Source organism: Mycobacterium sp., assembly GCF_035314665.1.
Taxonomy (GTDB): Bacteria; Actinomycetota; Actinomycetes; order Mycobacteriales; family Mycobacteriaceae; genus Mycobacterium.
This window is the reverse complement of the sequence record NZ_DATFZD010000413.1, coordinates 1-40486: the sequence shown is the minus strand read 5'-3', so window position 1 is coordinate 40486 and position 40486 is coordinate 1. Positions and strand designations below refer to the sequence as shown.

The window sequence follows — 40486 nt, the reverse complement described above, 5'->3', positions numbered from 1 at the left end:
ACATCACCGGGCCGTGCCGGTCGGCCAGCTCACCGAGCAGCTTGGCGGCAGCGGCGGTGACCACCACCCGCGGCGTCATCAGAAGAATCCTTGCGCCTTCTGGGAGTACGACACCATCAGGTTCTTGGTCTGCTGGTAGTGCTCGAGCGCCATCTTGTGGCCCTCCCGGCCGAAGCCGGACTGCTTGTAGCCGCCGAACGCCGCATGCGCCGGATAGACGTGGTAGCAGTTGACCCAAACCCGGCCCGCCTGGATGTCACGGCCGGCCCGGTAGGCGGTGTTGCCGTCGCGGCTCCACACGCCGGCGCCCAGGCCGTAGAGGGTGTCGTTGGCGATCGAGATCGCGTCGTCGTAGTCCTTGAACGACGCCACCGACACCACCGGCCCGAAAATCTCCTCCTGGAAGATCCGCATCTTGTTGTTGCCGGCGAAGATGGTGGGCTGCACGTAGTAGCCGCCGGATAGGTCACCGCCCAGCTCCGCGCGCTCCCCGCCGGTGATGATCTTGGCGCCCTCGTCCTTGCCGATTTCGATGTAGGACAACACCTTTTCCAGCTGGTCGTTGGACGCCTGCGAACCGATCATCGTCTCGGTGTCCAACGGGTCGCCCTGCCGGACCGCCTTGGTGCGGATCGCCGCCAGTTCCAGGAACTCGTCGTAGATGTCGGCCTGGACCAGGCTGCGCGACGGGCAGGTGCACACCTCGCCCTGGTTGAGCGCGAACATGGTGAACCCTTCCAGCGCCTTGTCCTGGAAGTCGTCGTTGGCGGCCATCACGTCGGAGAAGAAAATGTTCGGGCTCTTGCCACCCAGTTCCAGGGTGACCGGGATCAGGTTCTGCGACGCGTACTGCATGATCAGTCGCCCGGTGGTGGTCTCGCCGGTGAAGGCGACCTTGGCGATCCGGTTGCTCGACGCGAGCGGCTTGCCTGCCTCGGCGCCGAACCCGTTGACGACGTTGACCACGCCTGGCGGCAACAGATCGTCGATCAGCGACATGAAATACAGCACCGACGCCGGGGTCTGCTCGGCGGGCTTGAGCACCGCCGCATTGCCGGCGGCCAACGCCGGCGCCAGCTTCCAGGTGGCCATCAGGATCGGGAAGTTCCACGGGATGATCTGCCCGACCACACCCAGCGGCTCGTGAAAGTGGTAGGCGACGGTGTCCTCGTCGATCTGCGACAGCGAACCCTCTTGGGCGCGAATCGCCGCGGCGAAGTAGCGGAAATGGTCTGCCGCCAACGGAATGTCGGCCGCCAGCGCCTCACGAATCGGCTTGCCGTTGTCCCAGACTTCGGCGAGTGCCAGCGACTCGCGGTTCTCGGCGATGCGGTCGGCGATCTTGTTGAGGATCGCTGCCCGCTCGGCGGGCGCGGTCTTACCCCAACCCGGTGCCGCGGCGTGGGCGGCGTCGAGCGCCTTGTCGACGTCGGCCTCGTCGGAGCGCGGTATCTCGCAGAACGACTGCCCGGTGATCGGCGTCGGATTCTCGAAATAGCGGCCGCCGACCGGCGCGACCCACTCGCCCCCAATGAAGTTGCCGTACCGCGATTCGTACGACATCAACGCCCCCGCGGAACCCGGACGTGCGTAGACGGTCATCGGATCAGCTCCTCGTTTGACGGTGTTATACAAGTCACACTACCGCCGCAGCCACAATCTCTTCTATGACGAGCCCCGCGCCCTGTGACGAGACAAACGACCCCTATCTGTGGCTGGAAGACATCCTCGGCGAGGAGCCGCTGGACTGGGTGCGCGCCCGCAACGAGCCGACGGTGGCCGAGTTCTCCGGCGAGGAGTTCGAGCGCATGCGCACCCAGGCGCTCGAAGTGCTCGACACCGACGCCCGGATTCCCTACGTGCGCCGTCGCGGCGACTATCTGTACAACTTCTGGCGCGACGCCGCGAACCCGCGCGGGTTGTGGCGGCGTACCACTTTGGACAGCTACCGCAGCGATAGCCCGGACTGGGATGTGCTGATCGACGTCGATGAGCTGGCTCGCGTCGACGACGAGAAGTGGGTGTGGGCCGGCGCCAACGTCATCTACCCCGAGCTCACCCGAGCCCTGATCAGCCTGTCCCGCGGCGGGTCCGACGCCGCTATCGTGCGGGAATTCGACATGTCTACCCGCGAATTCGTCGACGGCGGGTTCGCCCTGGCCGAGGCCAAGTCCGGAACCAGCTGGGCCGATCCCGACACGCTTCTGATCGGCACCGACTTCGGCGCCGACTCGCTGACCGAGTCCGGCTACCCGCGGATCGTCAAACGGTGGCGCCGCGGGCAACCCGTCGCCGATGCGCAGACGGTATTCGAAGGCTCGCCCAGCGACGTCATCGCGACCGCCGGGGTCGACCGCACGCCCGGCTTCGAGCGGACCATGCTGCGACGGGCCATCGACTTCTTCAACGACCAAGTCTACGAGCTACGCGGCGAAGAATTGATCCGCATCGACGCACCCACCGATGCGTCGCTGTCGGTGCACCGCGAGTGGTTGCTGGTCGAGCTGCGCACCGACTGGCTCACCGGCAGCGCCAGCTATACCGCGGGCTCGCTGCTGGCCGCCGACTATGACGAATTCCTCACCGGCACAGCACAGTTGCGGGTGGTGTTCGAGCCCGACGAGCACACCAGCCTGCTGCACTACGCTTGGACCCGCGACCGGCTGGTGATGGTCACGCTGGCCGACGTGGCCAGCCGCTTGGAGGTCGTCACACCGGGCAGCTGGCAGCGTCGGCCGGTGACCGACGTGCCACCCAATACCAACACCGTCATCGCCGGCGCCGACGACACCGGTGACGAAATCTTCTTGGATTCAAGCGGATTCACGACGCCGTCGCGGCTGCTACACGGCGCGGTCGACGGGCCACTGGAACAGATCAAATCCGCACCGGCTTTCTTCGACGCCGAAGGAATGACCGTCGCACAACATTTCGCTACATCCGAGGACGGCACCTCGATCCCGTATTTCGTGGTGCGCCCGCCTGGTGCGACGGGACCCGGTCCGACACTGCTCGGCGGCTACGGTGGATTCGAGGTGGCCCGAACTCCGGGGTACGACGGCGTATTGGGCCGGCTGTGGCTGGCGCGCGGCGGCACCTTCGTGCTGGCCAACATCCGCGGTGGCGGCGAGTACGGCCCCGGCTGGCACACGCAGGCGATGCGCGCGGGCCGTCACGTGGTCGCCGAGGACTTCGCCTCGGTGGCAACCGATTTGGTGGACCGCGGCATCACGACTGTGCAGCAACTCGGGGCACAGGGCGGCAGTAATGGCGGGCTGCTGATGGGCATCATGCTGACCAAGTACCCAAAGCTGTTTGGCGCGTTGGTATGTCAAGTTCCGTTGCTGGACATGCGCCGCTTTCACCTGCTGCTGGCGGGCGCCTCCTGGGTGGCCGAGTACGGCGACCCGGACAACCCTGACGATTGGGAGTTCATCGCCGAATACTCCCCGTACCAAAACATTTCGGCTGACATCGATTACCCGCCGGTGCTGATCACCACGTCCACCCGGGACGACCGGGTGCATCCCGGCCACGCCCGCAAGATGACGGCGGCATTGGAAGCCGCGGGTCATCGGGTCTGGTACTACGAGAACATCGAGGGCGGCCACGCCGGTGCCGCCGACAACGCGCAGACCGCGTTCAAGTCCGCGCTGAGTTTCTCGTTTCTGTGGCGGATGTTGGACACTTGACCGACCAGGCGACGAAGGTGGGGTGTGGTGCGATGCGGCTGCCGTGCATGCTGTCCGCGACGGTCGCGGCTGTGGCCCTGTTCGCGGTGCCGGGCTGCACCAGGGTGGTGACCGGAACACCCCATGCCGGCACTCGGACCGCGGCCACCGCAGCGCCGAAAAGCACGGTATGCAATCAGGTTTCGGTGCCGATGACAACGGTTCCGGCGCACGCGGCCAATGAGCCGCAGCTGCGGATTCCGCAGCCGCCCGGGTGGCAGCGCACCAAGATGCTCGATTCAGAGATCATCCGCTTTGCTATGGGAAACCCGGATCTGGCCGGCAACCACTTCGTGCCCACCGCCGTCGTCACCCTGGAATCCGCCCCCAGCACGAACCAGGATCAGGACAAGATCTTCGATCAGGAACGCGCGGCGTTGGCCGATCGCCTCGGCGTCAACAACATGCAAACGACCCACACCACCCTGTGCGGCCACAAAGCGGATCTCGTCAGCTACGACGCCCCGGCCATGGGTCAGATTCCGCCACGGAAGGCCAAGACGCTCATCGTGGTCGCTGAGTTTTCCGGCAACGACTACGCCGTGACGGTCACGGTCCAGGCAGCCGACCCCGACAACCCCGGATACGTCCGCGATACCCAGACCGTCCTGACCGGGTTTCAACTGTTGCCACCAGAAAAGGGCTAGTGGACGGTGGGCACGAATAACTTTTCTAGAACATCTTGGAGAAAATCCGGCGGTTTGGCTTTCCTGATCGCGGACTAGAGCGTACCTTAAATTTACCTAAGAAAGATGTATGGGGGCGGTTAGGGTAAGGGGAGGAGGGTGCGACGACTCCACTCATGGTGGCATGCCTATTCATCGCCGCTCCGGTCGCCGGGCTGGGCTTTCTGGAGTTTCAGGCTCGGCTTGAGCGATGGGATCAGCGACGTCACGCTGACGATTAGCGCAGACACCCGATAACCCGGCAGCTGAGCTCAGCTGTCAGCATTCAGCTATGCCAGCTGCTCACTTCGAAACTCTGCTGTACAGCACGGCCGGGCCGGTCGCCACGATCACGTTGAACCGCCCCGACCACCTCAACACCATCGTTCCGCCCATGCCCGACGAAATCGAGGCCGCCGTCGGCCTGGCCGAGCGGGATCCGGGCATCAAGGTCATCGTGCTGCGCGGCGCCGGCCGGGCGTTCTCCGGCGGCTACGACTTCGGCGACGGTTTCCAGCACTGGGGCGAGGCGATGAACACCGGGGGACGCTGGGATCCAGGCAAGGATTTCGCACTGGTCACCGCGCGTGAGACCGGGCCGACCCAGAAGTTCATGGCCATCTGGCGGGCGTCCAAGCCGGTGATCGCCCAGGTGCACGGCTGGTGTGTCGGCGGGGCCAGCGACTACGCGCTGTGCGCCGACCTCGTCATCGCCAGCAACGACGCCGTCATCGGCACCCCGTATAGCCGCATGTGGGGCGCGTATCTGACCGGGATGTGGCTATATCGGCTCAGCCTCGCCAAGGTCAAGTGGCACGCGCTGACCGGTCGGCCGCTGACCGGTGTGCAGGCCGCCGAGGTCGAACTGATCAATGAGGCGGTCCCCTTCGAGCGACTGGAGGCCCGCGTCGCCGAAATCGCCGCCGAACTGGCACGAATCCCGTTGTCGCAGTTGCAAGCTCAGAAGCTCATCGTCAACCAGGCCTACGAGAACATGGGGTTGGCATCTACCCAGATGCTGGGCGGCATCCTCGATGGCCTGATGCGCAACACCCCCGAGGCGCTCGACTTCATCCAGACCGCCGCCACCAAGGGTGTGCGGGCCGCGGTCGAGCGGCGCGATGGACCATTTGGTGACTACAGCCAGGCACCGCCGGCGCTGCGGCCCGACCCATCACACGTCATCACGCCGTAGCGCTGCCCGAAACTGCGGGCCGAGCTAGCAGGATCTGGTCGACGCCCATGCGGCCTTGCGCGAACGCGAGCCTCCCCCCAGCCAGATACAGCCGCCAGACCCGGGCGGCTTCCTCGCCGATCAGCGCTACGGCTGTGTCCCAACGGGTTTCGAGATTGTCGATCCAACTGTCGACCGTGCGTACATAATGTTCACGCATCGCCTCGACCTCGATTGTCGACAAGCCTGCCTCTTCGAGCAGCGCAATGGTCTGGCCGAGCGGACGCATGTGCATGTCGGGTGCAATGAACGATTCAATGAACGGCCCGCCGCCCGGGAGGCTGCCCCGCCGTGACATCTGCTGGATCAACACCCGGGCGCCGGGGCGAACAGACCTGTTCAGGATCCGAGCGTACGTCGGATAGTTTTGCCGCCCAACGTGTTCGCCCATCTCGATCGACGCCACCGCATCAAACGGCCCGTCCGTGACGGTGCGGTAGTCCTGGACCCGGATCTCAACTCGATCGCCCAATCCCCGTTCGGTCAGCGTGGATTCGATGTAGGCCTTCTGCTCGGCTGACAGGGTTATACCCAAAACCCGTGCACCATAACGCTCGGCGGCGTGCAGACTCAGCGAACCCCAACCGCATCCGACGTCGAGCAGCCGCATGCCGGGTCGCCCATCAAGGCCGAGCTTGCGGCAGATCCGGTCCAGCTTGTGGCGTTGCGCACGCTCGAGAGTGACGCCCGGGCAGGCTGGTTCCCAATAGGCGCACGAGTAAGCCATCGACGGGTCGAGGATCAGTTGGTAGAACGCGTTCGACAGGTTGTAGTGGTGACTGATCGCCGCCCTATCGCGGGACAAACTGTGCAGCCGGCCTTCAACCCGCGCTTGAGTGGCGGGTGGCGGCAGCGGCCCGCCGAGCGCACCGAGCCGCACCGCGACGGAACACAGGCGCGCCAGCGCCCCGGGGGATGGCCTTGTCGCCCTCAGCCGACCTTGCGCGATCTGAGACCACACGTAGGCCAGCGCCGAACCCAGGTCGCCGTCGACGTCGAGATCGCCGCACACATAGGCCTGCGCAACACCGAGTTCGCCTGGGCGCCAAAGCATCCGGCGCAGTGCCGCTACGTTGCGCAGCCATACAACCGGCGCGGCCGCAGGCCCGGCGACGCTGCCGTCCCAGGCGATCAGCCGGATCGGCAGCTCGCCACCGATCAGTGGCTCGATAGCCGCCGCCAGCATCGGCGCAACGGCCGCGACAGATGAGGTGTCGTTGGCGAACCTCACTGGCCGGGTGGCATCAGCACCGTGTCGATCATGTACACCTGTGCGTTGGCGGTCGGCACGCCGCCACAAACCAAGCCGGCGTTGTTGACCTTGAGGCCGTCACCCCCACCGGTCACATTCACCGGCGCACCCTGGACGCTGTTGTGTGAGCCATCGACCTGGCCCGGGCTCAGCTGTCCCGGAACGACGTGGTAAGTCAGGATGCTCTTCAACATGTCTGCGTTGGTTTTCAGCTGGTCGATGGTGCCGGCGGGCAGCTTGTTGAAGGCGGCATCGGTGGGCGCGAACACCGTGTACTGACCGCTGTTGAGGGTGTCGACGAGGTTAACCTGCGGGTTGAGCTTGCCGGACACTGCCGAGGTCAACGTCGTGAGCTCAGGATTGTTCGACGCCGCCACCGCGACCGGGTCTCCCGACATCCCCGATACCGAGGCCGGACCGTTCGGATGCATCGCCGCGTAGTCTGCACAGCCCGCGCCGATCAGATTGGGTGCGGCCGCTGCGGGTGCACAGGTGGCCACGGCGAGACCCACCGCGGCCGCACCCGCGAGGCCAATTGTTGTGATCGTCTTGTCGTGAATCTTCATTGCTTTTCGGCTCCTTAGTGTCGATGGCTATGCGATTAGTTCGGAGCCGGACACGTTCTGGATTGCCGATCAGCCGTAGGTGAAGGAAAACACCTGCAGCCCTTTGCTTAAACGCACATCGACTAATCCGCGAGCCAAGTCCTTGCGGTCGACGATCTGGTGCGAGGTTGGCGGCCCACTGATCGGGACCACGGTCGTTTTCCCGTCGCGTGTCACCGTGAGGTTCCCGGTTCCGCCGACGACGATGTAAACGTTGTTGGCGTAATAGTTCAGCTCGATGCTCGAGGTGTCGGTGTCGGCCGTCGCACCCTCGTAGTCGAGTGTCCACGGGCCCTGCAGGGCGAAGGTGTCGTTCGGCAATGCGGGCGGGTAGGTGAAGTCCGTCTGCCCCTTGTCGTAGACACCGTTTCCGGCATAATTCACCATCTTGCCAACGCCGAAGTATGTCTCGGGAGTCAGGCTGCGCTGCGGGGTGGTATCGGGCGCGTCCACCGGCGGCGGCAGCGCAACGTTGGGTCGTGCGTTTGTGATCAGCTCACGGATCAGTTTCTCGGTGCCGTCATAGTCGCCCTCGCCGTATTTGATGTGCCGCACGACCCCATTGGCGTCGATCAGATACTCAGCGGGCCAGTAACTGTTGCGGTAGTTCGTCCATGTCGAGTAGCTGTTGTCCTGGGCGATCGGGTACGTGATGCCGATGTCGGCGGCGCCCTTTTCGACGTTGCCGGTGACCTTTTCGAAGGCATACTCCGGCGTGTGCACGCCGATGACCTCGAAACCGTCGTCGTGATAAGCCTTGTACCAGCCTTCGACATGCGGGATGGCACGCTGGCAGTTGATGCAGGAATAGGCCCAGAAGTCGATCAGCACTACCCTGCCCCGCAAGGCCTTTAGGTCGATCGGCAAGGCGGCGGGGGTGTTCAGCCACGCGGTGATGCCCTTGAGGTCGGGCGCGGGCCCGCAGTTCTGTAGCTGCGGGGAGACACTGGCGCAGTTCGACAACTCTTTGTTCTGGTCGTTGACGATGCCACCGAGCTTTTGCTGGATCTGCTGGCCGCCAATCTTATTCTGCAACGAGCTGGTGTAGTCCGGAATGGCGCGCTGCAGCGCCGCAGGCAAGTTGAACACCAGCGCCACCGCCAGCAGCAGAGTGACAATCCCCGCCGTGACGCGGATCTGGCGCTGGCGACGACGAAAAGCACTGACCCGCTCGGTAACTCGTTGTCCAGCGAGCGCGAAGAACAGCAGTGGCACCGCCGTGCCCAAGGCGAATGCCACCGTGAGGACGACAACGGGCAGACCGATGTTCGCGGTGGCCCCGGCTACCACGATCGCGGCCAGCACCGGGCCCGCGCAAGGAACGTAGAGCACGCCGAGCGCCAGGCCCAGGCCAAACCCGTTGGCGCCGGCGGCGATCTGCATCTGCGGGATGCGGGCAAACGGCATTTCCAGCAGTTGCTCGAAGCGCGGGAAGATCAAACCGAGACCGATCGCCACCAGCGCGGCCAGCGCAACCCAGCGGATGGCGTCTTGCGGCAGGTGCAGTAGCGAGAGTAATGCCGAGCCCACCAGCGTCACCAGGCTGAAACTCAGCACCAGGCCGCCGATCACCCGATATGGCCGTGAGACTTCACGTTTCGACTTGACCGCAACTGCACCATCGCCTGCGGTGGTGCTCTGGGTGCTGGAGAAGAAGATCACCGGCAGCACGGGAAGGATGCACGGCGAAATGCCGGTGATCAGTCCTCCGACCAAACCGATCAGCGCTAGGGACAACATGATCACTATTCGCTACCACACGCGTCTTGGATCGGTGCGGTCGGGTGGGCACATAAATGCGACAAGGCAGCCCGGCGGACCGGGCTGCCTTGTCTGGGTGACGATCTACGGCATCACTGGCTGGGTGGTGTCAGCACCGTGTCGATCATGTAGACCGTCGCGTTGGCGGTGTGCACCCCTCCGCACACCAGGCCCGCGTCGGCGACTTTGAGGCCGTTGCCCTGGCCGGTCACGTTGACGTCGGCCCCCTGCAGGGTTTTGTGGTTGCCGTCAACCGTGTTCGGGCTTTCCTGCCCTTGCACGACGTGGTAGGTCAGGATGCTCTTCAACATGTCTGCGTTGGTCTTGAGCTCGTCGATCGTGCTCGCCGGCAACTTGTCGAATGCGGCGTTGGTCGGTGCGAACACCGTGTACTGGCCGCTGTTCAGGGTATCGACCAGGTTGACATTGGGGTTCAGTTTGCCGGAGAGCGCGGCGGTCAAGGTCGACAGCATCGGGTTGTTGGACGCCGCCGTCGCGACCGGGTCCTGTGCCATTCCGGCCACCGAAGCCGGACCGCTTGGATGCTCCGCGGCATAATCCGCGCAGCCCGTGCCGATCAGATTGGACGCGGGCATCATCGCGCTCGTGCTGGCGGGCGCCGCCATGCTGGTGGCCGGACTCGCGCTGGTCTGCGGCGCGGACTCGGATTTGTTGCTCGAACACGCCGAGAACCCCACCGCCGCGAACGCCGCCAGGCCCACCGCGAGCGTCTTTCTCTGATAGTCCTTCATTTCACTTCGGCTCCTTTGACATCTGTGCCAGCGGCGGATGGCGCCGCTCGTTAGGGGTCGGACGGTTGTTCTTCGGAGCGGCTAGCGTCGTGGATGGCCATCATCACAGTCGTCCGCTCGAACTCCGGCTCCGAATACCCGATGTGCAAGGGTCATTGGGGTGGTCGATTGCGGTCATCGGTAGCGGTGTCGCTGGTCTGACCGCCGCCTACGCCATGTCCGGCCGCGGCCGAGTCACCCTCTATGAGGCCGACACCCGACTGGGCGGGCATGCCCACACCCACTTAGTCGACCGGGGCGACGGCAGCATCATCGGCGTCGACTCAGCGTTCCTCGTGCACAACGATCGCACCTACCCAACGCTGTGCCGGTTGTTCGCCGAGTTGGGCGTTGCCACCCAAGAGTCCGAGATGTCGATGTCGGTGCGGGCCGAGCAGACCGGCCTGGAATACGCGGGAGCGCTAGGCATCCGGGGCCTGTTCGCGTCTTGGCAGTCGGCCAGGCCCCGTTATCTGCTGATGCTCACCGAGATCCTCCGCTTCCATCGTGCCGCGAGCCGGCTGCTGTGCGACGAAGACGCCGACACCATGGAGACGTTGGCAGAATTTCTTCATCGGCAACGGTTTTCGGCGTTCTTCGTCGAGCACTTCATCACACCGCTGGTGGCGGCGGTGTGGTCGTGTGGCAGCAGCGACGCGCTGCGCTACCCAGCGCGGTACCTATTTGTCTTTCTCGACCACCACGGCATGCTGTCGGTCTTCGGCTCACCGGCATGGCGAACGGTGAGCGGAGGCTCGGCACTGTATGTGCACGCCATCGCGTCCCAGCTGCACGAAGTCTGCGTCGGCACTGCGGTGCACTCGCTGCGCCGGCTGCCCGATGGCGTGCTGGTGCAGGCCGGTGCCTGCGCGCCGCGATTTTTCGACGCTGCCGTTGTCGCCGTGCATCCCGACCAGGCGCTGCTGCTGCTTGACGATCCCACGCCGGAAGAGCGGGCGGTGCTCGGGGCGATTCCGTATTCGGTCAACCGCGCGCAGCTGCATACCGATGAGTCGGTCCTGCCCCGACGGCGGCGCGCCCGCGCGTCGTGGAACTACCTCATCACGCCGGACAACGGTCAGGTATTGGTCACCTATGACGTCAGCAGGTTGATGCGGATCGACGCCGACCGTCGGTTCCTGGTAACGCTCGGCGGCCAGGATCGGGTCGACCCGAAATCAGTGATCGCCGAAATGACCTACGGTCATCCACTCTATACGCCGGAATCCGTTGCCGCACAACGCTTATTGCCAATCTTGGATGACGACCGGGTGGTATTCGCCGGCGCCTACCACGGCTGGGGGTTTCATGAGGACGGCGCCGCTTCCGGGTTGCGGGCGGCTCGACGGTTGGGTGCCGAGTGGCCGGCAAGCTTCGCGCCGACGGAGGTATTGGCATGTTGACGCCGGCGATTTATCGCACGACGATCACCCACAACCGGCAAACCCCGGTGCACCACTTCTTCGAATACCGCAGCTACAGCTGGTATGTCGACATCGACGAGCTGCCGTCGCTGCCATGGTGGCTGCGGGCGTTCGCGCGGTTCGACGCTCGGGATCACCTTGCCGGCCGTCCCGGTGGGTCGCTGCGGGAACGAGTCGACGCCTATCTGGCCGACCATGACGCGGCGCTGCCCGGCGGTCGCATCACCGCGCTCCTGCAGGCGCGGGTGCTCGGTTACGTCTTCAACCCGATCAGCGTTTTCTGGTGTCACGACCACGGCGGAACGCTGCGCCGAGTGATCGTCGAAGTGCACAACACCTACGGGCAGCGCCACGCCTACCTGCTACCGCCGGCCAATACACCGGTATTGGTTACCAAGAAGTTCTACGTCTCGCCGTTCAACTCGGTGGCCGGCCATTACCAGGTGCTGGCACCGCGCCCGGATCGGCAGGTCGACTTGGTGGTGTCGCTGCACGGCGACGGCCAGCCGGCCTTTGTCGCGACACTGCGCGGCAACCGACGACCAGCGACCGTGGGCCACGTCGTGCGGATGCAGATCCTCTCGCCGCTGGCGCCGCTGGTGGTGGCGCTTCGCATCCGTATCCAAGGCATCGCGTTGTGGTTGCGCCGAGTCCCGGTGATGCCCCGGATGACCGTACCCGGCGACAAGCGTTTAGCGGCAATAGATCCGGAACGCTGGCCCGCGATTGTTCGGGTATCGTCCGGGCCGTTTGCCGCGGCAGCGGCGTTCATTGCCAAACGGTTGCTGCACCGTGCCGCCGCCCGGCTGCCGCTGCGACTCCGCTACCCCGACGGCACCGTGATCGGCGCCGGTGACGCGGCGTCTCCAACACTGGTGATCAACCAGCCGGACCGACTGGCCCGCCGGATCGGACGCCACGGTCTGATCGGGTTCGGCGAGTCCTACATGGCCGGCGAGTGGGAATCGGATTCCCTGACCGAGGTGCTGACCGCACTGGCATCCGGCATGGACGATTTGGTGCCCAGGGGGCTGCAGTGGCTCAGGCCGATCGTCGTTGCCTCCCAACCGCGTTCGTCAATGTCCAGCCAGGAACAGGCCCGCCGCGACGTCGCCGCGCACTATGACATGTCCAACGATCTGTTCGCGGAATTCCTCGACGAGACAATGACGTACTCCAGCGCAATGTTCGCGAAGCTGCCGGCGTCCTGGCCCGATCTCGCCGACGCGCAACGATGCAAAATCGACCGGCTGTTGGACGCGGCCGGAGTCGGCCCCGGCACCCAACTTCTGGAAATCGGTACCGGGTGGGGCGAGCTGGCCATCCGCGCGGCACGACGCGGAGCGCACGTCCGTTCGATCACACTCTCGGAGCGCCAGCAGTGGTTGGCTCGGCAACGGATCGCAGCCGCCGGCCTGTCCGATCGTGTCCAGGTCGATCTGCGCGACTACCGCGACGTCGGCGGAAACTACGACGCCGTGATATCGGTCGAGATGATCGAAGCGATTGGATTTCGCGCGTGGGCGGATTACTTCCGCACCACTGAACGGCTGCTGACGCCGAACGGCAGGCTGGCGATCCAGTCGATCACCATGCCCCACAACCGGATGCTGGCGAGCCGCAATACCCACACCTGGATCCAGAAGTACATCTTCCCCGGCGGGCTGATTCCGTCTACCAAGGCTATCCTCGACATCACCGAGCGCCAGACAGGGCTACGCGTTGTAAACACGGTGTCGCTGCGCCAGCATTACGCAGAGACACTGCGACTCTGGCGGGAGCGGTTCATACAGCGCCGAAAGACGCTGACGCACATTGGCTTCGACGAGGTGTTCAGTCGGATGTGGGAACTCTACCTGTCGTATGCGGAGGCCGGATTCCGGTCGGGATATCTCGACGTCCATCAGTGGACGTTCGTCAGCGAGGCCGTGCCGTGATTGTCGACTTTGCAGTCATCTCGGTCGCATCGGGTGCCGCACTGATCGTGGCTCACGCGATCACTTTCGCGATCGGCCGGCGGATCGGCCGTTACAACGTCGTCGATGTGACCTGGGGACTGGGTTTCGTCGCGGTCGCGGCGCTCGCCGCGATCTTCGGCGACGGCGATGCGTTCCGCCGCTGGCTGCTGCTCGCGCTGGTCGCGACGTGGGGCCTCCGGCTCAGCTACTACATCTACCGACGGTCGGCGGGCCAGGGCGAGGATCGGCGCTACGCCGACCTGTTGCGTGGCGCCTCAGTGGGCCAGGTAATCCACAAGGTGTTCTTGGTACAGGCCTTCGCGACCTGGTTCATTTCGTTGCCGCTGCAGCTCTCGGCGGTCCTCGGTCCCACCCCGCGGCGCTGGCTTGGCATCACGGTGGTCGGCGTCCTGGTGTGGGTTGCGGGCTTCGTCTTCGAAGCGCTCGGCGACCGTCAATTGCGAGTCTTCAAATCCGACCCGGCGCATCAGGGCGTGGTGATGGATCGCGGCTTGTGGGCGTGGACACGTCATCCGAACTACTTCGGCGACGCGTGTGTGTGGTGGGGAGCGTGGCTGATCTCGATCGCCGGGTGGTGGTCGCTGACGACGGTGCTTTCGCCGCTGCTCATGACCTACTTCCTGGTCCACGTCACCGGCGCCCGGCTCACCGAGAAGTACATGGCGGGCCGCCCGGGCTTCGACGAATACAAGACACGGACGGCGTTTTTCGTGCCCCGGCCACCCCGATGTACGCCCCGATCGGCGCAAAATGACGACCGCCGTCGCTGAATCGCTAAGCTACTGGTCGATGACCGGACCGCGGCACAGCAGCCACCTGGACGCATTGCTGCAGCGGGTGGCGCGTCGCGATGCGGACGCGTTCGCCCGGCTCTACGACGACACCAGGGCGCGGGTATACGGGCTGGTGACTCGCGTGTTGCGGGACTCCGGCTACAGCGAAGAGACCACCCAAGAGGTCTACCTAGAGGTGTGGCGGACCGCAGAGGCTTACGACTCGGCGAAGGGCTCCGCGCTGTCCTGGCTGATGACGATGGCGCACCGGCGCGCCATCGACCGAGTGCGAGCCGAGCAAGCCGCCACCCAACGAGAATCGCGATACGGCGCGTTCACCCTCGAATCGGCCGGCGATGTCGTCGCCGAATCGGCGATCGCCGCCGATGAGCGCCGCCGGGTGGTCGAGTGCCTTGATGGGCTGACCGACATTCAGCGTCAGTGCATCGAAATGGCCTACTACGGCGGTTTGACTTACGCTGAGGTGTCACAGCGGTTGTCGGCCAACCTGTCGACGATCAAATCGCGGATGCGCGACGCGCTGCGCGGTCTTCGTAATTGCCTGGGTGTGCCATGACCGAGCCGAACGATTTCGAGCTGCTCGAGCTGGCCACGCCGTACGCGTTGCACGCGGTATCCGATGACGAGCGTGCCGCCATCGACCGGCAGCTCGACGCGGCGCCGCCATCGGTCGCCGCGGCCTTCCGCGACGAGGTACGCGCGGTCCGGGAAACGATGACGGCGGTTTCGGCTGCGACGGCCGCCGAGCCACCGACCCACCTTCGCGCGGCGGTGCTGGGCGCGGTGCAAACCGACACCGCGCGTCGATCTCGCTGGCGCACAGCGCTATTGGCTGCCGCAGCCGCAATTGTGGTGGGTTTGGCGGCCTTCGGCGCCGGAATCGCGATGCGACCAGCGCCCACGCCCAGTATGGCCCAGCAGATCATGGCGGCATCGGACGTGCGAACGGTCTCCGGCCAGCTAGGCGGCGGGACCGCGACGGTGGTGTTCTCGCGGGGCATGAACGCCGGTGTGTTGATCATGAACAACGTGCCCCCGCCCACGCAGGGCACCGTGTATCAAATGTGGCTGATCGGTGACAAGGGCCCGACCTCGGCGGGCACGATGGACACCGCGGCCGTCGCGCCGTCGACCACCGATACGCTGACCAACCTTGGCACTTCCACCGCGTTGGCGTTCACCGTGGAACCCGGCAACGGGTCACCGCAGCCGACCGGGAAGATCCTTGCCAAGCTGTCGTTGACCTAGCCGGACGACGATGACCTAGCCTGGCGGGTACGGGGAGGACCGGGGTGGAAAGAATCGAGACGGATTACCTGGTCGTCGGTGCGGGGGCGACGGGCATGGCGTTCACCGACACTCTGATCGCCGAGACCAACGCGCACGTGGTGCTCGTCGACCGTGGCCATGCGCCGGGTGGGCATTGGAACTCGGCCTACCCGTTTGTCCGCTTGCATCAGCCGTCGTCGTATTACGGCGTCAACTCCCGGACGTTGGGCAGCGACACCATCGACCGGGTCGGCTGGAACGAGGGGCTTTACGAGCTGGCCACCGTGGGCGAGGTCTGCGCCTACTTCGACCAGGTCATGCACCAAGACCTGCTGCCTAGTGGGCAAGTGTCCTACTTTCCGATGGCGGAGTACCTCGGCGACGGCCGATTTCGCACGCTGGCCGGCGGCGACTACACCGTCGACGTCCGCAGACGAGTCGTGGACGGCACCTATCTCAAGACCGTAGTGCCGTCCATGCGTCCGCCGCCCTATCACGTCGGCGATGCAGTCGATTGCGTCGCGCCCAACGACCTGCCGGCCTCGGCGGCGGGCCACGACCGCTTCGTCATTGTCGGCGCGGGCAAGACGGGTATCGACGCGTGTTTGTGGCTGCTACGCAACGGCATTCAGCCGGATCGGCTGACGTGGATCATGCCGCGCGACGCCTGGCTGATGGATCGGGCCAACATCCAACCCGGCCCACAATTCCTGGAGCAGTTTCAGGCCGGATTCGGCGCACGCCTGCTCGCGATCGAGGCCGCCACCAGCATCGAGGACTTGTTCGACCGGCTGGAGGCCTGCGGCAATCTGCTGCGGCTGGATCCCGCGACGCGCCCGAGCATGTACCATTGCGCAACCGTGTCGCAGGCCGAACTGCAACAGCTGCAACGCATTCAAGACGTCGTGCGAAGGGGGCGGGTGCAGGGTATCGAGCCCGGCAAGATCATGCTGGACGACGATGCGATACCCGCCCACAGTTCGACGCTCTACATCGATTGCAGCGCCAATGGGCTGGAACGACGTTCGCCGGCAACAGTTTTCGACAGCCACCGGATCACGCTGCAGAGCCTGCGAGGCTGCCAGCCAGTGTTCAGCGCCGCCCTGACCGCCCACGTTGAAGCCGCCTACCACGATGATGCGCGGCGCAACGATCTGTGCGCACCGGTGCCGCACCCCAACACCGACCTCGACTGGCTCACCACGACGATCGCCGAGCATCGCAACCAGATCCGCTGGCTCGAGGACATCGAGCTGATGGAATGGATTTGCGCGGCACGGCTGGATCTGATGCGGCACATGTATGCCCCGCTGATGGGCAAACCGAAGGTACGCGACAAGGTATTCGGGCTGATCAAGGCCGGGCTGGAATCGGCTAATCAGAAGCTGGACGCGCTAAGCCTTTCGCAAACTGCCGAGCATTGCCGCTAACACGCCGAGCGCTACCAGCGCGCCGCCGGCGGCCAGCGTCAGGTCGAGCCATTGGTGCAGGCTGCTTTCGGCTTGACCGACCATGACGTCGGCGATGCGGCGGATGTCTCCGGTGGTGTCGTTCAGCGCATCGTTGATACGGCGGCGGCCGACTTCGATTGCCGCCCAACCGCCGGCGCCGACCAGCAGCGCCGAGATACCCAGGCCGGCCAGCGCCCTGCCGCGGCTGCGGGCGACGATTAGTGTCAGCAGCGCGCAGATGCCGGTCAGCCCCGCCGCGGCGATGCTCACCCATGGACCCCAGGTCGCCAACAGCCGTAATTTGCCTGGCTGCAATACCTTTGGCGTCGTCACCGTCACCGGCACCCGCAACGTCTCGGGCACCTGCACGTGGTAGTTCGACAGCATGGCCGTAAACGCGCTGTCTTTCAGCATCCCGGACAGGTCGACGACCCACTGATCGCCTTGCGACTGCGCGTTAGCGCCGGTGAACATCCAGCTGTGCGCCATGCGGTTGGCGTCGGCGAACTGCGGCGGGAAATCCGGGCCGGCGGTAAAGCCGGCGGCGACATCGTGGACCGTTGACGAGTCGACCTTGTAGCCGCGCTGGTTGATCAGCACCATCGCCCGAGTGGTCAACTCTGATGCCACCGCGGCCTGCAGCGCCGGATCACCTGCCGCCCTCTTGGCCATTGCCGCGTAGCCGTTGACGTCGATGATGTGCGTCTGCGCCCACGCCGTTGGCAGCGCAACCGCCAACCCCGCCGTCGTAAGCAGCCACAGCAGCATCGTCACCGCGAATCGCACGCGGTCAAGCCTACGAGGCTATTTGGCGACGCGACGCGGACGTGCCAGCGCCATCCGGGCCATCATCCGGTTGATGCGCTTCAGCGCTTTCAGCGAGTTGTGGTAATAGTTTTGGCCCGCGCCGACGTTGGTGCGCGGCCCGACGACGGTCTCGATGCGACAGAACTTGCGCAGCCCGTCGGCGCCGCCGAACCGCGCCCCGATGCCCGACGTCTTCCAGCCGCCCATCGGCGCCGTTGTGCACATCAGGTTGGTGATCACGTCGTTGATGTTCACCGCGCCGCAATCAAGCTGCAGCGCAACCTCTTTCGCCTGCTCAAAATCACCAGAGAACACCGAGGCACTCAACCCGTATTCGCTGTCGTTGGCCAGTCGGATCGCTTCGTCCGCCGAACCGACCTTCATGATCGGCAGTGTGGGACCGAAGGTTTCCTCCGTCATGCACGCCATCGAGTGGTCCACGTCGACCAGCACCGTGGGCGGGTAGAAGCTGCCCGACGTGTTCGTGCGCTGGCCACCTGTCAATGCGCGCGCACCGGCCGCCACCGCGTCGCGGACGTGCCGCTCGGTGACCGCCAGCTGCTGCTCGTCGATCAGCGCCCCGAAATCGTGTCCCTCGCCGGCACCGACCCGCAGCGCCTGCACGTCACGGACCACGGCCTTGACGAACTGGTCGTACACCTGCTCGAGGACATAGACCCGCTCCACCGAGACGCAGGTCTGCCCGGCGTTGAACATCGCGCCCCACACCGCGGCGTGCGCGGCCAGATCGACGTCGGCGTCCTCGAGAACGATCATCGGGTCCTTGCCGCCCAACTCCAGGCTGACCGGCGTCAATCGACGGGCGGCGCGCTCCATGACCTTGCTTCCGGTTGCACACGAGCCGGTGAACTGGACGAAGTCGACGTGGTCGACGACGGCTTCGGAGACCTCGCGGGCGCCCTGCGCCACCGCAAGCACGTCGGGCGCTCCGGACTCCAGCCAGCCGCGCCGCAGCACCTCGGCGGTCAGCGGGGTGCGCTCGGACGGCTTCAGCAGCACCGAACACCCCGCGGCCAGCGCGCCGATGCCATCCATCAGCGCGTTGGCCACCGGGTAGTTCCACGGCGCGATGATGCCCACGACGGGCCGCGGCCGGTAATGGACGGTGATCTTCTTGATCGCCATGAACGGCAGCGCCGCCGGCCGGCGCTCGGGCGCGAGCGCCTTCTCCATCGTCTTGATGTAGTACGACAGGATCATGATCAACAGCGGCACCTCTTGTGCCGCGTCCACCGCGGATTTGCCGGTTTCCTTGATCAGCAGCTCTTCGATCTCGCCGCGGTGCTCGCCCAGCCACACCGCGAAACGAGCCAGCACCTTGGCGCGCCCGGCGGGGCCACGCTGTTCCCATTCGCGTTGGGCCGCACGGAGTCCGGCGGCGATCCTGGGCACATCGGCCGGGTCGGTCCAGTGCACCTTCCCGGCGACTGCACCGGTAGCCGGATTCAGGATGGTGCCGGTGCCGGAAAACTCAGGAGCGCTGGTGACAGCCGTGTCATGGGGTGTGGTCGCAGTCATAGCGGCCATGGTAATCGCGCCGTGTGATCAAGAGCACAGCGCCCTCGACAGGTGTCAAGTTTCAAAGGCTAGGGCACGATGCCGAGCAGGTAGGCAGCTTGGCCGAGGTGCTGGGCACAGTCGTCGATGATGCTGACCAACCGGGCACTCGCGGTCACCGGCGGATCCCAGTTGCGGTCCACGACGCGGGCCAAGTCCTCGGCAGTGACGTCCGCGACGAATTCCAGCGTCACCTTGTGCACGGCGTGGTAGTAGCCGGCCAGCAGGTCGATCGATGCCGTTACCTTGGTCACCTGTCCGGGACCGTGGCCATAGCCGGTGTCGTTGCGCGGCAGGTCCAACCCGAAGCGGTCGACCCACCCGTCCTGGATCCACACCTGCTCGATGCCCGCGATCGGGGCCAGCTGGATGTCCTGCACCCGCGCGCTGTGCCAGATCAGCCACGCGATGCTGTTGGCCTCGGGGCTCGGCCGGTAGTTGGCCCGTTCGTCGGTGAGTCCGTCGGTGAGCTCGTCGACGTGTTCGATCAACCGAGTGAACGCGTCACGCAGCAACTCCCGGGCGGCGGCATCCGGACTCTCCATACTCGGCGACCCTACGCGTGGCAGACCGCCTCGACGTTGTTGCCGTCGGAGTCACGGACGAAGGCGCCGAAGTAGCCGGGGTGATATTCCGGCCAAAGCCGCGGCGCGTGCAGCGACTCGGCGCCTAACTCGACGGCGGCTTGATGGAACGCCCGCACCGCGTCGTGGTCGGCCGCGGCGAAGGCGAGATGCACTTCCCGGTTGGGACCCATGCCGGCGCCTTCGGCGATCCAGAAGGCGGGCTTGCCGTCACGGCCATAGCCGATGGCATCCCCGAAATCCGCCTGCCGCGAATAACCCAGCACGCCCAGCACAGCGTCGTAAAACTGCTGCGATCTGGGGTAGTCGAGGCAGTTGATTGCGAAATGGTCCAGCATCAGCGCCGCTCCTCCTCATCGCTTTGCTCCGCATCGTCGTCGGCGCGCACGAACTGCTCCTGGCATCATCGCGCGGCTCGGTCGTAGATTATTTAGGGGTACGTTGATGGCCTCTGAACTGCGGTGTATCGAAGTTAGACACAGCACTGGACACAGCGGTCGTGTATCGTCCCCGGTCATGGCATCCATCGCACCCCAGGCAAGCAAGCGATTCCCCGATGGACACAAGGTCCGCTACCGCCATCCCGACGGCACCGCCGGGGCGCTCACGTTCCCCGACGGCCGCAGCGCCGAGAAGTTCGTCAAGCTGATTGACGCGCTCGGGGTGGCCGACGCGCTGGAACGTGTCGGCCGGACCGCGCCGCAGCCGGTAGCACCGACCTCGCCGACCGTGGCTGCCACGCTGGAACGCTACGCCGCCAGTCGCCCATCACTCGATACCGTGAACAAGTACCGCATCATTGCGCGGCGCACCATCAACCCCGTGCTGGGTGATGTCCCTATCGCCGACCTGACAGTCGATGACGTGCAGTCGTGGCTTAACGGTCTGACCATCGCGGGCCGGTCGATCCAGCAGGCACACATGGTTCTCAAGGCGTCACTGTCAGCCGCTATTGATCGGGGCGAGCTGACGATCAATCCGGCGCGGAAAGCGTCACGCTCGGGCGGCTCAGGGGTGCGCCTCCCCCGCCGTCAACCGGGCAAGCAAGCGGTGTTCCTGTCACGCGAGGAAACGGCCCTAGTGTTGGCAGCCGTCCCCGAGCGGCACCGCGTGCTGATCGAGTTCCTGCTGGCTACCGGATGCCGCATCGGAGAAGCGTTGGCGCTCACCCCAGCCGACATTGGTGACGGGACGGTGACATTCAGCAAGTCCTACAGCAGGCGAGCCGACGCCGACGGTAACCGCCCATTCGAGCTGGGAGCCGCCAAGACCGCAGCCAGTGAGCGGACGATAGCGGTGTCGCGTGAGGTGCTGGCCGAGCTGGACCTATGGGGCACGTTCGTGTTCACCAACGACACGGGCGGAGCGATCAACGCGGACAGCTTCCGCAAGAACGTGTGGATTCCGGCGATGGTCAAAAGCGGGCTACCGAAGCACCGTCGGCCTGCGCTGCACGATCTCCGCCACACCCACGCCTCCCGGTTGATCGACGCAGGGATACCGATTGTTGCCGCCTCAAAGCGCCTGGGGCACTCGAACGTGTCGATCACGCTGTCAACCTACGCGCACGTTGCCGGGGACGCTGACGAGCGCATCCTTGCGGCGCTGGCGTGAGTTGGGCACAGGTAGGTCGTCGTCCCTGGCGACCGCGCACGCCCTGATGATGTTCTCGATATCGTCCACGGAGAAACGTAGGTGACGGCAGACGCGACGGGCGGGAAACGCGCCGGAGCGCACGCGGTCACGTAGCCAGTCTTCGCTGTCGCATTGGAGCAGTTCGCAGACTTCGGCAACGCTGTACAGCCGGGGCGCTTCGACGGGTGCTGCGGTCACGGCTATTAGAGAAGCACGCCGCTGCGGGCGTGAAACTGGTTGCAGTTCAGGGCCGTAATCGGGCTGCCGTGTCGGTGGTCGCTGCGGTCACGCTTCTAAAGAATCATGCCGACAAGGGCGTGAAACGGGTGCGAGGCCAAGGCCGTGATCTGCTTGCGCGTCGGGATGGTTGCTGCGGTCATGCCCTACATGTCACCACGATCCGTTCGACGGTCTGCCGGAATCTTTTCGCCGCCCGTAGTTTTCGCCCGTTTACGTGAAACTGGTCTGCCTAAAGTGAAGGCCGTTGGCAAGACAACGACAGCCACGACAGATTCGATCGAAGCATGACATCCGTTTAGATCTCTCTGCGAGAAGGGTTTTCACGCGTCGATGACTGGCTGGGCTGATCGCGATGACAAGATAGGAGCGGAACAATGTCCCACCTGGGTTCAAACACACAAGGCGAAGAGAGCCGGGGGTTGCGTGCAGTGAGCGGACCCCCACACATCCCGGAACCACCCGAAGCGGCATGGACCGGGGAGTGGGAGTGCTTCAAGGGGAGCCGCGGCCACCGGTACTGGATACGGTACTTCGGAGCCGGAACGTGGACGGTCGATACAAGCGCACCTGATCCGGTAGAAGTCAACATAGCCGGCTCCCAATTCTCAGACGGGTCCATCGACATGTGGATCTGCCTAAATGGCCACACTTGCGGCCTAACGGTGGATGAGGCACTGACGCTTGCAGCAACGCTCTCCAGAGCATCAGACGAACTGGAGCGCATTCAAGGCAGCAGCCTGTGAGCAAGCCCCACATTCGCGAACCCATCAAGTGGCACGGCGGGACGAGCGCCAGCAACATCTGAGCTGAGGACTGGTAGGGGGGCGCTACGCGTCCCCCTACTGGCCTTCCCATCCTTGGCGTACACCGGGCCGACAGAAGGCCGTACATCCTGCCTTGCCTTCGACTTTAGCTATCCGCGTGCAACAAGCACAGGACTTCAGAGAGGACTGAAGACCATTACCGACGAAAGCACCTTGGACGCGCTGGCTCCACTGGATTGGATGAATCCACCCACCAACACCGCGAAGACGGTCATCCCCGCCATCGTCAATGCTGGCCAGATTGTCTCGCTGGTTGGCCAAGGCGGAACCGGTAAGTCCCTGCTCATGTTCGACATCGCAATGGCCATGGCTGCAGGGCAATCCGTCCTGGGGCATCCGACAGCCGAAGCGATGTCAGTTCTGTACATCGACATGGAAAACCCGATCGGCGACGTGTACGCACGCCGTACCACCCTCGGCTACGAAGACAACAGCTTGGAGAGGCTGACTTATTACCACATGGCGGACATGCCCGCTCTGGACACCAAGGCGGGCGGAAAGTTCATCGAAGCAATGGCTGGTAGGCACTCACCGGACCTGGTCATCTTTGATACGATCTCGAAACTCGTTGCGGGCGAAGAGTCGAAGTCTGACACTTGGCAGGACCTGTACAGGTACTCGCTGATTCCGCTGCGCCAGAACAACTGTGCCGCAATCATCTTGGACCACCAGGGGCATGACTCCAGTAAAGGTGCCCGTGGCTCATCCGCAAAGCGGGATAACGTCGATCTGCAGTGGATCCAGGGCTGCAACGGTGACCTGATCACTCTGAAGCGGGACAAATGCCGAACGCTGCACGACACTGAGACGCTGAAAATCCGCCGAGGTGGCACACCCCTACGGCACACCATCGAGGTGGACCCCGTCCGAGAGTGCATCACCTTTCTTGACAGCATTGGATTCACGGGCGGTCGACCGGCAGCGGAGCGTGAGTTGGCAGTCCATAACAGGCACTGGCCGAAGTCTGTCCTCGAAAAAGCTCTCCGCCAACGCAAAGCTGCCCAGACTGGAACTGCCCGAAATGCCGCATAACTGCCCGCCCAGGTCAGAGCATGTTTCCAAACTCAATGGCCACCCGGACATCCCGGCACTTTCCGATGAGTAGGCTATTTCCGCAGGTCAACCACGCTTTCCATCACACGCTGCCCAACCACCCGTTGACTGCCCCGACACACACCCCTTTAGGGGTGTGGGCGGGCAGGCAATTGAGCCGATACAGACGGCCGCAGAAGATGAGACACCGAGACAGGGACGCGATCAAGAGAACTCGGGCGTGACCGCACCGTCAGGCTTTGTTGTGTGAGCTGACAAGAGAATCCACCGTTCTCGAAACACGTTGTACGTGTTCGCGTTTGCTTTGAGAAGCAGCTGCGAAATACAGGGGCTGAGATACGCCTGTGGCAGTTGTGCCGCATCGGGAGTTGTGGCACAACTGGCACAACGGGCGGTCTAACGGAGGCCGAGCTCGCGTAGTAGAGCGAGTTCCGCCTCAAACGGCTTCTTACGCTTGCGCTTGGGAGACGGCGTAGGGGCCTGGACGAAGATGACCTTCCCGTCTGGGCCTTCTTCGTATCGCTGGTAGCCCCGAATCGGGGTGTCGAGCGGCTTGCCAGCCCGCCAGAGGCGATAGTGCGAGCTGCACCAGCCGCGTGAGCGGGTGATCCGCCCGCAACCTTCCTTGCATAGAGCCATGATTCTCCTTCGACAGGCTAAGTACGGAATAGCCCAATGAACTACCGGGTCATTCTTTTCGTGGCAGTAGTTGGCGGTGTCACGCGTCGATATGGCAGTGCGCTCGCGGCACGCTGAAAGCTGTCTAGAGAGGACGCACAAATGATAGTGACAGACCAACTCGGCCACGGCGATTGCGTGACATGGCTGACCCGCTTTGGCATCCGGGTGCACGGCTGGTTCATCCGGTACACCAGCGGCAACGAAGCCCTGATTCGGACCAGCGAGGGGCACATGTTCCGCGTACCGCTGGACAACCCCACGGTCGTGCGGGCCGAATGCGACCCCGTCACCCCTCTGACCTGGGCATCTCCAGTCTATCAGTGAATTTGCATTTGCATGGTCGACCGGATTTTCGCCGGGGAGAGAGACGCCGATTTGCTCGGGGTGTCCGCCCATGGTCGCCCAAGGGGGTGACCCCCTGGCGAGCGAGCCATTGTGAAGGATCGGAGAAGCCTTGGGGCACAGGAAGATTTGCTGCCGGAGGCTCGGCGTAGCCGCCACGTCGATACACGATCCTGAGCGAGATGGACGTGCCGACCCTTACCCTGCCGCTGTGCCACTTCGGATGTGTGGCACAACTGGCACGGCTAGCGATACACGTATCGCTTCGGGTTACTGCTCCTTGCTCATTAGCTCGCCGTCAATGGAGGTCGGTTCGCAACCGGCTTACGCATTCGAGGGATACAGGACCACCGCGGTCATGGCATCGCCTCGGCCCACTCGATATGCCCCTCGAAGCCAAGCGTTTTCGTCATGTCGCGGTAGCGATCCCTGAAGTCGCGGTAGGCGGCTTCGTCACCACGTGCCCGCGCCAGTAGAGCTCGCAGCCGCAACAGCCAGATGTCGCGCACAACCAGACCCTCATCGGCGGGCGCGGCCGCTAACCGCTCGATCGCGGCCTGGGCTTCGGCCACGTCACCGTCGGTCCCGCGATCAAGCAGCGTCTCCACCAGAACACCCGTTGCTGGAACGCCCCACGTCAACAGCCGTCCCTCGCGGAACAGATGGTCGACGGTGGCGCGGATGAGCGGTAGGGCGTCGTCGTGATCTCCACGCCGGGCCCTCTCACGCGCCACGCACACGTTGACGATCGGTAAAAGGCCCAGGAGATACCCCTGGCGTAGGAGCACGTCGCTGACCTCGGCCAGCAGTTTTTGTCCGCGGTCACGCTCCGCGTCCGTTGGGCGCTGCACCAGCGCAACGCCCAGCGTCATCCGGCCGATGGCTAACGCGAGGTCATCACCGGATTGTTCGGCAATCCGTAGGGCATCCTGGCTCTCGCGCATCGCGCGATCGTCGGGCCTCAGCACGCCCATCGGTATCCCCGCGACGTAGACGTAGGTGATGACCGTGGCGTAGGACATGGGGTCGGCGGTGCGGGCCATGGCCAGGCCGTGCCGCAGGTCGTCTGCCCATCCGGGACGACCCAGGCAATAACGGGCATTACCCCGGCTCGCAAAGGCGAGTGCTAGCGGAGACCCGAAAAGGAAGTCGCCTTTGGAGGGGTCACCGTCGGCCAGGTCGATGACCCGCTGTGACCAGCGCAGCACGTCAGAATACTCGGCGCTCTCAAGCTTGGCGTAGATCACCGGCAGGGACAGGCCCACCGTCAAGGTTGGATCGCCGATGGACTCGGCGAGGGTCCAGGCTTCCGATGCCAGCTGCGACGCCTCGCGCATCCGGTCCCGATACGCGTGATCCATCACCAGCCCCGCCATCGCGATGGCCAGTGACGCCTTGTCCCCGACGGCGGTGCACAACTCCCGCAATTCCTCAAAGCGGGCCCCGGCCACATGTTCCTGGACTCGAAAGGCGATTCCGCACAACATGGTGCGCGGAGCGATGCACATTGCTGCCCGGTTTGGGTCCTCGGCGGGTAGTGCGTCGGCGATCTGTTGGGCGCGCTCCCAACTCAGTCGCGCCGCGGCGATATCGCGGTTGGTCGCCCACGTTGCGGCGCGCATGTGCCAGCCGTAGGCGGCGTGCAAGTCACCGGCGGCCTGCAGATGTTCGGCAATCAGCGCAGCATTCTCCTCGACCTCTGCCGGGTCACGTGATTCGATCGCGGCCGCCACACGCCGGTGCAGCTCGGCGCGATCCGACTTGAGCTGCGACTCGTAGGCCACCGTGCGGATCAGCGGATGGTGAAACACAAACTCGGGTTGCCCGGTGAACCTCACCTGATCAATGAGCTCGGTTGCCACCAGGTCCTCAAGGACAGGATCAATGCCCAGCGTTTCCAGCACGCCCTGGCTGAACCGCGAGCCAACCACTGCCGCCGCGCTTAACGTGCGCTTGGCTGTCGGGTCGAGGCGGTCGATGCGCGCGGCGATGGTGGCCTGCACAGTGGCGGGCATGCTGACCTCAGCCACATCGGCCATCGACATGTAGGTACCGCGGTTGCCGCGCAGCACACCACGCTCGGCCAGCTCACGGACTATCTCCTCGGCGAAAAATGGATTACCCGCGGCCCTTTCGGCGATCATGGTGGCCAACCCAGCGACCGAGGGGTGCGCCCCGAGCAGCCCCGAGACCAACGCTGCGGTCTCTGAATCGCTCAGCGGCGCCAGGGCGATGCTCGGCGCACCGGGCACCCGGCTCAACGCGCCTCGATATTCGGGGCGGTAGCTGATCAGCACCAGTGAGTGCGTCTGCGGGATCACCGTGAGGAACTCGGCCAGCATCGACTCGCTGACCTCATCGATCCAGTGCAGGTCCTCAATGACGTAGACCAACGGGGCTTTTCGGGCCAGCGACGTCGCATTGACCAGTGCCGTCAACCGCCGCCGCCGCGCATCCGGGTCGATCTTGGGCAGCTCCACCTCGGGATCAGCGATGCCCACCAGGTCATCGAAGAGCAACACGTCCTCGGGGTCGGCATCGGGGACTTCGGCCCGCACCACCGCGCGGGCAGCCGAGGCGTCCAGATCAGCCACCCTGGCGGCGGCACGCAGCAACCGCGAAACGGCGTAAAACGGGATGTCACTGGCGTGCGATTCGCAGAAGGCAGTGAACACCTCGATACCCGTGGCCGCTGCCATTGCGGTGACCTCGCGCACCAGGCGGCTCTTGCCGATGCCCGGTGAGCCCACCACGCCGACCACCGCGCCATGGCCATCGATGGCGCGGTCCAGCAAGGCTTCCACGGCCGACATCTCCCACCGTCGACCCACCAGCGTCGACTCCGCACGCCCGCCGGCGCGATGCCCTTCGCCCATGGCCAGCAACCGATGGGCGGGTAACGGCGCGTCGGCACCCTTGATCTGAACCAGCTCAGATTCGCCGAGAGTCGCCGCACCCTCGACCAGCCGCGCGGTGGATTCGCTGAGCATCACCGCGCCCGGTGGTGCGACCGATTCCATCCGCTGCGCCAAACCAACCTGCTCACCCACAGCGGTATAACCGAAAGGACCCGAACCGATTTCACCAGCGATTACCTGACCGGAGTTAAGTCCCACGCGCAACTGCAAGTCCACATCGTCGCGCTCACGGACGTTGACGGCTAGCCGCTTCGTCTCCTCCTGAAGGCCCAAGGCCGCCAGACAGGCACGAATAGCGTGGTCTTCCAACGCCACTGGCGCACCGAACACCGCCATGATCCCGTCACCGGTGAACTTGTCCACCGTGCCGCCGTAACGCTGTACTACGGCCGAAGCACGGTCGATCAGGTCGGTCATGATCTCACGCAGCCGCTCGGCACCGACCGCCGCGGCGATGTCCATTGAGTGAACAACATCGGCGAACAGCACCGTGACCTGCTTGTACTCGGCGTGTGTGCCCGGCTCGGCAACGGGCGAGCCGCACTTGTTGCAGAACCGTGAGTCCGGCGGCAGCTCCGTACCACACGACCCGCACGCCAAACCTGCGGCAGTCATGTCGTCGCCGTGGATATTGCCGCACTACCGTCATGAGCATCGCTCACGTCACTATCGTGTCACCGCTGGCCAGCCAGCATGTGCCATATCGCCGCTGCGATCCGCTCAACGGGTAGCGCGCCGCGCCGGCCTCCCCTGCCGGTCTCTGGGGGCGGATTCCGCCGATGTCCGAGGTGGGAGCGTGTCGGTTGTGAGATTCTGCGGGGGTGTCCGCTGCTGCGGCGGCTGCTCCTTCGGGGGTGGTGACGTTTCTGTTCACCGACGTCGAGGGTTCGACCCGTCGGTGGGAGAAAGACGCGGATGGAATGCGGGCGGCGCTAGCCGCCCACGACACGGTGTTGCGCACCGCGATCGAGACGCACGGGGGCTGGTTGTTCAAGCACACCGGCGATGGTGTGTGTGCCGCGTTCGCCTCGCCGCGCTCGGCGGTGGATGCCGCCGTCGCCGCGCAGCGGGCGCTGGGATTGCCGGTGCGAATGGGATTGGCAACCGGCGAGGCCGAGTTGCGGGAGGGCGATTACTTCGGTGCGGTGCTCAATCGCGCGGCGCGGGTGATGGCCGCCGGGCACGGCGGGCAGATCCTGTTGGCCGAGTCGACCGCGGGTCTGCTCAGCGGAGTTGATCTGGTGGATTTGGGGCCGCGGCGGTTGCGGGATCTGCCCACCGCGGTGGGGGTGTTCCAGGTCCGAGCGGCGGGCCTGCACACGGAGTTTCCGCCGTTGCGGGCGCTGGATGCGAGTCCGGGGAACCTGCGGGCTGCGACCACCAGCTTCATCGGGCGTGAGTCGGAGGTCGCCGAGCTGCAGGCCGCGGTGAAGGCTCATCGGTTGGTCACGCTGACCGGGGTGGGTGGGGTCGGCAAGACCCGACTGGCGGTGGAGGTCGCGGCGCGGCTGGGCGATGAATTCCCGGACGGGGTCTGGTTTTTCGAGCTGGCCGCAGTCACCGACCCCGCGGCGGTACCCGACGCCGTCGCGGCGGTGTTGGGCATCACCCAACAGCCCGGGAAGAGCGTGAGCGAGTCGGTGGCCGCCGCGCTGGAGGGCCGGTCGCGGCTGCTGGTGTTCGACAACTGCGAGCACGTTGTCGACAGTGTCGCGGATCTGGTCGAGGCGATCCTGGCCGCCTCGGCGACCGTCAAGATTCTGGCGACCAGCCGCGAAGGATTGGGGGTCAGCGAAGAACAGTTGTGGCGTGTCCCGTCGCTCGACGTCAACTCCGGAACCGAATCCGCCGCCGTGAACCTTTTCGTTGACCGTGCCCAAAGTGTGGTGTCGGACTTCTCGCTGGCCCAGCCCGGCGAGGCGGACGCTGTGGTGGAAATCTGCCGCAGACTCGACGGCATCCCGTTAGCCATCGAGCTGGCGGCCTCGCGGATGGCATCGATGACCGCCAGCGAGGTGCGTGATCGGCTCGATCACCGGTTGCGGCTGCTGGTCGGCTCCCGGCGCGGCCTGTCACGCCACCAAACGCTGCGCCACGCCGTCGCGTGGTCCTACGACCTGCTCGATGACGCGGAGAAACCGCTGCTGGAGCGGTGTTCGGTGTTCGCCGGGGGATTCGACCTCGAAAGTGCCTGCGCCGTGGCGGGTTCCGATGATGACTTCGCCACCCTGGATCTGCTGGATGCGCTGGTGCGCAAGTCGCTGCTGGTCGCCGACAGGTCTTCGGGGCGGACCCGGTTTTCAATGCTGGAGACGATCCGCCAGTTCGCCGAGGAGCAACTCGTCGCCAGCGGTGTGGCGGACGAGGCGCGGACCGCCCACTCGCGGTACTTCGCCGGACGCGAAGCCGACATCCTGGCCCTGTGGGACAGCCCCCGTCAACGCGAGGCTTACGACTGGTTCACTGTCGAGCTGGCCAATCTGCGCACCGCGTTTCGGTGGGCCGCCAACCATGGCGACCTCGACGTGGCCGCCACCATCGCCACCTACGCGGCGTGGGTGGCCTATCTGATAGAGAATTACGAACCGATCGCGTGGGCCGAAGAGCTTGTCGAGCCAGCCCGAGCTGCCAACCATCCCCGGCTAGCAGCCCTGTATGTCATGGCGTCGAACTGCTACATGGCCGGACGGATCGATCCGGCTATTCGCTACACCGAGGCCGCCCAGAGGGCGATCAGCGGTGGAAGTTACCACGTCCCGTGGGGCACCGGAGGAATCGTTGGCGCTGCCTATGTTGCTGTCGGCCAGCCGGAACGGTGGGTTCGGTTGTGTCGCGCTCAACTGGCGCACGGTCTGGATACCCACCCGTACACCACGGCGTCACTTGTCATGGGACTGAATGCTGCTGGTTGCTTTGACGAGGCGATGACGGCCGCGAACGGTTTGATCGATGCCGCTGAAGCGACCGGCAACCCGTCTGTGCTTGCATATGCGCTTCAGGGCTACGGCTGGGCCGTGCACGACACCGACCTTGTCCGCTCGCTCGCTGCCCTGCGCCGTGGCCTGGTGATCGCCCAAGAGAGCGGAAACCGCGCCATGGTGTCACACCTGGCGACCAACCTGTGCGTAGTTGAGGCGCGACATGGTGGTGAGCCGCTGGCCCTCTTCAATTACGTCACCGTGGCGATCGGCAACTATCACGACTCGGGCAACACCTATATGATCCGCGCCCCGCTAATGTTGCTTGCCGTGGTTTTCGACCGGCTCGGACGATACGAGCCAGCGGCCACCATCGCCGGGTTTGCCGCCACCTTCCCTGTCGCTTCCGCCATGCCAGAGTTCAGCACCGCGATCACCCACCTCAGCGAAGTCCTCGGCGACCAGACCTACGAATGCCTCGCCCGCAAGGGTGAGATGATGACCACCGCCGAGATGGCGACCTACGCATACGACCAAATCGACCAGGCCCGAACAGAACTCGAACAGCTTGGTTGAGTTGCGCCAGTCGCGTGTCCAACGCCAGGGCGGCGCAACATGTTCTCAATCGCCTTCAGCAGTCTGTTCGGCCAAGACCCGGTACACCGTCGCCCGGCTCACGCCGAGGGTGTTGGCAATCGTGCTCGCCGATTCGCCATTAGCGTGCATCCGCTGCGCCAGACCGGCTTTCTTCACATCGAGCGCCTTGGGTCGTCCGATGTGCTGGCCGCGTGCCCGACGCGCTTCCCGCGCCGCACTACGCCGTTCGCGGCCGAGTTCAAGTTCAAGTTCGGCAAGGCTGGCCAGCACGCCCGCGACCATACGGCCAGTGGCGTTTGAGGTGTCGATGCCTTCGCGCAGCGAGCGCAACACAATCTCTCGGTCGCGCAGCTCACGAATCGTCGTCATGACTTCGGCGGCGTTGCGGCCCAAACGGTCGATGCCGACGACGACGATGGCATCGCCAGGCCGGGCGTAATCAAGTACCGCGGCCAGGCCGGGCCGCTGCTCACGGGTCGAAGTGCCGGACAGCTTGTCGCGGTAGACCCGCTTCGGGGCCACACCGGCTGCGGTGAGCGCATCAAGTTGTTGGTCGAGCGACTGATGGCCGGTGCTCACCCTCGCGTAGCCGAGTTGAACACCTGTGGGGACGGGGGTTGCGGTCATGCGAAGAGTATGTCTCAAAAATCGCAGAACTACAAGTTATGCGACAACTCTTTTGAGGCTACTTCTGAGACAGCGCGACGTGGCACTTCATTTGGCTCTGTGAATACTCGCCGCGCTCGTCTCACAACTAAAGTTTCGAACAATCCGGGCTGGGCGCAGTCGCTCATAGATGTGCTGGCGCGGTAGTCGTCCTCATTCGGTCAACCCCAAGTCATGGTGGGGTTCATCTCCGATAACGTCGTGCAGGTGGGGAGAGGTACTGCCCAAGTCGTTGCGATGGTGCCGGTTGCGGAGTTGCGTCAAGCTGAGTACTACAAGGCGCTACTGGGTGAGCAGCGGGCACACGTTGAGGATGAGATACGTAACTGTTGTGTGGCGCTAGCGCAGACCCGCGAACAGCGGAAGATACTGCGCCTGCGTCGGCAACTTTTGGAAAAGCGAAGGGAACAGTTCCGGCTGCACTGCCTCCACCAGGCGCTTGATCGCAGATTCTTTCCGCGCAAGCGATCGAGGTCGAGCCACAATGTTTGCTTTGATATTGACGTCTCCCGCTACGGCTCGCTGTGGATGATTCGCATTCCCGAGATCGATGTTCTGGCCAAGGTCAGTCGCCGCGAGGAAGCTGAGATGACGGCTCGCGAACACATCGCGGTGAGCATCGGCGTCCCCATTGCCGACGTGGCAGTGCAGGTTGTGGGGGAGTCGTAAGTCCCATCGCCGGATTGTGTACGTCGGCACATTGACGCTGAACCACCTCGCCGTTGGCTACCCGTCCGGTACCCGTCCGGTGACCTGGAAGACGACGCGGCGACCGATCTCGACCGCATGGTCGGCGAATCGCTCATAGAACCTGCCCAACAGCGTGACATCGACAGCCGATGCGACGGCGTGCTTCCACTCCCTGTTCATCAGCACACTGAATAGATGACGGTGCAGATCGTCCATCGCATCATCTTCGCGATCAATCTCTGCGGCCTTCTCGGGATCGCCTGACAGCACCACATCCCTTGCGCTGTTGCCGAGTTCGACCGCGATGCGGCCCATCTCGGCGAAGTAGCCTTTCACTTCCTCGGGTAGCGCGTGGCCGGGGTGGCGGCGTCGGGCAATCTTGGCGACGTGCAGCGCGAGTGCGCCCATCCTCTCCGCGTCGGCGACATTCTGTAGCGAGCCGACGACCGAACGCAGGTCGCCCGCGACGGGTGCCTGCAACGCCAGGAGCACAAACGCGGCGTCCTCGGCATCTGCTGCCATCGCGACCAGCTGTTCGTGCTCGATGATTACCTGCTCGGCAAGCAACAGGTCCGCCTGCAACAACGCTTGGGTGGCGCGTTCCATCGCGGTCCCGGCCAGTCCGCACATCTCCCCTAGCGCGGCGGTCAGCGCCTCAAGTCGTTCGTGAAAGGCGGTGCGCACGCCCCACCCTAGACCGTTGCGGACCCGCAAGGCCGTCGATGGACGCGCCGTAAATGTCCCTTGCCTGGGGATGACAATCGGCGTAGAGGTGGTGATCGCGCTAGGTTTGGATGGTCGGCGCGACGGTTGCCAGGCTGAGTTTTGCTCACCATCGTTTTATTGGTTCACCATCGGTTTCCCTTTGGTTAACGTGTCGTCGTGCGAAGCCGACGTCACGGACCGATGTCCGCCGCTGACCGCGAGCAGGCTCGTTACTTCGACGAGCTGCTTGGCTGTCATCGGGCGAAGCTGGACCAGCGGATCGACGGTCTATCCGCGCAGGTGTCCAAGATGGACCGTATAGGCGACGACGCGAGAGTTAGCCGCCGTACGCAACGGACTATCCGAGCACTTGAGAGGGACGTTCGCAGGATTGATCGGATGCGGGACGCCTTGAGGCTTCGGCTTGAGATTCTGAGCATTGGGGCTTGATTCGGCGTAGCGTGCTGCGGCTACAAACGTCTGACCAGCACGAAATTGCGATCCGACGGATACTTGGCTGGCATGGGTCGGCTCGACCGAAGCAACGAGGTCTCACATGACACTTTCGGGCATGTTGTCGAAGGTGATCGGATTTCTGCGTGCTGGCTACCCAGATGGCGTACCGACCACCGACTATGTGCCGTTGCTCGCGCTGTTGCCGCGCAGGCTGTCGGAGACGAGGTGGTCGCACTCGCCAGCGAGCTAGCAGCGGACGGCCACATGCCGATTGACGGAACTGACATTCGCGTCGCCATTTCCAAAATCACCCACGAAATGCCAACACCAGCCGACGCAGATCGCGTCAGGCGTCGGCTTGAGGCAGCCGGGTGGCCGATCAGCGACGACTTTGACACCCCAGGGACGTAAGTCACGACCTAACCCACGGACGGCCATCGAAAATCCGCCAACGTGGTTCGCGACCTCATGCGAAGCGGTGGCTACCCGCTCGATGTGGCTAGCCGAATCTTCTCGTCGGCCTTTGTTGCGTACTGCGTGGACGTTCCCTACCACTGATCAAAACGACCCCCGGCGCCGTTATTACGACGAGGCACGGGGGCTTTCGCTATGCGGGGGCGCTGTGCCAGTTGTGCCAAATGTCGGCGCGGCGCTCAGGACGCCTCTGGGCGTCTCACACTGCAATGGCCGTCCGCTGACCAGACCCACTCACTAGACGCAGGGGAGTAGAGGCCGCGCCGCGTCAGCTCGTCGGCCACCGGCTTGCAGGTGCGCAACGTGCACCGTGCGATGAGGGCCATCATCGCGGCTGGCATCGGCCTGCCGAACAACACCGACCCCTCCATGTACTTCCGCAGCTCCTCGGAACGCTCATCCCAGTTCTCCGGACCCCAGTGGATTCCACCCAAGCTGTTAGCCGCTACCCGCAGGATGTGCTCCACGGTGTACTGGAAGTCGTTGTAGGTCAGGATGCCCGCGTGGTTCAGGAAATCCTTGCGCCCAAGTTCGACCACCTGGTCGCCCGATTGGCTCGTCGGGCCCAGCTCACCGTTCAGCAGGTCCGCCCGCATCGCGGCGGCGATGGTCACCCGTTTGATCTCGGGGTTGGTGGCGTGGATCTGCGCCCAGCGGGCATCCAGTTCCTTCTGCAGCTCTGGTGAGATTGGTGGCGGTCCCGCCTTCACGACGCGGAACTTCACATCCATGGATACCGCCGCGCTCGCGTCGTCCAGAAGCTTCTCCAGCAAAATCGGCCGCAGCAAACCGGCGACCTTGATCAGGTCGTATTCGCTGGGATTGCTGGACAGCCTCTGGTCTATGTCGACTAACGTCTCCACGAACAACTGCTCGATCTGCATGTCTTGCTCTTCCTGGTACTCCACCCGGTGATCGGCACCGGCCGAAGATTTCCAGAGTACGCCTGAATCACACTGGTGTCATTCCACCTGCAGCGGCCACGGTTCCGAGCTGGCATTCGCGGGGCTACCCTTCAATGGTGGGCGCTGATCATGGGCCAAGGTGAGTGTGTCCAATGGACACACGGCGATCCGTTTTCCCAGCTCATTGGAGCTACTTTCATGGCACCTTTGGACACCCCGAACCTGTTTGACCAGGTAAATCGGCTGAAATAGGAGACTATTTAGATGACCTACGACCTCATCATCCGCAACGGCACCATCATCGACGGCCTCGGCGGTGAACCGTACATCGGAGACGTCGCGGTCCGCGACGACGTCATAGCGGCTGTCGGCTCTGTGAATGGCGACGGCGCGAAGCGGGAGATCGACGCGACGGGCCTGCTGGTCACCCCAGGCTTTGTCGATCTGCACACCCACTACGACGGCCAATCCATCTGGTCGGAGCGTCTGACTCCGTCGTCGGCGCACGGGGTGACGACGGTGGTGATGGGCAACTGCGGCGTCGGCTTTGCGCCGTGCCGCCAAGAAGACCACGACGTCCTCGTCGACGTGATGGCCGGCGTCGAGGACATCCCTGGCGTCGTCATGACCGACGGCCTGCCGTGGACCTGGGAGACCTTTCCGGAATACCTGGACGCGCTGGACTCGGGCAAGCGCGATATCGACGTGGCCGCCTACCTGCCGCATTCGCCGCTGCGCGTCTATGTGATGGGTCAGCGCGGCGCCGACCGCGAACCCGCCAACCCCGACGACCTGGCCAAGATGCGCGCGCTGGCCACCGAGGCGATTCAGGCCGGCGCGCTGGGCTTCGCGACGTCGCGGTTCACCATCCACAAGACTGAGAGCGGTTCACCGATACCGAGCTACGACGCCGCCCGCGAGGAGATCGAAGAGATCGCGCGAGGCGTGGTCGACGGCGGCGGCGGTCTGCTGCAATTCGTGCCCGACATTCCGGCCGGCGGCTACCAATCCGTGCTGCAAACGGTATTCGACGTCGCCGAGGACGTCGGGCTGCCGGTCACCTTCACCCTCGTCGTCGCCAACGCCGGCGACCCGACCTGGCCGGACGCCATCAACATGATCGAGAAATCCAATGCCGCCGGCGGCGACGTCACCGCGCAGCTGCTCCCGCGGCCGATCGGCTTGATCATGGGGCTGCAACTCTCCGCGAACCCGTTTGTGCTCTACCCCAGCTACCAGGAGATCGCTGCGCTGCCGCTGGCCGAGCGCGTGGCGGAGATGCGCAAACCCGAGGTCCGCGCCCGCATCCTGGCCGACAAGCCCGGCGTGGGGCACCCGATCCTCATCGTGACGCAGATGTGGGACTGGATCTTCCCGCTGGGCGACACCCCCGACTACGAACCCGACCCGTCGACCAGCATCCGGGCCCGGGCCCGGGCCCGCGGGGTGAACCCGATGGAAGAGGCCTACGACCGGCTGCTCGACGACGACGGTCGCGCCATGCTGCTGGTCGCCACCAGCAACCTGGAGAACAACTCGCTGGACACCGTCGGCGAGCTGCTGCACCGCGACGACGTCGTGCTCGGGCTCGGCGACGGCGGCGCGCACTACGGGATGATCTGCGACGCCAGCTATTCGACGTACTTCCTGGCGCATTGGGCGCGCGACCGCAAGTCCGGGCGATTCACGGTGCCGGCGGCCGTGCGCGAGCTCACTTCGGTGCCGGCCCGCATCGCCGGGTTGGGCGACCGGGGCCGCATCGCGGTGGGCTACAAAGCCGATCTCAACGTCATCGACCATGCGGCGCTGCAGGTGCACAAGCCGGTGATCACCCACGACCTGCCCGCCGGCGGGCGCCGGCTCGACCAGACTGCCGACGGCTATGTGGCAACGATCGTCTCCGGCGAGGTGATCGCCGAGAACGGCGTGCCCACCGACGCTCGGCCGGGCAAGCTGATCCGCGGTCGCCAGCCAGTGCCCGCCTAGGGGGCGGGCCGGGAAAGCTCTTCGCCGAAAGCAATGAGCGCGCGCCGACCGATGGCGAGGATCTCCTCGTCGAAACCGTTCCCGCCGCGATAAGACAGTTCCAGCACGCGGTCGGCCATTTCGACGGCCACCAGCATGGTTCGCGGGTCGGTCGCAGCCGGGATCAGTCCGGAGTCGACCAGGATCGTGTGCATCCGGTCGGCCAGGGTCTGCATGCGGGCCCGGACATAGCCGGTGACCGCCGGCGAGGTGCGCCCGCCCATCCACATCCGCGCGGTGCTCGGGTGCTCGCCGTAGTAGTGCACGTGCAGGTCGATCTCGTTGTCGAGCAGCTCGGCGACCGAGGTGACCCGCCAGGTCTTCTCCGCAGCCACGCACCGGGCGTCGAGGTCGGCGCACTGCCGCTCGAGCAGTTCACCGAGGATGGCCTCCCGGTCGGCGAAGAACCGGTACAGCGAGGGGTAAGAGACGCCGGCACGATCGGCGATTGCGCGGGTGGTGGCCGCTTCGACGCCCTGTTCGTCGGCGATCGCCGCGGCGGCGTCGAGGATGCGGGTGACTGTCTGCCGGCTGCGCGCTTGTACCGGCGCGCGCCGCTGAACAGGTGCGACGGTCATCGCTCCCTCTTTTCTTCTACGTGTGACAAAAGGCCCTTGACAGCCGTCCGGTAAACTATAACATTAATCGTGTTCTAATTCTTCGCACGCGTCGGGAGTACATATGTCCGTCGATACGATCAACCAGGTCCGCCCGCAAAAGTCATTCACCGGGCACGTCGACGTGCTCATCGTCGGCGCCGGAATATCCGGGATCGGCCTCGGCCACTACTTGGTCGCCATGCAGCCCGGCCGCACGTTTGCCATCATGGACAGCCGTGACGCGATCGGCGGCACCTGGGATCTGTTCCGGTACCCGGGCATCCGGTCGGACTCCGACCTGCACACCTTCGGCTACGAGTTCAAGCCGTGGACCAGCGACAACGCCATCGCCGATGCGCACGAGATTCTCGAATACCTGCATGAGGTCATCGAAGAGGACGACCTGGCCAGACGGATCTACCTGCAGCACAAGGTGATCGAGGCCGACTTCTGCAGCGAGACCGCGCAGTGGACCGTCGTGCTGGAGCGCGACGGAAAGCAGTGGGAGGTCACCTGCGACTGGCTGTTCGGCGCGACCGGCTACTACGACTATGCCGCCGCGCACAACCCGCACTTCGAGGGCCAGGAGGACTTCGAAGGCGTGATCGTGCACCCGCAGTTCTGGCCTGAGGGCCTGGATTACCGGGGCAAGGAGGTTGTCGTCATCGGCAGCGGGGCCACCGCGGTCACCCTGATCCCGGCCATGGCCGACGACACCGCGCACATCACGATGCTGCAGCGGTCACCCACCTACGTGATGCCCCTGCCGCGCAAGGACCCGATCGCCAACGGCCTGCGAAAAGTGTTGCCGGACAAGACCGCCTACCGGATCACCCGCGAGGTCAACAAGGCTCGGCAGCGGCTGATCTACACCATGGGCCAGCGTCACCCCAAGGTGATACGGCGCCTCATCCGCGGCCTCAACGCCTGGGCCCTGCCCAAGGGTTACGACCTGGACACTCACTTCAACCCCACTTACAAGCCGTGGGACCAGCGGCTGTGCGTGGTGCCTGACAACGATCTGTTCAAGGCGATCTGTCGCGGGAAAGCCTCGGTGGTCACCGACAAGATCGCGCGCTTCACCAAGACCGGCATCAAGCTGGAGTCGGGCCGGGAATTGAACGCCGACATCATCGTCACGGCGACCGGCCTGAAACTGCTTCCGCTCGGCGGCATGCAGATCTCCGTCGACGGAGAGGCGAAGGATCCGCATGAGTGCCTGGCCTACAAGAGCTTCATGGTGTCGGGCATCCCGAACTTCGCGTTCGCGTTCGGCTATACCAACTCGTCGTGGACGCTGAAGGTGGACCTGATCTGTGAACACCTGTGCCGGCTAATGGCCTACATGGATCGGCACGGATACACCACTGTCGTCCCGGTCTGCGACGACCCGACGATCGAGAAGCGCCCGTTCCTCGACTTCCCGGCGGGCTACATCCTGCGCTCGATCGACCTGTTCCCGCAGCAGGGGACGACCGGCCCGTGGACGGTGGAGATGAACTTCCGGGCAGACCAGGCGCGGCTGCGCAAGGGCCCGGTGCAGGACCCCGCCCTGCGGTTCAGCACCGCACACGCGGTCGCGGCCGCCGGAGTTGCCTGAGACCGCTGCGGCGTCATATCTGCCACATCAGTGTCCGCGGGCGCTGAGGGAGCCGATGTGCCCGCCTGAGCGATTGTCGGTGACGTCAGGCCGAATTGTCGCTCAGAGGGGGCAGATCGTGCGTGCCGTCTTAGCCGGACAGCGCGTCGAAAAGTGCGGCCAGCTGGTCCGGCGTCACCGCCGTATTGCATTGACCACGCAGGTCGAGCAGCGGCTTCGCGATGTTGCGCAGTTCGAGAGCCTCACCGGGGTGGGCGAGAAAATAGCCCCGCACTAACGACCGTGCGTCCGCCGGCGGTTGGCTGACCGCAGCGGTCAGCACATTGTTGGCATCCGGGTGGCTGTCTAGGTATCCGCTTGCCGCATTCAGCACTCCGCTGGAGGTGGCGGCGAGCCCGCTGGCCGAGCAGGGCGCGGGATCAGCACCCGCCGTCGGCGAGATGAACACGGCCACAGCGCAGAGAACACCGACGGGAACTACGCTAAACAATCTGCGCCGTAAGCCAATTGCGGATGTTGTCATTGGGTTTGTCCCCTTCGTCCCCGACTGCTCGAACCTTTAGTAGATCAGCCGTCCAGCAAAGCGAAAAGCCCGGCCCCACGGAGGGACCGGGCTTTTCGTTGCCTGTGGACTTAGAAGTCCATACCGCCCATGCCACCGGTCGGGTCGCCGGCGGGAGCCGCGGCCTTCTCCGGCTTGTCGGCGACGACGGCCTCGGTCGTCAGGAACAGCCCCGCGATGGACGCCGCGTTCTGCAGCGCCGAACGGGTCACCTTGACCGGGTCGGCAACGCCGGCCTTCAGCAGGTCCTCATACTCATTGGTGGCGGCGTTCAGGCCGGTGCCGGCCTTCGCGTTGCGCACCTTCTCGGCGACCACGCCGGGCTCCAGCCCGGAGTTGAAGGCGATCTGCTTCAGCGGGGCCTCCAGCGCCACCCGGACGATGTTGACACCGGTGGCCTCGTCGCCCGTGAGCTTGAGCTCGTCGAGGGCCGGGGCCGCCTGCAGCAGCGCCACGCCGCCACCGGCGACGATGCCCTCCTCGACGGCGGCCTTGGCGTTTCGCACCGCGTCCTCGATGCGGTGCTTGCGCTCCTTGAGCTCCACCTCGGTGGCAGCTCCGGCCTTGATCACCGCAACACCGCCGGCCAGCTTGGCCAGGCGCTCCTGCAGCTTCTCGCGGTCGTAGTCGGAGTCGCTGTTCTCGATCTCGGCGCGGATCTGGGCCACCCG

34 protein-coding genes and 2 pseudogenes are annotated in these 40486 nt (G+C 64.8%); 19 read left to right on the top strand and 17 right to left on the bottom strand.

The genetic code is table 11. The features are described 5' to 3' along the window. Positions 1-78 precede the first annotated feature (78 nt). A complete protein-coding gene (locus tag VKI00_RS29735) occupies positions 79-1602 on the bottom strand; it encodes an aldehyde dehydrogenase family protein (protein ID WP_324444622.1) in 1524 nt (507 codons plus the stop codon). A 65-nt stretch (positions 1603-1667) separates the two neighbouring features. On the opposite strand from VKI00_RS29735, the gene VKI00_RS29730 reads away from it, so the two are divergent. The 3 genes from VKI00_RS29730 (at position 1668) to VKI00_RS29720 (ending at position 5591) form a co-directional block, all read left to right on the top strand. Continuing rightward, the gene (locus VKI00_RS29730) at positions 1668-3692 is read left to right on the top strand and encodes a prolyl oligopeptidase family serine peptidase (protein WP_324444620.1); all 2025 of its coding nucleotides are present in this window, start codon (positions 1668-1670) and stop codon (positions 3690-3692) included. Then, positions 3689-4378, top strand: a complete 690-nt coding sequence (locus VKI00_RS29725) for a hypothetical protein (RefSeq protein ID WP_324444618.1) — start codon at positions 3689-3691, stop codon at positions 4376-4378. Before VKI00_RS29730 ends, VKI00_RS29725 begins: the two co-directional genes overlap by 4 nt. Positions 4379-4688: 310 nt before the next feature. Continuing rightward, positions 4689-5591, top strand: a complete 903-nt coding sequence (locus VKI00_RS29720) for a crotonase/enoyl-CoA hydratase family protein (protein ID WP_324444616.1) — start codon at positions 4689-4691, stop codon at positions 5589-5591. Here the strand turns inward: VKI00_RS29720 and VKI00_RS29715 are convergent. The 4 genes from VKI00_RS29715 to VKI00_RS29700 all read right to left on the bottom strand — a co-directional run bounded on the left by VKI00_RS29715 (position 5581) and on the right by VKI00_RS29700 (position 9874). Beyond that, positions 5581-6816 carry a cyclopropane-fatty-acyl-phospholipid synthase family protein gene (locus VKI00_RS29715; protein WP_324444630.1) on the bottom strand — a complete coding sequence of 412 codons (1236 nt, stop codon included), beginning with the start codon at positions 6814-6816 and terminating at the stop codon, positions 5581-5583. The two genes, VKI00_RS29720 and VKI00_RS29715, sit on opposite strands and share 11 nt — an antisense overlap. Positions 6817-6857: 41 nt before the next feature. Then, on the bottom strand, positions 6858-7448 hold the full coding sequence (locus VKI00_RS29710; protein WP_324444614.1) for a fasciclin domain-containing protein: 591 nt from the start codon (positions 7446-7448) through the stop codon (positions 6858-6860). A 69-nt stretch (positions 7449-7517) separates the two neighbouring features. Next, positions 7518-9227 (bottom strand): cytochrome c biogenesis protein DipZ, encoded by a 1710-nt coding sequence (locus VKI00_RS29705; protein ID WP_324444612.1) that lies wholly within the window; start codon positions 9225-9227, stop codon positions 7518-7520. A 113-nt stretch (positions 9228-9340) separates the two neighbouring features. After that, positions 9341-9874 (bottom strand): fasciclin domain-containing protein, encoded by a 534-nt coding sequence (locus tag VKI00_RS29700; protein ID WP_324444628.1) that lies wholly within the window; start codon positions 9872-9874, stop codon positions 9341-9343. Between VKI00_RS29700 and VKI00_RS29695 the strand changes: the two genes are divergently transcribed. From VKI00_RS29695 to VKI00_RS29660, 8 genes and pseudogenes are all read left to right on the top strand, one after another. Beyond that, positions 9819-9989, top strand: a complete 171-nt coding sequence (locus VKI00_RS29695; protein WP_324444632.1) for a hypothetical protein — start codon at positions 9819-9821, stop codon at positions 9987-9989. The two genes, VKI00_RS29700 and VKI00_RS29695, sit on opposite strands and share 56 nt — an antisense overlap. Before the next feature lie 154 nt (positions 9990-10143). Next, a complete protein-coding gene (locus VKI00_RS29690) occupies positions 10144-11442 on the top strand; it encodes an NAD(P)/FAD-dependent oxidoreductase (RefSeq protein WP_324444626.1) in 1299 nt (432 codons plus the stop codon). Then, positions 11436-12131 (top strand): annotated as a pseudogene (locus VKI00_RS29685) (DUF1365 domain-containing protein); the annotation flags it as partial. The gene VKI00_RS29690 and the pseudogene VKI00_RS29685, both read left to right, overlap by 7 nt. Then, entirely contained in the window at positions 12132-13400 is a 1269-nt protein-coding gene (locus VKI00_RS29680; RefSeq protein WP_324444624.1) for a class I SAM-dependent methyltransferase, read from the top strand. Then, positions 13397-14212 (top strand): DUF1295 domain-containing protein, encoded by an 816-nt coding sequence (locus VKI00_RS29675; protein WP_324444610.1) that lies wholly within the window; start codon positions 13397-13399, stop codon positions 14210-14212. Before VKI00_RS29680 ends, VKI00_RS29675 begins: the two co-directional genes overlap by 4 nt. Before the next feature lie 19 nt (positions 14213-14231). Beyond that, entirely contained in the window at positions 14232-14792 is a 561-nt protein-coding gene (locus VKI00_RS29670) for a sigma-70 family RNA polymerase sigma factor (RefSeq protein ID WP_324444608.1), read from the top strand. Next, positions 14789-15484: an anti-sigma factor gene (locus VKI00_RS29665; RefSeq protein ID WP_324444606.1), complete on the top strand. Its 696-nt coding sequence runs from the start codon at positions 14789-14791 to the stop codon at positions 15482-15484. The genes VKI00_RS29670 and VKI00_RS29665 overlap by 4 nt, the downstream gene beginning before the upstream one ends. 44 nt (positions 15485-15528) lie before the next feature. Further along, on the top strand, positions 15529-16935 hold the full coding sequence (locus VKI00_RS29660) for an NAD(P)-binding protein (RefSeq protein WP_324444604.1): 1407 nt from the start codon (positions 15529-15531) through the stop codon (positions 16933-16935). On the opposite strand, the gene VKI00_RS29655 is transcribed toward VKI00_RS29660, so the two are convergent. From VKI00_RS29655 to VKI00_RS29640, 4 genes are all read right to left on the bottom strand, one after another. After that, complete coding sequence (locus tag VKI00_RS29655) at positions 16900-17742, bottom strand: hypothetical protein (RefSeq protein ID WP_324444602.1); 843 nt, start codon at positions 17740-17742, stop codon at positions 16900-16902. The two genes, VKI00_RS29660 and VKI00_RS29655, sit on opposite strands and share 36 nt — an antisense overlap. An 18-nt stretch (positions 17743-17760) precedes the next feature. Continuing rightward, positions 17761-19302 (bottom strand): aldehyde dehydrogenase family protein, encoded by a 1542-nt coding sequence (locus VKI00_RS29650; RefSeq protein WP_324444600.1) that lies wholly within the window; start codon positions 19300-19302, stop codon positions 17761-17763. A 68-nt stretch (positions 19303-19370) separates the two neighbouring features. Continuing rightward, positions 19371-19886: a mycothiol transferase gene (locus tag VKI00_RS29645; RefSeq protein ID WP_324444598.1), complete on the bottom strand. Its 516-nt coding sequence runs from the start codon at positions 19884-19886 to the stop codon at positions 19371-19373. An 11-nt stretch (positions 19887-19897) separates the two neighbouring features. Further along, on the bottom strand, positions 19898-20263 hold the full coding sequence (locus VKI00_RS29640; RefSeq protein WP_324444596.1) for a VOC family protein: 366 nt from the start codon (positions 20261-20263) through the stop codon (positions 19898-19900). Positions 20264-20441: 178 nt separating this feature from the next. On the opposite strand from VKI00_RS29640, the gene VKI00_RS29635 reads away from it, so the two are divergent. Next, complete coding sequence (locus VKI00_RS29635; RefSeq protein WP_324444594.1) at positions 20442-21539, top strand: tyrosine-type recombinase/integrase; 1098 nt, start codon at positions 20442-20444, stop codon at positions 21537-21539. On the opposite strand, the gene VKI00_RS33915 is transcribed toward VKI00_RS29635, so the two are convergent. Next, positions 21480-21758, bottom strand: a complete 279-nt coding sequence (locus tag VKI00_RS33915) for a helix-turn-helix domain-containing protein (RefSeq protein ID WP_414687331.1) — start codon at positions 21756-21758, stop codon at positions 21480-21482. The genes VKI00_RS29635 and VKI00_RS33915 overlap by 60 nt on opposite strands. Before the next feature lie 899 nt (positions 21759-22657). Here VKI00_RS33915 and VKI00_RS29630 point away from each other — a divergent pair. Both VKI00_RS29630 and VKI00_RS29625 read left to right on the top strand, forming a co-directional pair. After that, positions 22658-23656 (top strand): AAA family ATPase, encoded by a 999-nt coding sequence (locus VKI00_RS29630; protein WP_324444592.1) that lies wholly within the window; start codon positions 22658-22660, stop codon positions 23654-23656. An 801-nt stretch (positions 23657-24457) separates the two neighbouring features. After that, positions 24458-24682: a hypothetical protein gene (locus VKI00_RS29625; protein WP_324444590.1), complete on the top strand. Its 225-nt coding sequence runs from the start codon at positions 24458-24460 to the stop codon at positions 24680-24682. A gap of 374 nt (positions 24683-25056) precedes the next feature. Here the strand turns inward: VKI00_RS29625 and VKI00_RS29620 are convergent, their stop codons facing one another. Further along, entirely contained in the window at positions 25057-28233 is a 3177-nt protein-coding gene (locus VKI00_RS29620) for an ATP-binding protein (RefSeq protein WP_324444588.1), read from the bottom strand. Positions 28234-28439: 206 nt separating this feature from the next. On the opposite strand from VKI00_RS29620, the gene VKI00_RS29615 reads away from it, so the two are divergent. Continuing rightward, complete coding sequence (locus VKI00_RS29615) at positions 28440-31112, top strand: ATP-binding protein (RefSeq protein WP_324444586.1); 2673 nt, start codon at positions 28440-28442, stop codon at positions 31110-31112. 45 nt (positions 31113-31157) lie between these two features. Here VKI00_RS29615 and VKI00_RS29610 read toward each other — a convergent pair whose 3' ends face one another. Then, positions 31158-31760, bottom strand: a complete 603-nt coding sequence (locus VKI00_RS29610; protein ID WP_324444584.1) for a recombinase family protein — start codon at positions 31758-31760, stop codon at positions 31158-31160. Between the two features lie 213 nt (positions 31761-31973). Between VKI00_RS29610 and VKI00_RS29605 the strand changes: the two genes are divergently transcribed. Continuing rightward, the gene (locus tag VKI00_RS29605) at positions 31974-32468 is read left to right on the top strand and encodes a hypothetical protein (RefSeq protein WP_324444582.1); all 495 of its coding nucleotides are present in this window, start codon (positions 31974-31976) and stop codon (positions 32466-32468) included. Between the two features lie 57 nt (positions 32469-32525). Here the strand turns inward: VKI00_RS29605 and phoU are convergent, their stop codons facing one another. Then, positions 32526-33173: a phosphate signaling complex protein PhoU gene (gene phoU / locus VKI00_RS29600; protein ID WP_324444580.1), complete on the bottom strand. Its 648-nt coding sequence runs from the start codon at positions 33171-33173 to the stop codon at positions 32526-32528. 577 nt (positions 33174-33750) lie between these two features. On the opposite strand from phoU, the pseudogene VKI00_RS29595 reads away from it, so the two are divergent. Continuing rightward, a pseudogene (locus tag VKI00_RS29595) lies at positions 33751-34061 on the top strand (DUF3349 domain-containing protein). Positions 34062-34303: 242 nt separating this feature from the next. On the opposite strand, the gene VKI00_RS29590 reads toward VKI00_RS29595, so the two are convergent. Continuing rightward, positions 34304-35032 (bottom strand): hypothetical protein, encoded by a 729-nt coding sequence (locus VKI00_RS29590; protein WP_324444578.1) that lies wholly within the window; start codon positions 35030-35032, stop codon positions 34304-34306. 261 nt (positions 35033-35293) lie between these two features. Between VKI00_RS29590 and VKI00_RS29585 the strand changes: the two genes are divergently transcribed. Next, positions 35294-37015: an N-acyl-D-amino-acid deacylase family protein gene (locus VKI00_RS29585; protein ID WP_324444576.1), complete on the top strand. Its 1722-nt coding sequence runs from the start codon at positions 35294-35296 to the stop codon at positions 37013-37015. On the opposite strand, the gene VKI00_RS29580 is transcribed toward VKI00_RS29585, so the two are convergent. After that, positions 37012-37632: a TetR/AcrR family transcriptional regulator gene (locus VKI00_RS29580; protein WP_324444574.1), complete on the bottom strand. Its 621-nt coding sequence runs from the start codon at positions 37630-37632 to the stop codon at positions 37012-37014. The two genes, VKI00_RS29585 and VKI00_RS29580, sit on opposite strands and share 4 nt — an antisense overlap. Positions 37633-37735: 103 nt before the next feature. Here VKI00_RS29580 and VKI00_RS29575 point away from each other — a divergent pair, with 103 nt between their 5' ends. Continuing rightward, the gene (locus VKI00_RS29575) at positions 37736-39253 is read left to right on the top strand and encodes an NAD(P)/FAD-dependent oxidoreductase (RefSeq protein ID WP_324444571.1); all 1518 of its coding nucleotides are present in this window, start codon (positions 37736-37738) and stop codon (positions 39251-39253) included. A gap of 130 nt (positions 39254-39383) precedes the next feature. Here the strand turns inward: VKI00_RS29575 and VKI00_RS29570 are convergent, their stop codons facing one another. Together VKI00_RS29570 and VKI00_RS29565 are read right to left on the bottom strand one after the other, a co-directional pair. Further along, positions 39384-39707 (bottom strand): heme-binding protein, encoded by a 324-nt coding sequence (locus VKI00_RS29570; protein WP_324444570.1) that lies wholly within the window; start codon positions 39705-39707, stop codon positions 39384-39386. 179 nt (positions 39708-39886) lie between these two features. Beyond that, the coding region (locus tag VKI00_RS29565) for a TCP-1/cpn60 chaperonin family protein (protein WP_324444569.1) at positions 39887-40486 on the bottom strand (600 nt) is incomplete at its 5' end.

Excerpts from the sequence above, each read along its gene's own strand:
- VKI00_RS29720 (WP_324444616.1), top strand. The coding sequence starts at position 4,689 with ATGCCAGCTGCTCACTTCGAAACTCTGCTGTACAGCACGGCCGGGCCG.
- VKI00_RS29665 (WP_324444606.1), top strand. The coding sequence starts at position 14,789 with ATGACCGAGCCGAACGATTTCGAGCTGCTCGAGCTGGCCACGCCGTAC.
- VKI00_RS29650 (WP_324444600.1), bottom strand. The coding sequence starts at position 19,302 with ATGACTGCGACCACACCCCATGACACGGCTGTCACCAGCGCTCCTGAG.
- VKI00_RS29730 (WP_324444620.1), top strand. The coding sequence starts at position 1,668 with ATGACGAGCCCCGCGCCCTGTGACGAGACAAACGACCCCTATCTGTGG.
- VKI00_RS29735 (WP_324444622.1), bottom strand. The coding sequence starts at position 1,602 with ATGACCGTCTACGCACGTCCGGGTTCCGCGGGGGCGTTGATGTCGTAC.
- VKI00_RS29610 (WP_324444584.1), bottom strand. The coding sequence starts at position 31,760 with ATGACCGCAACCCCCGTCCCCACAGGTGTTCAACTCGGCTACGCGAGG.
- VKI00_RS29715 (WP_324444630.1), bottom strand. The coding sequence starts at position 6,816 with ATGCTGGCGGCGGCTATCGAGCCACTGATCGGTGGCGAGCTGCCGATC.
- VKI00_RS29625 (WP_324444590.1), top strand. The coding sequence starts at position 24,458 with ATGATAGTGACAGACCAACTCGGCCACGGCGATTGCGTGACATGGCTG.
- VKI00_RS29670 (WP_324444608.1), top strand. The coding sequence starts at position 14,232 with ATGACCGGACCGCGGCACAGCAGCCACCTGGACGCATTGCTGCAGCGG.
- VKI00_RS29705 (WP_324444612.1), bottom strand. The coding sequence starts at position 9,227 with ATGTTGTCCCTAGCGCTGATCGGTTTGGTCGGAGGACTGATCACCGGC.
- VKI00_RS29710 (WP_324444614.1), bottom strand. The coding sequence starts at position 7,448 with ATGAAGATTCACGACAAGACGATCACAACAATTGGCCTCGCGGGTGCG.
- VKI00_RS29620 (WP_324444588.1), bottom strand. The coding sequence starts at position 28,233 with ATGACTGCCGCAGGTTTGGCGTGCGGGTCGTGTGGTACGGAGCTGCCG.
- VKI00_RS29605 (WP_324444582.1), top strand. The coding sequence starts at position 31,974 with ATGGTGGGGTTCATCTCCGATAACGTCGTGCAGGTGGGGAGAGGTACT.
- VKI00_RS29585 (WP_324444576.1), top strand. The coding sequence starts at position 35,294 with ATGACCTACGACCTCATCATCCGCAACGGCACCATCATCGACGGCCTC.
- VKI00_RS29575 (WP_324444571.1), top strand. The coding sequence starts at position 37,736 with ATGTCCGTCGATACGATCAACCAGGTCCGCCCGCAAAAGTCATTCACC.
- VKI00_RS29700 (WP_324444628.1), bottom strand. The coding sequence starts at position 9,874 with ATGGCGGCGCCCGCCAGCACGAGCGCGATGATGCCCGCGTCCAATCTG.
- VKI00_RS29680 (WP_324444624.1), top strand. The coding sequence starts at position 12,132 with ATGACCGTACCCGGCGACAAGCGTTTAGCGGCAATAGATCCGGAACGC.
- VKI00_RS29580 (WP_324444574.1), bottom strand. The coding sequence starts at position 37,632 with ATGACCGTCGCACCTGTTCAGCGGCGCGCGCCGGTACAAGCGCGCAGC.
- VKI00_RS29645 (WP_324444598.1), bottom strand. The coding sequence starts at position 19,886 with ATGGAGAGTCCGGATGCCGCCGCCCGGGAGTTGCTGCGTGACGCGTTC.
- VKI00_RS29640 (WP_324444596.1), bottom strand. The coding sequence starts at position 20,263 with ATGCTGGACCATTTCGCAATCAACTGCCTCGACTACCCCAGATCGCAG.
- VKI00_RS29635 (WP_324444594.1), top strand. The coding sequence starts at position 20,442 with ATGGCATCCATCGCACCCCAGGCAAGCAAGCGATTCCCCGATGGACAC.